Raw genomic sequence first — 57,671 nt, 5'->3', positions numbered from 1 at the left:
CACGGGCTGCATGGCGATGCCGGCGCGACGGCCCCGGTCCTCGACGGCCAGCAGCCCGGACTCGGGCAGGTCGTCCGTCCAGCTGTCCCCGGAGGGCCGGATGGCGGCGGTGTCACCCGTCGTGCTGGTGCTGAAGGTGACCGCCGTCCCGGTGCTCCGGACGTCGTCGAGCACGCAGTAGCTGCCGCCGAGGGAGGGGGTGCGGTACACCTCGGTGAGCTCGCTGGAACGGGGCTCCCCGGCCCACAGCACGTACCGGCACCCGTCGGACTCGTCGGTCCGCACGGTCGCGAGGCGACCGTCCTCCAGGAGCACCAGCCCCGGGCGCAGGAACGACTGCATGTCCAGCGGCGGTCCCTCGACCGTCGTCTGCTCCCACCGACCACCCTCGGCCGTCCACGTCGCGATCCGGTACGGCGGCGCCGGGTCGGTGGACCGCACGTCGTCGTTCGGGATCGTCACCGTCGCGAAGGTGCCGTCCTGCGCGAGCTCCGGCCCGCCGGCGCCCTCGATCGGCTCGCAGGACACGTCGCGGCACACCGCCGCGTCGACCCGCGCGTAGGTCTCACGCTCGTCGTCGTCCGCGCCGTACCAGTCGAAGGAGGCCACGGCCGTCATCCCGTCCGCGTCCAGCTGGACCCCGGCCGCGACCAGGTCACCCCCGTCGACCACCGTCTGCGGAGAGGTCCACCCCTCCCCCTCCGGGTCGCTCCACTGGGCCGCGTACTCGCCGTCCCCGACGTACCCGACCGCCAGCTCGCTCCCGTCGGACAGCGTCACCCGCTCGTGGCCCCCGGTGCCGTCGTCGTCGACGCTCAGGTCGTCGCCGTACGACGGCCCACCGAGGCCCAGCACGGCGCAGCCGCCGGCGGCGAGACCGAGCACCGCGACGACGACGGACCCCCGTGCTCGCGACCCCATGACCCTCCCCCGTCGTCCGCCGGCACGGCGGTGATGCCCGCGATCGAGTCGCGGGAAAACGCATCCTGACCTCATGACGCGACCGGGGCGGGATCGGTTGCCGCTGGTGCCGGCAGCGGCGCCCCTCCCGCGCGGAGGACGTTCGCGCGGGGCCCCCGGTCCGCGCCGAAGCACGGGTTGGGGCCCCGAGGGGCTAGCGTCACGACGTGGTGTCCTTCGGTGCGGTCAGGCAGTTTCACGTGCAGCGGGCCGTGCAGGAGTACGACCAGCTCGGCGGCGACGCCTTCCTCGAGAAGTACGGCTTCGGTCGTGCGGTGGACTACCTCCTCGTCCAGGACGGTCGCGAGTACGACTCCAAGGCGATCCTCGGTGCCGCTCTCGGCTACGCGGTGGGTGAGCCGGCGACGCCCGGCGAGTTCAACGGGGGCCGCACCGGCGCGGCACGGGTCCTGCGCGACCTGGGCTTCGACGTCGTCGACCAGACCGCGCGCGACAGCGAGGACGTCGACCCCGCCGAGGCCCGCGCGACCTGGGCCGAGGCCGCCCGCGCCGCCCTCCTCGAGACGGCCAGGCACTACCAGACCGTCGTCAGCCAGAAGGTGCTCGCGACGGCCGTCCAGGACCGCACCGGCCTCACCTCGGCGCAGCCGGTGCACCTCTGGATCGGCGACGTCCTGCTCGCGGTCGCCGAGGACAACGCGGCGCGCTCCGAGCCGTCGCTGCCGTCGCTCTGCGTCGACGAGCGCGGCCGGGCGGGGCAGCGCTACACGCGCGTCGTCAAGGCGATGACGGGCGCCGTCCCCGAGGACGCCGACGACCACGCGGCCGCCGAGCGGCTGCGCTGCCACCAGCACTTCGGCGCCGTCGACCTCCCGTCGAACGGTGGCCGGGCGGCGGTCACCCCGCAGGTCGCTCGTGCCCGGGCCGCGGCCGCCCCGTCGCCCGCGGACCGCATCCCTCAGCTGTGCCCCACCTGCTTCGTCGCCGTCCCCGCGAGCGGGATCTGCGACGCCTGCGCGTGACCGACTCCGGTCCGGTCCACCCCGGTCCGGCCCACCCCGGTCTGGCCCACTCCGAGCTGGTCGGCCGCTACCTCGAGGCGCTGGCGCGAGCCGACCTCGACGGCGTCCTGGCGTTGTTCGCCGAGGACGCCGTGGTCCACTCCCCCCTGTACGGCGACCGCCCGGCGCAGGCGTTCTACGAGGAGCTGTTCGCCGACACCGAGCGCTCGGAGCTGACGCTGCGCAGCGTGATGCACGGCGAGCGGGACGGCCACCCGGTCGTCTCGTTCTGGTTCGACTTCGACTGGACCCTCGCGGACGGGACCCCGGCGCCGTTCACCGTCGTCGACGTCGCCGAGCTCGACGACGAGGGCCTGGTCACGGACCTCCACATCGTCTACGACACCGCACCGCTCCGGGCGGCGTTCGAGCGGCAGCGGGCCCGGCCGACCCGCTGACGCGGGCCGGCGCGGGCCGGCGGGCCGGCGCGGGTGGCCGCGGTCGGCTCAGGTGTACCAGGTCGGCTCGGGGATCTCGCCGAGCAACGTCCACCGCCCGACCTCGGCCCGCTTGTGGGCGACCGGGTCGTGGAGGCTGTGGGTGCGGATGTTGCGCCAGAACAGGTCGAGGCCGACCGCGCTGGCCGAGGCCCGCGCGCCGGTGACCTCGAAGACCCGGGTGCCGACCTCGAGGCCGACGTCGATCGCGACCTGCTTGGCGGCGGCGATCACCACCGCCGCCTCGCCGCGCTCCTGCTCCGTGACGTCGTCCGGGTGGGCGTTGACGGCCTCGACGAACGTCGCCGCCCGCTCGGCCAGCGCCTCGGCGGCCCACAGCTTGGAGCGGAGGTCGCCGTACGTCTCGAGGACGTAGAACTCCTCGCTCCCCCGCTGCTTGAGGTCGGGGGTGTAGGGCCAGGCGCGCGTGCGCTCGCGGGTGTACGTCGCGGCGGTGGTCAGCGCGCCCTCGGCGATTCCGACGTAGAGGTTCGCGAAGATGATCTGGATGAGCGGCACGTTGAGGGTGTTGTAGACCCGTGGCCGGAACACGTGGCCGCCGTCGGGGGTCTCGACGTACCCGGCCGCGGCGGCCCACGGCACGCGGACGTCGTCGATGCGGACGCCGCCGCTCTCGGTGAGGCGCTGCCCCAGGCTGTCCCAGTCGCCCTTGAACCGCAGCCCCGGCTGGTCGGTGGGGACGATGGCGAACACGTGGTCCTCGGTCCCCTCGATCACGCCCTCGAGGACGGTGGCGTCGGAGATCCGCCCGCCGGTGGAGAACGACTTCTCGCCGCTGAACACGAGCTCGTCGCCCTCGACGCGGATGGTCAGGTCGGTGTCGCGCGGGTTGACGGCGCCCCCGAAGAACCAGGTGTTCTCGGTTGCCTGCTGCTCCACCGCCTCGATCTGCTCCGGCGTGCCGACCAGGCGCGCCGCCCACGCCCACAGGTAGTGGTAGCCGAGCAGCTGGCCGATGGACCCGTCGCCGGCCGAGACCGCGCGGACGACGCGCAGCGCCGTCGTCCAGGTCTGTCCGCCGCCGCCGTGACGGGTCGGCCCCAGGAGGGTGACGAGCCCGCTGTCTTTCAGCAGCCGCACCTCGGCGTACGGCGGCTGGTTGGCGCGGTCGCGCTCGAGGGCGTCGACGGCGAGCCGGGAGGCGACGTCCCGGGCTCGCTCGACCCAGGCCTCGGGGGTGGTCGGGGCCGGGCCCCACTCGGGGACGGCGCGGACCTCGGCGGTCGCGGTCTGGTCGGTGACGGTCATCGAGTGGTCCTCCGGTGTCTGTGCCCGGCCCATTGTCGAGCGGTTCGGTACACCATGCCTCGGGTCGTTTCAGGAGCCCAGGACCGGGAAGGAGGCGTCCCCGACGGGGGCTCCACACGGGACCGATCCCGTGACACCCGCGGACGAGACGACCACGACGAGACGGGAGCGACCTGATGGCCGCCGACGAGGACCGACCCACCGGATCGACACCACCCGGGCGCGAGCCCCTGCCGCGTGACGAGCTCCGGCGGTCGGCGTGGATGGCGCACCTGCGGACCCACCTGGGGCCGGAGGCCCTGGTCCTCGAGGAGGAGACCAGCCTCGACGTCGAGCTGGACCTCCTGGTGTTCCCTCCGACACCGGAGCGCGACTTCGTCACCGTCGTCACCTCCGGCATGGCTGACCTCCCGGCGCGTGAGGGCCGGACCGCGGACGCGCCGGAGGCGCCGCGGGTGGAGCTGGCCGTCGCCGTCCCCCCGGGCTGGCCCGGCCTCGACCCACCGGCCGCGGGGGCACTCGACGACCGGGCGGACCCCTGGCCGCTCCTCGTCCTCCGGGTCGTCGCCCGACTCCCCCGCGACGGCGGCACGGACCTCCGCTGGGAGGACACGGTCGCGAGCCTGGGCCCCCTCTACCCGGACGGGTCGTCCTTCGCGGGCGCCGTCCTCGGTCCGCCGGTCGGCCTGCCGCCGGCGGTCGTGCTGCACGACTCGCCCACGGGTCGCACGGAGCTGCTGGCCGTCCTCCCGGCCACCGAGAGCGAGCTGGAGTACCGCACGCGCATCCCCGGAGGCGGCGACTCGCTGGTGGAGCGCCTGGTCCGGGCTGGGGTGTCGATGGTGGTCGACCCCGCCCGCGGCCCGGCGGTGGCGCCCCCGCCGTACGCCCTCCACCTGCTGCTCGACCGTGTGCCGGCCCATCTGGGTGAGGTGCTGGAGCCCGTCGTCCCCCACTTCGCGGCCAGGCTCACCGAGGATCGGCGCGACGAGGCGCTGTTCCCGCCCGAGCCCAGCCCGACGGTCCCCCAGGTGCGGATGCGGGTGGGCCCACCGTTCGCCCCCACGGTCCTCGCCGAGGCGGTCGCCGGCGACCCCGCGCTCGTCGCCGCCGTGGACGGGCACCGCGCGACGGTGACCGTGTTCCCGGAGCACGCGGTGGACCCCGACGACCTCCCGATGAGCCCCTACTCGTTCGCACAGATGCTCGCCGACACCCCGAGCACCACGGCGGTCTGGCTGCCCCACCAGCGGCGGCTGCTGACCGCGGAGTCGTTCGTGCGCGCCATCGACGACGAGCCCATCACGCTGGCCTCGGTGCACGAGACCACGACGGCCGACGGCACGCCCGCCGCCCGCACCCACGGACTGGCGGCCGTCGGCGCGCGCGAGATCTGGTTCAGCGAGCCGGGGACGACGGGACGCAGCGCCGCCAAGCGCGTCGCCGCCATGCTGAACCGCGGCGGGGACGGCGCCGTCCCCCGCGCCGGCGACGACGTCCGCTACGGCACCACCCGGTACGGCCTCACCGACGGCACCGTGCCCGGGACGGACGAGCCCGTGCTGGTGATGTCGGAGGAGGTGAAGGAGAGGCGGCGGCTGTTCGGCCGCAGAGCCTGACCGAGCCCGAGCCCGAGCCGGCGTACCGGTGGCCCCGCTGCGTGTCTGCCGGGGCGCGTCCGCCCACCGGCGACTGCGCGATCCGAGCCGTCCGCGCAGTCCGCCGGTGGGTCGCACCCCCATGGCAGACCGCAGACTAGGTGCTCGGCGGGCCGGTCGGCCCCCTGGTCCAGACCACTTTCACAGGCCACGCGACCCCCACGACCGGAGGCAGGGACAGACCATGGAGCAGCACCCGGTCTGGCGGGCGCCGGTGCGCTACGCCGAGTGCGACCAGCAGGGCGTCGTGTTCAACGCCCACTACCTGACGTGGGCCGACGAGACCTCGATGGCGTGGTTCGCCGACGTCGTGGGCCTCGACGCCGACGACCGCGGCGCCGTCCTCGACGCGCTGATGCTCCGGCGCAGCACGCTGGAGTGGTCCTCCGGCGCCCGCTTCGGCGAGACGGTCGAGGCGTACGTCGACGCGCTGTCGCTGGGGCGCAGCTCGCTCGTGCTGCGCTTCACCCTCACCGCCGCCGGGCGTCGCTGCTGCGTCGTGGAGACGACGTACGTGTGGACGTCCGGGGGCCGCTCCGCGCCCTGGCCGGAGCACCTGCGCGCGGCGGTCTCGACGAACCTCCTGGTCCCGGGCGGGGACTGACCCTCCTCGGTTGCGGCCCGGGCGGTCGCCCGCGACGCACCTAGAGGCGGCCCGTGGCGCGGAGGTGGTCGTAGGCCTGGCGCACCCCGATCGCGCCCTCGCCCGCGGCGGACGCAACCCGCTTCACCGAGCCGCTGCGCACGTCACCGACCGCGACGACCCCCGACCGGTCGGTCCCGAAACCGGTGACCGACCCGCCCGGGAGGTCCCCGGTGAGGACGTACCCGCGCTCGTCGAGGGACACCTGCCCCTGCAGCCAGGACGTGTGGGGCTCGGCGCCGATCAGCACGAACAACGCCGTGGCGGCGACGCGCTCGCGGCGACCCGTCTCCAGGTCCCGGACCATCACTGCGTGGAGCGCGTCGTCGCCGACCAGCTCCGCGACCTCGCTCGAGCGTCGGACCGTGATCCTCGGGTCCCTCTCGACGCGGTCGCTGAGGTAGCGCGACATGTCCCGCGACAGGTCGTCGTGACGGATCACGAGCTCGACGGTGGCGGCGTTGCCGGCCAGGAACACCGCCGCCTGGCCGGCGGAGTTCCCGCCCCCGACGATCGTGACCGGGTCGCCGCGGCACAGCCGCGCCTCGAACTCGGTGGCGGCGTAGTACACGCTCGGGCCCTCGAGGCGATCCATGCCGGGCACGTCGAGACGGCGGTAGTGGACGCCGGTGGCGAGCACCACCACGCGCGCCTCGACCTGCCCGCCGTCGACGAGGCGCACGACGAAGTGGCCGTCGACGCGGTCGAGCGCCCGGGCCTCCGCGGGGATCGTGAAGGTGGCCCCGAACGCACGCGCCTGGACCACCCCACGGTCGGCGAGCTCGGCCCCCGAGACGCCCGCCGGGAAGCCGAGGTAGTTCTCGATCCGCGACGACGTCCCGGCCTGGCCCCCGGTCGCGACCGCGTCGAGCACGACCGTGGAGAGACCCTCGGACGCCGCGGTCACCGCGGCGGCCAGACCGGCCGGGCCCGCGCCGACCACCACCACGTCGTACGTGTCGTGCCCGGGCGCCTCCGCGCGCAGCCCGAGCAGCGCGGCGAGCTCGGCGTTGGAGGGGTTGCGCAGGACCGTCCGCCCCTTCCAGATCACGACGGGCGTCTGGTCCGGGGGCACGGCGAAGGCCCGCAGGGTCTGCTCGGCGTGCGGGTCGTCCTCGAGGTCCTCCCAGCGGTAGGGGATCCGGTTCCGGCTGGCGAAGTCCCTCAGGCGGCGGGTGTCGGCCGAGAAGCGCGAGCCGGTGATCCGCAGGCCGGCGCCGAGGTCGGCGTGGATGGAGCGCCGCACGATGAGGGCCCGCAGGACCAGGTCCCCCAGGGCCTGGTCCTGGACGACGGCCTCCCGGAGCCGCTCGAAGGGGACCTCCAGGACCTCCACGTCGGTCCGTGCGACGGCGGTGACGTGGACCGCCTGGCCGGTCAGCATCGACAGGTCGCCCACGAACCGGTGCGGCCCGTGGACGGCGATCACGCGGGGGCCGACCTGGGACTCGTCGCCCTGCACCACGGCGACCAGGCCCTCCAGCACGACGAACAGCCCGCAGTCGCGGTCCCCCTCGCAGAAGAGCATGGCGCCCTCGGGGAACGTCCGGCGCTCGCCGTACCGCGACAGCAGCAGCACCTGCTCCTCGTGCAGCCGGGGGTAGGCGCCCGTGGTGTCCGGCGTCTCGGTCAGCCCCGGGGCCCCGGCCTCAGACGAACTGGTCGTCGACATAGCACCACCTCCAGTCCTCGCCCGGTTCGATCGAGCGGACGACGACGTGGCCGGTCGTGGCCGCGTGGGCGCGGGTGTGGCGCATCGGGGAGGAGTCGCAGCAGCCGACCTCGCCGCACGTGAGGCACTGGCGCAGGTGCACCCAGGGCGTGCCGAGGCGCAGGCACTCGGCGCAGCCCGGTGTGCGGGGTGGCCCGACCGGGCGGATGAGCGGCAGGTGCGGGTCCGGGACGGACGGGGTCGGCTGGGTGCTCATGATCGGTCCTCCGAGGTCGGCTGGTCGTGGTCGGGGCCGGGCGCGGCAGCGCTCCCGGGCAGGTTGTCGGTGAGCCAGGCCCGCAGGGCGGCCGCGGGTGCGGCGCCGATCTGACGGGCCACGACCGTTCCGTGGTGCAGCAGGACCAGCGTGGGGATGGCCTGGACCTCGAAGCGACGGCTCACCTCGGGCGCCTGGTCCGCGTCGACCTTGACCAGCTTCACCCGGCCCGCGAGCTCGGTCGCGAGCTGCTCCAGGGCGGGGCTGACCCGGCGGCAGGGGCCGCACCACGGCGCCCACACGTCGACGAGCACGGGGATGGTCGACCCGTCGACCACGGCGGCGAAGTCGGCGTCGGAGGTGTCGACCACCCACGGCAGCGGGTTCCCGCAGCTGCCGCAGCGCGGGGCGCCGTCCGCGGCGGCGGGCACCCTGTTCCGCGTGCCGCAGTGCGGGCACACCACGACCCGCGCGGGGGTCCTCGTCGTCGTCATGCCACGGCCTCCCTCTGCTCGACGTCGGGTGGCTCGACGTCGGGTGGCTCGACGTCGGGTGGCTCGACGTGAGGTGGGTCCGCGTCGACGGTGAGGACGTCGCCGGTGACGTCGACGACGATCGTCGAGCCGGCCGGCAGGTCGCCGCGCAGGAGCGCGCGGGCCACCCGGGTCTCCACCTCGCGAGACACGAACCGCCGCAGCGGGCGAGCGCCGTACGCCGGGTCGAACCCCTGCTCGGCGATGAACCGCCTGGCCTCCGGGGTCGCCCGGAACCCGATCTGCTGCTCCGCCAGCCGGTCCCTCAGCTCGCCCAGCTGGAGGTCGACGATGAGCTCGATCTCGCCGAGCGTCAGCGGCGTGAACAGCACGATCTCGTCGATCCGGTTCAGGAACTCCGGGCGGAAGTGCGACCGCAGGGAACCCATCACCCGGCTGCGGGCGTCCGCCGTCACCTCGCCGTTGCGGGTGACCCCGTCGAGCAGGTGCTCCGACCCGATGTTGGAGGTCATGACGACGACGGTGTTGCGGAAGTCGACCGTGCGCCCGTGGGAGTCGGTCAGGCGCCCGTCGTCGAGGACCTGCAGCAGGGTGTTGAAGACGTCGACGTGGGCCTTCTCGATCTCGTCGAGCAGGACCACCGAGTAGTGCTTGCGTCGCACCGCCTCGGTCAGCTGACCACCCTCCTCGAAGCCGACGTAGCCGGGTGGGGCCCCCACCAGCCGGCTGACGGTGTGCCGCTCCTGGTACTCGCTCATGTCGAGCCGGACGATGTTCTCCTCGCTGTCGAAGAGGGCCTGCGCGAGCGCCTTGGCGAGCTCCGTCTTGCCGACACCCGTCGGACCGAGGAAGACGAAGGACCCGATCGGGCGCGTCGGGTCCTTGATGCCGGACCGCGCCCGCACGACGGCGTCGGTCACGAGCTGCACCGCCTCGTCCTGACCGATCACCCGCTCGTGGAGCACGTCGTCGAGCCGCAGGATCTTGGCTCGCTCGCCCTCCTGCAGCCGGCTCACGGGGATGCCCGTCCACCGCGCCACGACGGTGGCGATCTCCTCGTCCGTGACGACCTCCCGGAGCAGACGCCTCGCGCCCTGCTTCGCCTCCAGCCTCTGCTCGGCCGCCGCGAGCCGCCGTTCGAGCTCGGGCAGCCGGCCGTGGCGCAGGCTCGCGGCGCGGCTGAGGTCGTAGTCCCGCTCCGCCTGCTCGCTCTCCAGCCGGACCTGCTCGATCTCCTGGCGCAGCCCCTGGACCTCGCGGAGCGCCTGCCGCTCCGACTCCCACTGGGCGCGCATGGAGTCGGCCTCGGCCTTCAGGTCGGCGAGCTCCTTGCGGAGCTCCACCAGGCGGCGCTCGCTGGCCGGGTCGGTCTCCTGGCCGAGGGCGGCCTCCTCGATCTCGAGGCGGGTCAGCCGACGGGTGAGCCCGTCGAGCTCCGCCGGCATCGAGTCGATCTCCGTGCGCAGCATCGCGCAGGCCTCGTCGACCAGGTCGATGGCCTTGTCGGGGAGGAACCGGTCGGAGATGTAGCGGTGGCTGAGCGTGACGGCGGCGACCAGGGCACCGTCGTGGATCTTGACGCCGTGGAAGACCTCGAAGCGCTCGCGCAGGCCCCGGAGGATCGAGAGGGCGTCCTCGGTCGTGGGCTCGTCGACGACCACCGGCTGGAAGCGGCGCTCGAGGGCGGCGTCCTTCTCGATGTGGGTGCGGTACTCGTCGAGCGTCGTGGCCCCGACCATGTGCAGCTCGCCCCGGGCCAGCATCGGCTTGAGTATCTGGCCCGCGTCCATCGCGCCCTCGGACGCGCCCGCCCCGACGACGGTGTGCAGCTCGTCGACGAACAGCAGGATCCTGCCCTCGGCGGCCAGCACCTCGTCGAGGACGGCCTTCAACCGGTCCTCGAACTCGCCGCGGTACTTCGCGCCGGCGACCAGCGAGCCCATGTCGAGGGAGAACACGGTCTTGTCGCGCAGGCCGTCCGGGACGTCGCCGTGGTGGATGCGCTGGGCGAGGCCCTCCACGATGGCGGTCTTGCCGACCCCGGGCTCCCCGATCAGCACCGGGTTGTTCTTGGACTTGCGGGACAGGATCTGCACCGTCCGTCGGATCTCGGCGTCCCGGCCGATCACCGGTTCGAGCCGCCCGGCCGCCGCATCGGCGACGAGGTCGCGCCCGTACTTGGTGAGGGCCTCGTAGGTCCCCTCCGGGGTCGCGGACCTCACCCGCTGGGAGCCTCGGACGGCGGTCAGCGTGGTGAGGAAGGAGTCGCGCGTCACGCCGTGCTGCGCGAGGAGGCGACCGACGGCGGAACCCGCCCCCTCGACGAGGAGCGCGACCACCAGGTGCTCCACCGACACGTAGTCGTCCTTGAGCCTCCGCGCCTCGGTCTCGGCCGCCTCGAGGACCCGGTTCAGCCGCGCGGTGACGTACACCTTCCCCGGCTCCGCACCGGACCCGGTGACGCGTGGGCGCCTCCCGAGCTCGGCCTCCAGCTCCTCGCGCAGCCTGTCGGTGTCCGCCCCGGCCCGCGCCAGCAGCGGTGGGACCAGGCCGTCGCCCTGGTCGAGCAGCGCGAGCAGCAGGTGCTCGCCGTCCACCTCCTGGTGGCCGAACCGCAGCGCCGTGGTCTGGGCGTCGTGCAGCGCCTCCTGGGACTTCTGCGTGAGTCGGTTCAGGTCCATCGGGCTCCACCGTCCTCGGGCGATCGGCGCTGGGACCTCTCCAGGTGGGAGATCCGGTCGAGCAGGTCCATCACCAGGCCGAGGGAGGAGTAGGTGAGGTTGAGCCGGAGGTGGAGCCGCTGGAGGGTCGCCATCTCCCGGACCGCGGACGGCGCGAACCAGAGGCCGCCCTCGGCGTCCCGGGTGACCTCGAGCAGCCCGAGGGCCACCAGCCGACGGACCAGGTCGGGGTGCACCCCGGTGATGCGGGCGTAGCTGTCCAGGCTGAGGCGGGCGGGCCGCGCGAGCGCCCACGTCGTCCCCCGTGGCGTGGGTGGTGTCGTCGTGGTCATCGTGAGCTCCTCGGGTCGAACGTCGAGACCTGGTCGAGCCGCTCGAACAGGGCCCGCTCCTCCGGCGAGGGCGACGGCGGCACCCTGATCTGCGCCTCGGCGTACAGGTCGCCGGGCCGGCCCCGGGCGTTCGGCAGCCCGCGGCTCCTCAGGCGGAGCCGGCGGTGGCTGGACGTGCCGGCCGGGACGCTGACCGTGGCCCGGCCCCCGGGGGTGTCGACGTCGACCGACGCCCCGAGCGCCGCCTCCCCCGGGGCCAGCGGCAGCAGCACGTGCAGGTCGCGGCCGTCCAGGCGGTAGCGCGGGTGGGGTGCGATGCGGACGGTGAGGTATAGGTCGCCCGGCAGGCCCCCGTCGGATCCCTGGCTCCCCTGGCCGCGCAGACGGATCCGCTGACCGTCCACGACGCCCGCGGGGATCCGCACGTCCAGCGACCGCGGACCGTCCGGGCCGGTGATGGTCAGCGTCCGCTCGGTCCCAGCGTAGGCGTCCTCCACGGTCACCTCCACCTCGGCCTCGTGGTCGGAGCCGGCCACCGGTCCCCAGCCGCCCCGGCCGCGGCCGCGGCCACCGAAGATGCCGCCGAGCAGGTCCTCCAGGTCCACGTCGTCGCCGGAGCCGGAGTAGCGGAAGCCGCCCGGTCCCCCGGCCCCGCCCCAGCCGCTCGCCCTGCCGCTGCCGCTGCCGGCCTGCGCGTACGCCTGCGCCCGCTGGTAGGCGTCGGGGTCGACGTCCGCGCCGACGCGCCGGAAGTCCTCCCCGAACGCGTCGTACCGCCGGCGCTGGTCGGGGTCGGAGAGCACGTCGTACGCCTCCGACAGCTCCTTGAACCCCTCCTCCGCACCGGGGTCCTTGTTGACGTCGGGGTGGAGCGTGCGCGCCAGCCTGCGGTACGCCCGCTGGATCTCCGACGGGTCGGCGTCGCGGGACAGCCCGAGGACCTCGTAGAAGTCCCTGGCCATCACTCGCTCCGGGTCGCGACGACGACGGACGCCGGCCGGAGGATCTGGCCGTCGGGGCCGTAACCGGGCCGGACGACCTGCGCCACGGTGCCGGGGACGAGCTGCTCGTCCGCCACGGTGCTGACGGCCTCGTGCTGGGCGGGGTCGAAGGCCCTCCCGGTCTCGTCGTCGCGTCGCGGGTAGCCCAGGTCCGCGAGGACCGAGAGGGCCTGGCGCTGCACGGCACGCACGCCCTCGACGATCTGGTCGGGGTGCGAGGCGGCGTGCTCGAGGGCGCGCTCGAGGTTGTCGAGCACCGGGAGCCACCGGGCGGCGACGGCGGCCCGCTCCTGCTCACGGGCGCGGGCCACGTCGCGCGCGGACCGCGTGCGGAAGTTCTCCAGCTCCGCGGCGGTACGCCGCCAGGCGTCCTCGAGGTCCGCGACCCTCCGGGCCGTCCCGGACTCGGGGTGGGTGCCGGTGGGGGCGCCCGTGGCGCCGTCGACCGCGCCCTCGTCCCTGTCCGGGGACGGGGACGGGGACGGGGACGGGGACGGGGACCGGGGTGGCTCCTGCTCGACCATGGCGACGTCGTCCCTCAGTGGGTCGTGAACTCGGCGTCGATCACGTCGTCGGAGTCCTCGCCCGCTCCTGGGTCGCCCGTGCCGCCCGTGCCGCCGGTGCCGCCCGTGCCGCCCGTGCCGCCGGAGCCGGCCCGAGCCCGGTCGGAGGTCCCCAGCGCCTGGGCCATCTGGTGCAGCTCACCCGTGAGGGCGCGCAGACGGTCGATCGGCGTCTCGTCGGTGAGGGCGGCGCGTGCGTCGCCGACCAGCATCTCGGCGCGCGCCCGGTCGTGCTCGGCGAGGGCGCCGTCGGCTTCGTCGAGGCGTCGCTGCACCTGGTAGGACACCGAGTCGAGGCCGTTGCGGGCGTCCACGAGCTCGCGGAGCTGGGCGTCCTCGCTGCGGTGCACCTCGGCGTCCGACACCATCCGCTCGACCTCCTCGGGGCTGAGGGTGGAGGTCTCGCTGATGGTGACCTCCTGCTCGGCGCCCGTGTCGGTGTCCCTCGCGGAGACGTGCAGGATGCCGTTGGCGTCGAAATCGAAGGTGACCTCGATCTGGGGCGTGCCCCGGGGCGCGGGCCGGATGTCCTCCAGGCGGAACCGGGCGAGCACCCGGTTGTCGCCGGCCCGCTCGCGCTCGCCCTGCAGGACGACGACGTCCACCGCCTCCTGGTCGTCCTGGGCGGTGCTGAAGACCTCGGTGCGACGTGCCGGGATAGTCGTGTTGCGCTCGATGACCCTGGTCATGACCCCGCCCTGCGTCTCCAGCCCCAGGGAGAGCGGCGTGACGTCGAGGAGCAGGACGTCCTTCACGTCGCCCTTGATGATCGCCGCCTGGACCGCCGCGCCCAGGGCGACGACCTCGTCCGGGTTGACGGTCATGTTCGGGTCCTTGCCCCCGGTCATCCGGCGGACCAGGCCCTGCACCGCCGGGATCCTCGTCGAGCCGCCGACGAGGATGACCTCGTCGATGTCGTCCGCCGTGAACTTCGCGTCGGCCATGGCCTGCTCGACCGGGCCCATGCAGCGGTCCACGAGGTCCGCGGTCAGCTGCTCGAACGTGGAGCGCATCAGGGTCACGTTGAGGTGCTTGGGGCCGGAGGCGTCCGCCGTCACGAACGGGAGGTTCACCGCGGTCTGCGTGACGGACGACAGCTCGACCTTCGCCTTCTCGGCGGCCTCGAACAGCCGCTGCAGGGCCTGGGGGTCCTCCCGCAGGTCGATGCCGGTCTGGTTCCTGAACTCGTCCGCGAGGTGGTCCACGATGCGCCGGTCGAAGTCGTCCCCGCCGAGGTGGGTGTCGCCCGCCGTCGACCGGACCTCGACGACGCCGTCGCCGACGGTGAGGATGCTGACGTCGAAGGTGCCGCCGCCGAGGTCGAAGACCAGGACCGTCTCGTTCTCGAGCTTGTCCATCCCGTACGTCAGGGCCGCCGCCGTGGGCTCGTTGATGATCCGGAGGACCTCGAGACCCGCGATCCTGCCGGCGTCCTTCGTGGCCTGGCGCTGGGCGTCGTTGAAGTGCGCCGGGACCGTGATGACGGCCTCGGTGACGCGCTCGCCGAGCGCCTTGCCCGCGTCCTCGGCCAGCTTGCGCAGCACCTGCGCGGCCAGCTCCTCCGGCGCGTAGAGCTTGCCGTGGACCGAGAAGCGGACCGCGCCGTCGGGACCCGGGACGACCTCGTAGGAGACCGTGTGGAGCTCGCTCTGCACCTCGTCGTACTTGCGGCCGATGAAGCGCTTCGCCGAGTAGATCGTCCCCCGGGGGTTGAGGATCGCCTGCCTGCGGGCCATCTGGCCCACGAGGCGCTCGCCGTTCTCGAGGAAGGCGACCACCGAGGGCGTCGTGCGGTTCCCCTCCGCGTTCGCGACGACCTGGGGCTGGCCGCCCTCCATCGCCGCGATCACCGAGTTGGTCGTTCCCAGGTCGATACCTACAGCCTTGGCCATGACGCCCTCCCGTGGATCCTTGCCGGATCCGGCCATGCTGTCGCCGGGCGCGGAGCACCGGCATCCCGTGATCGGGGGCGTTCGTGGCCCGGCGGTCACGGGCCGGGTCTCAGGTGCTCGGGCCCCGGGACCGGAGGGCGAGGACGGTCAGCTCGACCCGGGAGTGGATGCCGAGCTTCACGTACATGTGCTTGAGGTGGGCGTCCACGGTGTGCGGGGAGACGGACAGCTCCGAGGCCATGACCCGGTTCGTCATGCCGCTCGCCGCCAGCTCGGCCACGCGCAGCTCGGCGCCGGTGAGGGACAGCCAGCGGCTCGCTCCCTCGGGGCCGGGGCCGGGGCGCGTCGCGAGGGGGTAGCGGGCGCCGGCCTCCAGCGCGGGCCGGGGACGGGCTCCGGGCGCCGGGCGGTGACGGTGGTGGAGCACGCTCCCCTCCAGCAGGACCGTGGAGTGCACCCGCAGGAGGTCGACGAGCGTCTCGTTCCCGAGGCGCCGCAGGTCGTGCAGGCAGAGGAACACGGCCGGGACCGCGGCGAGCACCGCGCCGACCGCCGACTCGTGGTCGAGGAGGTCCTGCACGGTCGGCTGCCGCGTCCAGGGCATCTCCGCGGCGGCCCGCACGGCCGGGACGTCGGGCCTGCCGGACGACGCCGTCGCCGTCGTCGTCGCCGTCGCGAGGAGCCTGGTCGCGCGCTCGACGGAGAGCTCCCCGGGTCGGGAGCAGACGTCCGAGGCCGGGTGGACGTGCAGGCGTCCGCCGCCGGCCGCGGCGGGTCCACCGGCTCGCCGGCGCGTGCCCGCCGGATCCATCCCGTCGACGAGGCACAGGCACTCGTCGCCCGCGCGGAGGCCCTCCCGCAGGAAGGGGAGCAGCACCCGGTCCCGCTCCTGCGGCCCCGAGTAGAGCGCGCAGACGTGCACCCTGCGGCCGGGCCGCGGGCGCGGCGACCGGGACGCGCCGCTACCGGTCGCGGGTCCGGGCTCCTCGGCGTCCGTCGTCCTCACGTCCCACCCCGTCGGGTCCCCCTCGTCGTCCTCCACCCTCGGCGGGGGGTGAGGTGACGCCGCACTGTGGCTCGACCATGCCCGTGCGCGGAGCCCGGCACAATCGGTCGTTCTGCCCATGGGCAGGCGAGCCCCGGGCGGCACGGGTGGGCCGTTCTGCCGATGGCGCCGCGCCGGCGGTCGCCGGTTGACTGCACGGACCGGTCCGGCGTCGCGTCCGGGCCGGTCCGTCGGACCCACGAGGAGGACCATGCGCCCCGAGACAACCGTTCCCACGGTGCAGCTGCCCGCGGGCGAGTCCGTCCCCGCGATGGGTCTCGGCACGTGGTACCTCGGGGAGGACGCCGGGCGGCGGGCCTCGGAGGTCGCCGCCCTGCGCCAGGGGCTGGACAGCGGGCTCACCCTGGTCGACACCGCCGAGATGTACGGCAGCGGCGCGGCGGAGGTGCTGGTCGGCGAGGCCCTGGGCACACGCCGGGACGAGGTGTTCCTCGTCAGCAAGGTCCTGCCCTCGAACTCCGGGTACGAGGACACGCTCGAGGCGTGCCGCCGCAGCCTCAGCCGCCTCGGGACCGACCGGCTGGACCTGTACCTGCTCCACTGGCGGGGGCGGGTGCCGCTCGCCGAGACGGTGCGCGCCTTCCAGGAGCTCGTCCGCCGGGGCATGATCCGCTACTGGGGCGTCAGCAACTTCGACCTCCACGACATGGTCGAGCTGGAGGACGTCCCCGGCGGGGAGGGCGTCCAGGTCGACCAGGTGCTGTACAACCTCACGCGACGGGGCATCGAGTACGACCTGCTGGACACCATGCGGGTGCAGGGCGTCCCGGTCATGGCCTACTCACCGATCGAGCAGGGCCGTCTGCTGGACCACCCCGCGCTGGCCGCGGTCGCCGAGCGGCTCGACGCCACGCCCGCCCAGGTCGCCCTCGCCTGGGTGATGACCCGGGAGGGGGTCCTCGCCATCCCCCGGGCCGGCACGCCCGAGCACGTCCGGGAGAACAGGGCCGCCCTCGACCTGCGGCTGGGCGAGCAGGACCTGCAGGCGCTGGACGAGGCCTTCCCGCCCCCTCGTCGGCACCAGCCCCTCGAGGTGCTCTGACCTCTTGACCTCGAGCGCGCTCGAGCTCCTAGCGTCGCGGACATGGACGACACGACGCGGGACGAGGGACCGGCAGCCGTCCTGGTGCTCGGGGCCACGGGCCGGACCGGCCGTCACGTGGTGGACGGTCTGCTCCGGAGGGGCTCCCGGGTGCGGGCCCTGGTGAGGAGACCGGACGAGGCCGCCCTGCCCGACGGGGTGGTCGTCGTACCGGGTGACCTCGGTGACGCCGCGTCCGTCGCGCGGGCCGCGGCGGGCACGCGGGCGGCGTTCCTCCTGTGGCCGGGACTCGAGGCGACGGGCGCGGACGGCGTGGTGCAGGCGCTGGCCGAGCACGTCGACCACGTGGTCCTGCTCTCCGCGGCCGACCTGCACGCGACCGGACCGGACCGGCCGATGCCGGGGGTGTGGGCCGACCTCGAGTCGCTCCTGCTCCGGGCGCGCACGACGCACACGTTCGTGCGCGCGGGCGGCTTCGCGGCGAACACCCTGGGGTGGGCAGAGCAGGTACGCCGCGGCGACACGGTGCGCCTGCCGTTCCCGCGCGCGGGCAGGTCGCTGGTCGACGAACGGGACCTGGCCGAGGTCGCGGTGGCGGCGCTGACCGAGCCGCGCTGGCGGGGCAGCGCCCTCACCGTCACCGGCCCGGAGACCCTGACGCAGGCCGAGCAGGTGCACACCGTCGCCGAGCTCCTCGGGCGTGCGCTCCGGGTCGAGGAGCAGCCGGCCGAGGAGGCCCACGCGGAGCTCGCCGCCGGCCTCGGTGAAGCCTTCGCCCGGTCGTCGCTCGCCTACTGGGCCTCGCTCGTGGCGGGCCCCTGAGCCGGTGCGGGAGACCGACGTCCTCGAGGTCCTCGGCCGCCCCGCGCGCCCGTACGCCGCCTGGGTGGCGGAGCACCGGACGCACTTCGGCGGCTGACTCACACCCCGGACGGGGACGTGCTCTGCTCCTCGACGGGGCTGAAGAACAGCTGCAGGCAGCCGTCGACGGTCATCGGGCGGGCCTCGATCCGGTAGACCTCGCGCAGCAGCTCCGGGGTGAGCACCTCCGCCGGCGTGCCGGTGGCGACGATCCGGCCCTGGTGGAGGGCGACCAGCGTCGTGCAGTAGCGCGCGGCGAGGTTGAGGTCGTGCAGGACGACGACGGTGGTGACGTCGAGCCGGCCGACCATGCGCAGCAGGTCGTGCTGGTAGCCGATGTCGAGGTGGTTGGTCGGCTCGTCGAGCAGGAGGTGGTCCGCGCGCTGGGCGAGCGTGCGGGCGACCAGCACCCGCTGCTTCTCGCCGCCGGACAGCGTGGCGTAGCGGCGCTCGGCGAGGTGCCGGGCGCCGACCCGGGCCAGGGACGCGGCGACGACCCGGTGGTCGTCGCGACCGAACGCCGCGAGCGCGCCGCTGTGGGGGGCGCGGCCGAGCAGCACCATGTCCGCCACCGTGACGGGCAGGTCGGACGGCGTCTCCTGGGCGACCACGGCGATCCGCCGCGCGAGGTCGGCGCCGCGGAGGCCCGCGACCGGCTGGTCGTCGACGGTCACGAGACCCGCACGGGGCCGCAGGGCGGCGTACAGGGTGCGCAGGAAGGTGGTCTTGCCGCTGCCGTTGGGCCCGATCAGGCCGACGACCTCCCCCGGGCCGGCGCTCAGCCCGACGCCGTCGACGACGAGGTGCTCGTCGTAGCCGACGGAGACGTCACGGGCGGTGATCACGGTGGGGTCCTCCTGCTCAGGGTCAGCGGGTCGGGTTGAGGCGTCGGACGAGCACGAACAGCAGCGGCGCCCCGGCGATGGCGGTGATGATGCCGAGCGGCAGCTCCTGCGGGGCGAGGACGATACGGGCGAGGACGTCGGCCCACACCAGGAACACCGCCCCCAGCAGCGCGGCGACCGGCAGCAGCAGCCGGTGCGCGGTGCCGACGCACATCCGCGCGACGTGCGGGATGATCAGGCCCACGAAGCCGATGCCGCCGGACGCCGCGACCAGCGCCCCGACGCACAGCGCGGTCACCGCCATGACCACCGCCCGCAGCCGGTTCGGTGAGATCCCCAGCGCCTGGGCGGTCTGGTCGCCGATCGCGAGGGCGTCGAGGTGGCGGGCGCGGGCGAGCAGCAGCAGCGTCGTCACGAGCACCACCGCCCCCGTGACCAGTGCGGTCTGCCCGGTGGCGAGGGTGAGCGAGCCGAGGGTCCAGAACAGCACGGAGCGGCCGGCGTCCGGGTCGTCGGAGGCGAAGATCAGGAACGAGGTCGCCGCCTGCAGCACGTAACCGACCGACACCCCGGCGAGGACCAGGCGGGTCGAGGTCATCTGGCCCCCGACCCGGCCGAGCAGGAACACCGCGACACCGGCGGTGAGCGCGCCGACGAAGGCGCTGCCGGCCAGCGAGCTGGAGCCGATGCCGGTGCCGACCCCGAACAGGATGGAGGCGGCGGCCAGGGTGGAGGCGCCGGAGGTGACGCCGAGGAGGTAGGGCTCGGCGAGGATGTTGCGGGTCAGCGCCTGCAGGGCGACCCCGGCGATCGCGAGGCCGGCGCCGACGGCCGCGCCGAGGAGCACCCGCGGGGTGCGCAGCAGCCAGACGATCGACTCCTGCGCGGGCGACCAGGTGACCTCGACCGGGACGCCGAACACGTGGTGGCCCACGACCCGGGCGACCACGTCGACCGGAACGGCCACCGGACCCAGGGCGACGGCCAGGGGCAGGGAGACCAGCAGCGCGACCGTGAGCCCGCCGACCCAGGCCAGGCCGCGGCGGCGCCGGCGGTCGTGGTCGAGGTCGTCGAGCGGGTCGAGGTCGGGCAGCGCCGTCCCGGGGCTGACGGCCTGGCCGGTGGCGCTCACCGGGGTGCCGTCCGGGGCGCGGTCCGCGACGGGGCCGCCCGCAGCGTGAGGGCGGCGGCGAGCGCCACGAGCGTGAGGACGACGAGGACGACGGCGGCGCCGGCGTACCCGGCCACGCCCAGGCCGGCGCCCGCGGCGGCGGTGCCGAGGAACAGGCCCAGGCTCATGCCCGCCGAGTTGAGGCTGAGCGCCGGCCCGCGCACCTCGGCGCTGCGCCGGACGAGCAGCGTGACGACCGCGGCGGCGACCACGGCGTGGCTGACCGACAGCACGGCCGTGCCGAGCAGCGCGAGCGGCAGCACCGGGGCCGTGTAGACCCCGACCAGCGCCACCAGCGAGACCAGGAGGCTGAGCGCCATGACCCGGACGGCGCGGTCGTCGCTCTCGTCGGCGTTGACGAGGCGTCCCGCGAGGAGGTGGCCGACGAAGAACGACCCGCCGCTGACCGACCAGACGAAGGCGAACAGCGCCGGGGACAGGTCGAACCGGTCGGCGTACAGCGGCGCCAGGAAGGCCAGGTGCCCCATGAAGGCGCCGGCGCGGGCGAACGCGACGACGAGCAGCGCGCGGGCGCCGGGCACCGCCGAGAGGCGGCGGAAGGCGGCGAGGTAGCCGAGCCGCTCCGGCGGCGGGGCGTCGTCCGACCGGGTCCGGCCGAAGCGCACCAGGACGGGCGCGAGCAGGAACGCCAGCACGGCGATGGCCACCAGGTCGCCCTGCCAGCCCCACCACAGGGTGGGCAGGACGATGAGGGGCGCGCCCAGCGTCGAGGCCAGGGTCTGCGCGGTCATCACCAGGGTCGCGGCGCGGCTCGCGGCGGGCCCGGAGCCGAACCGGTCCGCGGCCGCGGTGGACAGCGCCGGGTAGAGCAGGGCGTTGGACACCCCGGTGAGCAGGCAGAACGCCGCCAGGGCGAGCCACCACTCCAGGCTGCCGACGAGCGAGGCGACGCCGAGCAGCACCAGCGCGACGGCGGCGACCTGTCCGGGCGCGATCCGCGCCAGCAGCGGGGCCAGCGCGACGCCGGCCACGACGGCCCCGATGCCGCCGAGCCCCCGCAGCGACCCGACCTCGGCGGTGCCGTCACCGGCTGCCCGGGCGATGTCGACCAGGAAGGTGGTGAACACCGTGAAGGGCAGCAGCCCCACCGCGGAGGCGAGCAGCGTCGGCCAGACCGCCGCGACGACCTTCCGCTCGCTGGGCAAGGCCTCCGGTCCGGAGGTCCCCGTGCCGCTCTTCGTGTCCTTCTCCGTGCTGCTTTCCCTGCTGCTCACACCGTCACCCCCAGGCCGGCGCGGACCATGTCGACGTCGGCGTCGAAGTCCTGCACGACGAAAGCCTCCGACAGCGGGTCGGGACGCAACGCCCCCGCCGCCCGGACCAGCGCCTCCTCGTAGGCGCCCAGCAGACCGTCGATGGTCGGGCAGGCGACGCCCAGGTGGCGCGCGACGCCCTGAATGACCTTCGTGCGGTAGTAGTCCTCCTTCGGCATGCGCGGCACGTCCCACTCCCCCGCCGCGTTGCGGCCGACCCCGCGGATCGGGATGCCCGAGAAGTCGAAGTAGCGGCCCTCGGCGTCCGGCTCGGAGAACGGGTCGATGAGCAGCGAGGCGTAGCGGACGTAGACCAGGTACTCCTGGTGCACGCGCGGCAGCGACGGGAACGCCGCGACGTCCGCGGGGCCGATGCTCTCCGGCCGCACGGGGTAGCTGTCCTCGAGCATGAAGGCGAGCAGGTTCACGCCCGTACCTCCGAGCGACTCGACCACCGCGGTGAGCTCGCGCCAGAACGCGACCATGGTGGCGATCAACGACGGCGTGACCGGCCCCTCGGGGTAGAGCTTGTAGACGTAGCGGGTCGGCGCCGGTCGCTCGGAGCCGGGCGTCAGCACCGGGCCGAACACGGCGTCCAGCGTCACGTCGTTCATGAACAGCGCGGGGTGGACGTACAGCGAGATGTTCCGGGACTCCGCCTCGATCGGCTGCGCGAGCAGCTCGAGGTGGCAGCCGACCGAGGCGTGCAGCGCGCGCAGGCGCTCCAGGGCGGGCGAGCCCGGCAGGGTGGACGCCGCATAGGTGCGGCGCTTGACCCCGGCCGTGAGCACGGCGTCACCGGGGCTGCCGCCGGGCCAGCGGGTGTCGCCGAGGTAGCTGGAGAAGCTGATGACCTCGGGGGCGGCGCCGGCGCGAGCGGCGTACTCGCGCACCAGCGACGCCGAGCCCAGCGTGGGCGAGAGCAGGACGACGCGGTCGAGCCCGCGCAGGACCCCGCCGTCCAGCTGCTGCAGCACGGCGACATAGGCGTCCGCGGTCACGGTGAGCACGAGGGTGTGCCACTGTCCTGCGACCGTCGGGTAGCCGCGGAACCACTCCGTGAGGCGGACCTCCCCGGCGAGCGGGCGGTGCGCGTCGTTCTGGACGTCGACCCGCAGGGTGCCGCCGCTCGCGCCGAGCGCGGCGAAGAACCCCTCCGAGCGCGCCGACTCGCGACCGACGACCGCGACCGGCCCGCCGAGCCTCGAGAGCATCACCGCGGTCTGGACCGCGGTCGGCCCGGTCCCGGCGACCAGGACCTTCCCCAGCTCGTGTGTCATCGTCCCGCCTCTCTCGTGCGTGGTTTCGTGTAGACCGCGACGTCGAAGACCTGGCCCGGACGACGGACCGTCTCGGCGAGGCGCCACCGCTGCGGGTCGACCTCCTGCCGCGGGTAGTTGAACAGCGACTTCAGGCCGTCGCCGTACCGCATGGCGACGACGACGTCGTCGCGGGTGACCGGGTGGAGCCGGTCGAGCAGCGCGTACTTCACCGGGATGGTGGAGCTGAACACCACGTGGGTGGCCCGCCGTGCGAACTCCAGCTCGTCGGGCTCCCGGCGCTCGATCGTGATGTCGGCGCGGGGGTCGAGGTGACCCACGACGCGGCGCCCGAGGTCGACCGCCTCGGGGTCGATGTCGACCCCGGCCACGGCGGCGTCGGTGAGCGCGGCGACGTGCAGCAGCGTCATCGGGAACGACCCGGAGCCGACGAGGAGCACTGACGACGCCGAGGTGGGACCGAGCGCGCCGAACTCGTCGGCGATGCACGACTCCACGTTGGCGAAGTAGCCCGTCGTGGCCTCCGCGCCGTCGAGCAGCCGCAGGGCGCGGTACTTCTCGGTGATCGCCGCGCACCGCGCCGACACCGCGCGCAGGTCGTCCACCAGCGTGAGGGCGTCGGGGTCGGCGACGAGCGCGGCGAACGGTGCCTCGTGGCGCTCGTCGGTGACCAGCGCGGCGTACTCGGCGGTCGCCTGCTCCAGCGCGGTGGCGTGGCGGGTCGAACCGTCGTAGGAGGCCACGGCGTCGGCGAAGCGACGCCGGAAGTCCTCGAGGACCTCGCGCAGGGCCGCCGCCCCGGAGGCGTCGGGCACGTGCCGGGTGGTCGTGGTCGTGTCAGTCATGGACGTACGCCGTCCCCTCGGCCACGACACGGACCCGCCCGCTGATCCGCAGGGCGGTCCCCCCCTCGTCGTCCACGTCGGCGCGGACGTGCATGGTGCCTCCCGGCTGCAGCAGGTCGGTGCTCACCGGTGCGCCGGCGGCGTCGGCGAGGTGGGCGCCGACGGCGGCGGTCCCGGACCCGCAGCTGCGCTCCCAGACCAGGCTGTCGAGCGACGGGACGGCGACCAGCGGCGCCAGCTCGAGGCGCTGCGGGTCGTAGAGCATGACGCCCACCAGGGGCACGTCCTCGGCGGCCGCGAGCTGCGCGGCGACCTGCTCGGCGTGCGCCCGGGTGGCGGGGTCGAGCTCGTCGCACTCGACGACGAGGTGCACGGCGTCGTCGTAGCGCACCAGGCTCGACCCGCCGGTGGCCGGGCCGCCGAAGGGGTGCGGCTCGACGCGGTCGGGCGCGGGCATGGGCAGCTGGCACTCGTAGTCGTCGCCGTGCCGCTCGACCCGGCACGTGAGGGGCTCCTCGACGCCGGAGGACTCGACGGTGACCTCGGTGCGCTCGCCGTCGCGCAGCCCTGACTCGAGCGCGGTGAGCGCGGCCAGCGCCATGCAGGCGTTGCCGCAGAACTCGTCGCCGGCCATGTGCAGCCGCACGTGCGCCGCCGGCGTCGTGGCCTCGCGGACGAACCCCACCTGCTCGGCGTGCACGTGGGCCACCGAGAGCAGCTGGGCGGCGATCGCGCGGTACGACGCGACCGGGTGGACGCTGCGGACGAGCACGGTCATGTTCTGCGTCGGGCTGAGCTTGACGAAGTCGACGCGCGTCGCCTGCGTCGTCTGCTGTGCCCGGTGGGCGCTGGGCGCGGGGAGGGTCTCCTGCGCGCTCACCGGGCCGACAGCCGCTCGGCGAGCTGCTCGAGGCCGTCCACCGCGAGGGGGCCGGGCGAGGTGTAGAAGTAGTTGAGCGGCACGACGGCCGCGTCGTCGTCCACGGCCTCGACGCCGTCGAGCTCGGGGCGGCCGCGCAGCTCGTCGACGACGGCGTCGTCGGTCTCGAGCTCGGAGGAGCCGGTGGGCAGGTACATCGCGAAGACCAGGTCCGGCTCGCTGCCCACGACCTCCTCGCTGCTGGGCTCGAAGTAGCGCTTCGGCACGTCGGCGAACACGTTCTCCAGGCCAAGCGCCGCCATCTGCTCGGAGACGAGCGACTGGCCGCCGTACGAGCCGAGCGGTCCCCCGGCGGCGACGTACAGCGGGACGGCGGTGGTGCCCGCGGCGGCCTCGACCTGCTCGGTGGCGGCCTGGGTGCGGGCCCGCATGTCGGCCACGGCGTCCGCGGCCTCCTGCTCGGTGCCGAACAGCTCGCCGTAGGTCTCGACGTCGCGGTAGATGAGGTCGAACCCGCTCGCCCCGCCGGTGGAGCGGCCCTCGATGCCGGCGCAGTAGCCGCTCACGGTGACCAGCTGGATCCCGGCAGCGTCGAGGCGCTCGGCCAGCGAGTCGATGTCGACGCCGGAGGTGATGTCGGTGCCGATCACGGTGTCGACGCCGGCGTTGACGATCATCTCGAAGGAGACGTCGTGCGAGTCCTCGGTGACCCGCTCCGCGCCTTCCAGCACGTCGGCGGTCTCCGGCTCGAAGGGGACCTCGAGGCTGCCCGCGTAGTGAGTGATGCGGTCCCCCGCGCCCGCCGCGACGAGCAGCGACGGCGCCTCCGAGCCGACGGCGAGCACCCGCTCGGGCGGCGCGTCGAAGGTCACCTCCCGACCACAGCTCTCGACGGTGACCGGTGCCGCGTCGCCGGACGCGCTCGTCTGGCTGTCGGCCGGGGCCCCGCACGCCGCGGTCGCCGCCGCCACGAGCGACACCACCGCGACCACGCTGCTGCGCCTTCTCATCTGATGGTTCTCCGTTCTCCGGGCGCGCCGAAACGCCCCCGCCCGAGATGTGTGAGCGGACGCCACGGGGCACGCCCGCGCTACGCCTCGCTCGGTGAGGACGGCACGACCGTAGAGAGAATGATTTTCAAAGTCAATGTGCGTCCGAGCCAGGACGCGCGGGGTCGTCAGTGCATCGTCGGTCCCGCGATCGCCGGGACGCCGCTGCTGCGTCGTGAAGACGACCTACGCGTGGACGGCCGGGGTCGTGGCGGGGCCTGAGCGGCGGCGGTGACGGACCGCCGGCACCCGGACGCCGAGCCGACCGCGTTGGAGGAGCCTGGGGCTCAGCCCAGGTCGAACCGCACCCCGGTCCACTCCTCGGCGCGGTCCCACAGCTGCGCCGCGAGGTGGGTGTCGCGCGCGTGGCGGGACAGCTTCGCCGCGCCCAGACGGCCGCGGGTCTCCCGCAGACCGGTGGGCCCGACGTACGACCCGGGCTCGGCGTACGTCGCCGCCCACAGCGTGGGGTTGGCGCCCGCGGCGGAGGACTGCGTCAGGACCGCCCCCACCACCGGGGCGACGTACTTGACCAGGGGCAGGCCACCCAGGCCGTCCTTCGACGTGACGAGGCCCGTGTTCGAGACGCCGGGGTGGCAGGCGGTCACGGTGAGCGGGGAGCCAGCCGCGGCGGCGCGGCGCTGCAGCTCGAACGCGAACAGCAGGTTCGCCAGCTTGGAGTTCCCGTACGCCTGCGACGCCGAGTAGGCAGCGCGGTTCGCGTTGCCGGCCAGCACGCTCTCGTCACCTTGGTGGTGGGCAATCGAGGACACCACGACCACCCGCGGGGCCGCGGCCTCGAGCAGGCGAGGCATCAGCCGACCGGTGAGGGCGGCGTGGCCGAGGTGGTTCGTGCCGAACTGGAGCTCGAAGCCGTCGGAGGTCTCGCGGTAGCGCGGCGGGGCCATCACCCCCGCGTTGTCGACGAGGAGGTCGAGCGGGCCCGTCCAGCCGTCGGCGAATCGGCCGACGGAGTCGAGGGAGGCGAGGTCCAGCTCCGCTACCTGCACGCCGTGCCCGATGTCGGACTGCGCGCTGCGGGCCCTGTCGAGGGACCGGCACGCGATCGTCACCTCGGCGCCGTGCTCGGCCAGCGCCTTCGCGGCGTGGAAGCCGATGCCGGAGTTCGCGCCGGTGACGACCGCACGGAGGCCGGACAGGTCCGGGAGGTCGGCCGGGCCGAAGCCCGCCAGGTCGGGGGTGCTCACGTCGGTCGTCCTGTCGGGTCGGCGGTCATCAGGCACCCCCATCGTCCCGCCGCCCCCCAACCGCCCGGCCGCCGGCCGACCGAACACATAACGATTTCTGCACATCTTGCGGCAGGTCTTCGTGATCTGTGGGTTCGGTGTGAGCGTGAACGCCGTCACGACTCGGTGACAGACCATCGACCGCGTCTTCTCGGGACGCAGAAGGTAGACACGTCATGCTCCGCACCATCTCGGGTGCGGTCGGAGCACTGAGCGCCGCTGCCGTCGCAGGCAGCCTCCTCCTTCCGGCCACAGCCGCCACCGCCCACGAGGGTGACCCCCTCACCGAACCGACCACCGGCATCCTCGGCACCGGGGTCGACGACCGCGACCTGGACGCCCGCGACGGCGTCGTCGCCCCCACCGTCACGCAGCGCGCCGCCGACCGTCGCACCGACGCCGACGTGCGCTGGAACGCCTTCGGGACGCCGGGGACCGTCGCCACCGACGACCAGTCGCTGGTCGCCCGCGGCCTGCCCGCCTCCCCCGAGGCGACCGCCCGGGGCTACCTGCGCGACAACCTCGCGCTGTTCGGCCTGGACGCCGACGACGTCGCCGACCTGGACACCCTCGCCGTCACCCCCGTGGGCTCCGGCGCGATCGTGACGTTGCGCCAGCGCATCGGCGGCCTGCCGACCACGCAGGGCGGTCTGGCCACGGTCGTCGTCCGCGACGGCACCGTGCTGCAGGCGTCCTCGACGCTGTCGCGCGACAGCGCCGTCCTGGGCGCGGCGTCCGCGATCAGCGCCGACGAGGCCCGCGACGCCGCGATCGAGGCCTCCGAGCTGTCGGCGGACGACGCCGACGTGCTGCGGACCCGCCAGGTCGTCGTCCCCACCGCCACCGACGGCGCCCGCCGCGCGTTCGAGGTCGTCGTCGCCGAGACCGACGGGCACGGCGCCGCCTACACCGTCCTGGTCGACGCGGCGGACGGCGGACTGCTGGTCCGCGAGAGCCTCGTCGACCACCTCGAGGACGACAACCCGCGCTGGGACGTCTTCCCCGCCACCCCCGCCGACAACGACGACACGCAGCGCGACGCGTGGTGCTGGGTCGCCGGCGCCGCCTGCGACGACGTCGTCGGCAACCCGGCGTCCCCGGACCCGTGGGACGTCAACCCCGACACCGGCCAGTCCACCGGCACCACCGTCGGCAACAACGCGATCAGCGGCAAGTCGTGGACGCTGCCGCCCAACCAGAAGTCCGTCGAGCGGACCGCGCAGGCCAGCCCCGACCGGGAGTACGGCTACTCCTTCGACAACGTCTGGCACGAGTCCGGCTGCAGCCCCGACGCGTTGACCACGGACGACGGCAACGACGTGGACGCTGCGATCGCGAGCCTCTTCGCCCACCACAACCGCCTGCACGACTTCTCCTACAACCTCGGCTTCACCGAGGCGACGTGGAACGCGCAGCAGAGCAACTTCGGGAAGGGCGGGCTCGGCGGCGACCCGGAGATCGGCAAGGCGCAGTCCGCCGCCACGCTGAGGACGCGCAACAACGCCAACCAGTACTCCACCCCGGACGGCGTCGCCCCGTGGAGCAACATGTACCTGTGGCAGCCCATCGCGGGCGCCGCGAACGTGCCCTGCGTCGACGGTGACTTCGACGGCACCGTGATCGGCCACGAGTACACCCACCTGATCAGCAACCGCATGATCGCCGGTCCCGACTCCGGCCTGTCCGGCTACCAGGCCGGCGGCATGGGCGAGAGCTGGTCGGACCTCGTCGCGATGGAGTACCTCTTCGAGCTCGGCGAGCGCCCCAAGGGCGACACGCCGTACGTCACCGGCGCCTACGTCACCGGCGACGACCGCCAGGGCATCCGCAACTACGACATGTCGAAGAGCACCCTGAACTACTCGAACGTCGGCTACGACGTCGTCGGGCAGAGCGTGCACTCCGAGGGCGAGATCTGGTCGGCGGCGAACTTCGCCGTCCGCCAGGCGTTCATCGACCGGTACGGCGAGGGCACGCCCGCCCAGCTGCGCGCGGCCGCGGACGGCGACGTCCCCGCCGGCCAGGCCCCCGGCAGCCGCCGCTGGATGCAGCTGGTCTTCGACGCGTGGCTGGTCCCCGCCACCGGTCAGGTCTCGATGGTCGACATGCGCGACGCGATGCTCGTCGCCGACGAGCTCCGCTTCGACGGCGCCAACCAGGACATCATCTGGAACGCCTTCGCCGGCCGCGGCCTCGGCGAGACCGCCAGCTCGAACGGGCCGAACGACCTCAACCCGGTCCCGAGCTTCGCCTCGCCGTTCGCCAATGACGCGCAGGTGCGCTTCCAGCCCACGGGCACGGGCTCCAGCGCCGACACCGGCCCGGTGCGGATCTACATCGGCGAGTTCGAGGACGGCTCCTCCCCCGTCGCCGACACCGATCCCACCACTGCCCTCGGTGACCGTGCACCGATGGTCCCCGGCACCTACCAGGCCGTCGCGGTCGGCCCGAACGTCGGCCACCACCGCTTCGAGTTCACCGTCCGCGCGGGCCAGCAGCGCACCATCCCGGTCCGCGTCGAGGAGAACCTCGCCGCCTCGAGCCTCGGAGCCACCGCGGTCGGCGACGGCACCGGCGCGCAGGACCTCCTCGACGGCACCGAGTCGTCGGAGTGGTCCGCCGAGTCCCCCACGACCGAGGTGAACGACGTCGACGGGCTCGGCGTGAACGTCGACCTCGCCGGCGACGGCGCCCAGCAGGTCAGCCGGGTCGGGGTCAGCGCCTTCTACGAGGCCGGCAGCCGGTTCAGCGCCCTGCGCCAGTTCGCCATCGGCGTCTGCGACACCACCCGCGGCGCCGCCTGCACCGAGCGTGGGGACTACGACCGGGTGTTCGTCTCCAGCCCCGATGCCTTCCCCGGCGACGGCATGCGCCCGACCTCGCCCGACCTCAACGCCCAGTCCTTCGCCATCCCCCGGTCGCGCGCCACCCACATGCGGTTCGAGGTGCTCAGCAACCAGTGCACCGGCGGCGAGGACTTCCAGGACGACAAGGACACCGACCCCGCCAACAACAGCGACTGCCCCACCGGGGCACCCACCGTCGCGCGGGTCGTCAAGGCAGCTGAGCTGCAGGTGTTCCGCCGCTGAGGTGAACAGGGCACGAGAAAGTGCGTCGGACCGCCGGCTCCACGACGGGGGCCGGCGGTCCGCCGTTCTCGGAGAGCGAAGGACGAGAGCGTCGACGGACCGCGTCCAGTTGCTAGCCCGATCCCTGCGGCGAACTTCTACACGACCCGCCCGCCCGAGTCTGTCCACTCTTCAGGCGTTCGCCGTGTCGGGTTCGGAATCCCAATTGCCGCGACGGTATGAACGATCTCAGCCCCCATTCCCGCTATCACCGACGCTAGCAAAATCCAGCAGTGATCTTCGTCGGCGCCAGGTAGTCCGGACGTCGAGCACAGAAGACTAATTTTCTTCAAAGCCTGACTGGTCGAACTTGAGCGTCTTGGCGTTTTCAGAGACTGTCCGGACACGATTTTCGTTGAAGCCCTCGCTGTCGGTGGCCTCAATCTCGAGCCGGACCGTGACATGGGTGCTTTCGCCGGAGCGCAGGTGCGCCAAGACCTCATCCGCAACGTTCTTGAACTCGAGCGCGATCTTGTCGGAACTAAGGGTCTTTACCCCGTAAAACCGCGTCGGCCAGACGATGTCGACCTTCGGAGACGGGCCGAGGTCGGGTTGAGGGGTGGGCGAAGGGCTAGTGCCCGGCTCAGCGTCGGGGCCGGGAGCCGGCACCGGCTCGTCCGAGCGCTGCTTCTGCGCAACGTCCGGGCGGACCAGCAGGAGCGAGTCTGTCGCGACCGGCGCACTCCCCTTCTCCTCCGGCGTCCAGAGTCCGATGTAGCGTCCGGCCGACTCGTCATAGCCAGCCGCCAGCGCGAAAGCGTCCGTCTGCCAAATCATCGGCAGATCGACGATGCCCGCGTCGAGAACGGACCGGTCGCGCAGACGCGGCATGTACGGGTAGCGGCAGTAAAGCCCCCACAACGAGCCGAGCGAGACGTGGCCGTCCTTCCAGATCTGGGGCACCTTGCCGATGGCGAGTCGGATGGTCGCCGCGGCCTGGCGCGTCGACAGATCGCCGTCGTTCCCGAGTCGACGCGACACCCGGTCCGCGAGCGAGTCGGACTGCCCTTCGACCTTTGTCTCCCGGACAACGAACGGGGCGCCGGGGTCGGGCTGGGCCGGGACAAGGGCCCAGGTGAACGTCTGGAGCAGGCGTGCCGTGACTGTCTCGTCGGCCTGGGTCACCCGCTGCGACGCCTGGTTCTTCTGGTTCTGCGTCAGATCGAGGTCAGCCTCGTTCGACAGCACGTGCTTCCAGCCGAGGAAGTCGCGCGTAGCGTTGTCGAGCTCTTCGAGCCGAGCCTCGTCGGCCGCGAGATACACCAAGGCATTGCGGTGAGTGCGGTTTGAGCTGCCGCGCTGCTCGGTGGCCTTGTGGGCGAACTCCTTGGCCGCGGACTCTGCGCCCCGCTTGTGGGCGACCTTCGGGTGCAGGATGACGAGGCGAGCCTCGTCGGTGTCGGGAATGTCGGCGTTCGATTCAGGGCACACGTGTACGCCGGCAAAGTCGCCTCGCTTGCGGCCCTGGTCCTGGAGCCGACGGACGATCTCGGCCCAGACGTCTTCCTTGTGAAGGCGTTCGGCCTGGTCCTTCGCGGTGCGGGTGATGTTGGGCTGGACGTCGTACCAGTACTTGCCCGAGCCGGAGTAGAAGTACGTCGCACGGTCGCCAAGCTGCGTAAGTGCGGAATGGAAGTTGCCGGGGACATCGCCCGGGATTGCCGTTCCGAGGAACACACGCTGCGTCCCGATGCCCTTGTGCACCGAACCGGGAGCAATCGTCGGGGCGGCACCGAAGAACACAGTCCGGGCGAGACGCTTGGTCAGCGCACGCTGACCGAATAGCGGCTTCTCCTTGTCGATACGCGCCGGCTCAGAGTTCGAACCGTCGACGTCGGCATCGATGATCGCCTTCCAGGAGTCCTGGAGGTACTGCGTGAGCTCAGAGTTCACGTTCGACGTGGCGAGCGGGATCGAGGAAGGCATGATCATCGGCGACTGGTCTTCACCGGTCCACAATGCGTGAATGACCGTGCTCATCAGCCGCAGCACGCCACGGGTCCGCTGGAAACGCTCCAGCGACGACCACTCCTCGTAGAGGGTGTCGAACAGCTCGGGGTGGATCGGATAGGTCCGCTTGATCCGATCCTCGTAGGCGCCGTCGCGGGCGTCGCGCGGGAAGTCGTCAGAGAACTTGCGGTACATCTCGACGTACGCCCGAGCGGTCGCGCCGATCGCAGCGAGCGCAGCAGCGTCCGGCTGCTTGAAGAGCCGCTGCTTGACGATGTGATACGCCTCGTCGGACGAGGCAGGCCGCCATTGGTCCGCGACACGGCGTACTACGTTTTGGAGTCGCTTGAGCGCTTCGAGCCCGTTCTGGCCGCCGACCTCTTCAGCATTGCCGGCGACGATCTTGTCGGTGGCGTCGCCAGTCTCCGAAGCGGGGATAGAGATGGCGAGCAGGACGCCCTTGGTGCCCTTGGCTGCCTCTGTGAGCGACTGGGCGAACGTGAACTGGTCGTCGAAGGTGCCGCCGGCCAGGTCATCGCGACCCACGAGTGAGCGCGCGTACGCGACCCACTCGTCGATCAGGATGACGGCCGGCGCGTGCGTGGCGAGCAACTCATGGAGAGCTTCGCCGGGGTGGGTACGGTCCCGGTCGGCCTTGGCCACGACCGCGTAGGCGTCGGGGCCTCCGAGCTGCCACGCGAGCTCGCCCCAGATCGTGTTGACGTGGGTGCCATCGTCCTTGGTCACGCCGGACGGGCTGAAGTGGTTGCCGACGATGGCGACGCGATTGACCTTTGTGGCCGAGTAGCCGTTGGCGGTCAGGAGCTCCTGGGTCTCCTGCGGGAAGCTGCCGACTGGCAGGCCCGCGGCCACGTGCCAGAGCGAGAGCATCGAGTGGGTCTTGCCGCCACCGAAGTTGGTCTGAAGGTTGATGACCGGCGAGGCGTTGTCGTCTCCCGCGAGTCGACGGACCGCGCGCCCGATGAGGTCACGCAAACCCTCGGTCAGGTAGGTACGGCGGAAGAACTCGACGGGGTCGGCGTAGTCAGAGTCGACCTCTCCCCCGGTGGCGACCTTGTAGAGATCTGCGGCGAACTCGGAGGCGTGGAAGTTGCCGGTGGCGACGTCATCGTGGGGCTGGAGCACCTCGCGCCAAGGCCGCAAGCCCGCGCCCTCGGGATTGTCCACCGCGGCCTTCAGGACCTTCTTGTCATCCTTGTCGGCCGTGACACGGCGCAGGTTGAGTCGAATGCCGCGGACCTCATCGGCCTCCCTGGCCGCACCGATCAGCTTGAGGAGTCGCTCGCCGGTGTCGAGCGCCCGATAGGCGTCGTCGTCGGTGAACGTCTTGTTGTGCGCCCACTCGTTGCGCACCTCGCGAAGCTCGCTGGCGAACGTCTCGCCCGTGCGGCCGATCGCCTGGTCGAACGGATACCAGCCCGGCTTGAAGCCACCCGTGATGTTTCCTTCGGTGAGGATGCGGAACTGCACCTGGGGGTCCAGGGCGTCGTACGTCTTCGTCGACGGCGCACCGTTCTTGCTGTCCTTCGCCTGCACGAGCTTGGTCCAGACCGCGCCCAGCGATGGATTACTCTGGCCGACGACCGTCGAAATGAAGTCGTCGAGCGACGGTGCCAGCACCTGGAACATCCTGTCGATGCGGTCGCGGTTGCTCAGTGCCATGTCAGATGAGCTCCCATTCTTTGACGAGTCGCCCAAGAAGCTCCTCGTGGCGCGCTTGGACGACGCTCGGCGTCCAAGCGTCCTGTCCCAGTACTTGAGTCGTCAGCGCGAAGATCGCCACGCCGTTGGCGGTCGTGAAGTACTTCGCCTTCTTCTTGTCGAAGTCATAGCGCTGCGCCTCACTGTTCTTTGCGCGGTTCAGTAGTGCCAGGTTTCCGAGCTTGTGAGTCCACTTCGCCCGCTCCTCTTCAGTGAAGCTGGCGACCCACTCACTGTCGGCCTTCGGGTTCTGGGGCAGCACGTGCTCGACGGTAATCATCTTGTGCTGATAGCTCACGCCAGGCTGATTGGCCAGCAGCTCGTCGAGGCGCAGAAGCACGTACTTGCGGACGGGGTTGACCAGGTAAATGTCGCCGTCGAGCCGAGACCGGGTTGCCTCGATCTCCTCGCCAGTGAGCTCGAAGGCGGATGCGTGGAGACCTTCACCGACTTCGAGCTGCTTAAGCAGGTCGCCGTAGCGCGTGGTTCGCGGCGTCGAGTAAGTACGTCGGATGAGCAGGCTGGCCGCGAGCCGCTCAAGGCGCCGCAGGAACTCGGTCAGGAACGCCGGGTCGCTGGCGTGGTGCCGCATGGCCCAGAGTGCAGGCGGACGCCAGTCGTTGTTGTCGAGCTGCGTGAGCCGCGCAAGCCAGTTGTTGACGGCGCCCCACCCGCCGGTGGCCGGCAGGTTTTGGGTGATGAGGTGCTCGTAGGCGTCGGAGTAGGGAATCAGTACGTCGTCGACGAACGCCTTGCCCTTCCCCGGGAGGTAGCCACTCAGCACCTGCTCGTCGAACTCCTGCAGCAGCTCCTTCCTGGCGCGTTCCTTCGCGTAGATCATGCGGACGTGGCCGAATAGCTCGGCAAAGCCGTCACGCCCGAGATCCTGCTCCTCTTGCTCCCACTTGTTGGCGTACGACGAACGGTCGGCCTCCGGGATGTCTCCGATGATCATGGACTTGAAGATGTCGGGCGCGGTCAGCGGCAGTCCGCGGGAGTTCATGACGCTGAAGATTCGGAACGCGCTGGTCAAGTCAGGGGTGCTGACGACGACGAGGTACGTCCGGCCGCCGAGCATCTTGAACAAGGCTGTCCGCTCATCGTCGCTCCACTGTGCGAGCGCGTCGTGGAGGTGTATGGCGTTGTCGCGGATCGCCTTCTGAGCGTCGGTCCCGAGCGCCTGCGTGGGAAGCGCGATGAGGCCAGCGATAGCGCCATCGGTCTGGACATGATCGCGGAAGAAGGCGGCATCCCGTGCGCGCAGCCGCAGACGGGGGCGCGCCGGCTTGTCGTCCCAGACGACTTCCGGCTCCTCTATGAACTTGTGGATGTCGGCGCGCAGCGCCGCATTCTCCGTGAGGTCGCGCAGCACAGCGCAGAGGATGGTAAGCGTCGTCAGCCGCTGCTGTCCGTCGATCACCTCGGCGGCCGGGTTCCCCTTCTTCTTAACCAGGACAATGGAGCCCAGGAAGTAGGGCTCGTCGTTCGTGCTCGCGAGAGCGTCCTTGAGGTCGTCGAGGAGCTGGAGGGTCTGGTCCTTCCCCCAGGCGTAGGGCCGCTGATAGTCCGGAATCGTGAAGTCATACTCGGCGGAGAAGACCTTGCCGACTTGGACCTCGCCTGCGTCGAGCAGCTTCATCATTCGTCTCCCTCATCGAAGTCAAAGGCGCCCTGCTCGGCAGCAAGCTTCTTCACGCTCCGCGCCACCTCAAGAATCTCGGGCCAGCTGGTCACGAGGTTGTTGAAGCTCAGGGCGTCCTTCGTCCAGCCGTTTCCCTCAGCAATGCGGAACAGGAGGTGAGCAAGCTCTTTGACCAGGTCAGCGTCAACGGCGCCATCGGGGCGGGTCAGCGCCGCTTGGAGGAAGTCGCCGGCGGGTGCGATGCCATCTCGCCCCAGCACCCTGATCAAGTGGTGTAGGGCCTCCCAGTTCGACGTGTGAGCGTCCTTCAGCACGTCGTAGTCCCTGGGGAGGTCCGCAGGCTTGACCAATTGGACGTTGCCAGCGCGGCTAATCAGGATCTCGTCGCGGTCCATCGCTTCCACGCTGGTGTTCCGCGCGTTCGCGAGGTTATTGGCGTCGCCGAAGTCGCCGACGCCGTAGCCATTCAGGCGGTACCAAGCGATCGCGAAGCGCGACGTTGGATCGAACTCGCCCTCCTGCTCGTTCAAGACGCGGTCGAGGATCTCATTGATCCTTGCGAGCGCTGAGCGCACGCTCATCCGAGAGCCGTCCGGCTCAAGAACTGCGTCGTAGCGGCTGAACACCGCCATCCCTGGGCCGATTGCCGCCTGTGGCAGGTCTACTGGTGCCACCTGACCCTGTTGCAGCCGCCTCAAAGCGTCCGGGAGTTCCGCCTCCAGGGTCGCGATAAAGCCTCGGCGGTCGATCGAGAGTGAGCCTTCCGGCCGCGGCCGCAGCGACAGCACGATTGACGATGCCAGGGCGTTCGCTCCTTGCCCCCTCATGCGAGTCGTCATCTCGCTCCTCACGGGCCAAGTGCCAGTGATACTCCAACCAGAATCGATCATTCCCTCGAGAAGAGTCTCCCAGCCGGTCGAAGCCGTACCACTCTTACTGGTCTCGGCCTGCTTGAAAGCGTAATAGACCACGATAGGGAACTGATCGTCGGCCGACTCTCGGACCTTTGTAAATACTTTTCGGAACCCAGACTCGAAGAACGATTTCGCGCCGTCCTTCCCCTCGTGCCGGAAGGGATTGGCTACCAGCTCCTCGGCCTTCGGAACCAGCATCGTTCCGAAGAGGTCAGGATGAACCGAACCAAGACTCCTCCGCAGCCACACATAGAAATAGTCGGCTAGGTCCGAGTATCCGATGTTGTCATAATAGGGAGGGTCCGTATTTATCACTAAACCTACATATTCGCGCTCTGCGGCATTAGCTTGGGTAACGATTGCCGGGGCCGCTCCCCCAAGCTGCTCAAGCGAGCGCAACACAGTCGACAGACACGCGCCAAAGCTGCCGACGCTGCTCGGAGCAAGGGCCGAAGTCTCCGAGAAATCCCAGGTCATATTGACTGTCTGCTTGCCAAAGACCTGCTGCGACACCTGGCCGACAGGCTCCCAGCGGCAAAGCGACCCGCTCCAGTCACTGAGTCGCGACACGACGAGGCCAAGGTAGGTAGCGACAGCGTCGGCGTAGTCTGGGTGACCGCCATCCCTGATGACCCTGTTGCGCGCCTCCGCCACCAAGTCCGCGAGCGTACTCAGTGCGAGCAGTTGGCGAGACGTGAACAAGTCCGCCCAGCGGCGGAGCCCGTATGCCTGGACTCGAAACCCCAGAGCTTGCTTCGGTAGCTCGGCGTGCGCGGCTTCGGGAGCGACCACCTCCCGAGCGATCTTCTCGTGCTCGGGATCCGGATCGAGATACACCCGTTTCCGATCACCTTCTGCGACAATCGCAAGCAGCCGCGCTCCCATTCGACCTGCGGAAGCCTCCTCACGAAGGTAGGCGAATGACACCGCCGAGCCGCAAGCGATACAAGTTGCGCCAGTTGAAGTCATGGTTCCGACCACGTCGACCGAAGGCGGACTTCCCGCGCCCTTCGCCACGCTAAATCGCACGGTGGTGGTTCCGTCGCTGTCGGACTCGAGCCGGTAGGTAAGGTATGCCTGCTTCCCTGCCTTCTTGCTCAGCCACCACGACTTGGCAAGAGGCATCGCCATACCACAGGCGGGATTGGGACACGTCACCGTCCGGGCCCAGATCCACGACACGACGCGCATCCCAGCCGCGTCAGGATACAGATGACCGATGCGTGAATGCGCCTCCTTGCGCATCCATTCGCCATATGCGCGCACGTCCGCCGCGAGGCCCTGCGAACCTGTCCACGCCCCCATCCGGGACTCCGCAAGTCCGGGATAGACCGGCGCCGAGCTGTTGTGCTTGGCAGGTATCTCGATGAGGCATCGAACCAGCAGAACAGCGACCGGATTCAGGTCCGAGGCGACCGTCTCAGCACCGAGCCGCTGCGCCTCAAGGGGAATCGCTCCGCCACCTGCGAACGGATCCAAGACCTTAGGCACGAACCCGTTGTTTGAGTTCCGGATTTCGCAAGCCGCTGCCGCCAGCAACTGCGGGTTCCCTATCGCGTCCCAGGCGGCGAGGTCAGCCAAGAGGCTATGGAGGCGTTCCCGCTCCGCTCGCTGGGATGCCTCATCCGGGAAGCGCTCAGGTGCTGAGGAGGGGTCGTTCACCAGTTGGGCGAAGAGCATCGCCCTAGCAGCCGTGATTGGCCGTCGAGCCCACCAGTGATGAATTTGCTGCGGCTTCCCGACCTTACGCGCCTTCTCGGCCGCAGCAGCTCGGTTGATTGCCTCCAGCGGCAGAGCCACCTCGATCAGCTTGCGCTTGTGCACTAGTTCCTCGACCCTTCGTGCCCGAGATGACGGGCGAACCTCACCGACGACTCGGCACCTATTTTATGTGCATGAACCTACCGGCGGGGCCCGACTCTTTGGTTGGAACGCGAGTGATTGGTAGGCCCCAGAAAAATCAGAAGGGTTGCGTCCCCTTGGCCCAGGTCTTCGCCCAGTCACCCCGGATGCCTGTGGCCTCGAAGTCGCCGAGATCTGTCGTGGCGAACGGGTCGTTGAGGTAGCGAACCTCGTCGTACTGCGCGCCCCGCTGGTCGACCCTAACCAGCGCGAGCCTGTAGCGCGGCACAGCGTTCTTGCCGGTCATGACCTCGTTGTGGGTGACGAAGAAGTCCTTCGAGCCCTCGATGCGTGCCTTGACCTCGATCCGGTAGGTGTCGCCATTGGCGTCAGTCGACAGGATGTCGAAGCCTGGGTTGTTGAAGGCCTGCTCGACCGGCTTGCGGCCAAGTTCACGTTCGCGCGCGATCACGAGGTCGACGCCGCGGCGTTCGACTGCCTTGGTCTCCTTGGCGTGCATCGGCGCAGTCGCAGGGATTTCGCTTTCGAGCATGCCGATCGGGAGGACCAGCGCCGCCGTGACGATGTGTGGCGGCTTTGTCGACATCAGTTGCTGTTGGTCGAGCAGCGCCAGGCGCTTGCGAAGGCGAGAGTCCAGCTCAACTGCCTTGCGATTGAGGCTGTCAGAGGACTCCTTCGCCTTCTCGCCCTTGCGCTCCTTCTCAGAGGCGATCGCGGCGTCAAGCAGGAGTCGCTCGCTCTCAGAGCTGAGTCGCTTCGTGACCAGGTCCCGCGCCTTCTCGAGCTCGGCGAGTCGTCGCGGCTGGACTTCTGCGAGGTATTCGGGCAGCCGGTTCGCGATGATCCAACTAAGGGCCTTGTCCTCGGCGTCGCCGAGCCACTGGAGTGCCCGCGCGGCGTCGGACGCGGCACCCGGCGGTGCAGCAACACAGTCCAGGTAGGGCGCCGGGCCGGCAGGGCTCACTGTGCCGAAGGAGTCGACATAGGCATACCCGAAGCGCCGGGCAACTGAGTCGCCGGTCGCATCGGCCACTTCTTCGACAACACCGACGAGAAGTTGCGGCTCCTCAAGGGTCGATGAGACGAGGACGGTCCCCTGGTTAAGAGCGCCTCCGAAGTTTCGGATTGCCTCGCCCATCACCGCGTCGTGCAGCGGGTGGCCGGGGGCGAGGAGGTCGGCGCGGCTCAGGTTGTCTGGCTGAACGTGGCCGATATCGAAGGTCACCCTGTCGTACTTGGTGGCGATCGGGCCCGTGCCAGCCGAGCGGATGTGCTGCGGGACGTTGGCGATCTCGTAGCGGCCGTGCTCCCTCTTCACGATCCGGCCGCCGAGTTTCGTGAACGCCGCCTTGAAGGCGAGTTCGATGTAGTGCGGCTGGAGGCGCCGCGCTCGGGCCTCGTCCATGGCCGCTCGCAGCGCGTGGAGGTCGGCGTCGGCAAGGTGCTCGGAGGCGAGGGCTCGCTCGTCGAGCAGATCCTTGAGACCGTCGCCGACGGAGGCGTCGATAACCTCGTGCATCTTGGCCTTCACGTCGGCGCGCTCGCCGTACTGAATGGCATCAAGCAGGAGGTTGCGCAACGGGGTGTCGCTGAAGGCTTCGCCGAGGACGTCGAAGACCTTGCCGCCGTAGGTCTCGCGCATCTGGTCGAGCTTCTCCAAAAGCCGGGTGAAGACCTCGCCCTCGCGGGTGTTGGAGGCGACAAGGTTCCAGAGGCGGCAGACTTCCTCCTGCCCGATGCGGTGGACGCGACCGAAGCGCTGCTCGATTCGGTTCGGGTTCCACGGAAGGTCGTAGTTGACCATAAGGTGTGCGGCCTGGAGGTTGAGGCCCTCCCCCGCGGCGTCGGTGGCGAGAAGGATTTGGCAGTCGCGGTTCTTGGTGAACTCCTCGGTGATCTGGCGGCGTTCCTGGCGACGTACACCACCATGGATCGCGCGAACCGCATCAGGCTTGCCGAGGAGCGAGCCGATCCTGCCCTGGAGGTAGTCGAGGGTGTCGCGGTGCTCGGTGAAGATGATGAACTTGCGCGGCCAGCCGTTCTTGTCGGTGACGAGCGCGTTGTCCTGGAGGATGTTGGACAGCTCGGTCCACTTGCGGTCGGTTCCCGCCTCGCGAACGAGACGGGCTGTCTTGATGAGGTCGGCGAGTTCGAGGAGTTCTGCGTTGAGCTCTTCGACGGTCTGGGCGGCCGTGGCCGCGTCCATGACGTCTTCCTCCAGTTGCTCGAGCTCCTCGGCGTTGAACTCGTCCTCGTCGATGTCGTTGAGCACGAAGACTGGCTCGGTGTCCTTGTAGGTGCCGTTCTCGATCTCGAGCTTCTTTCGCTCGAGACGCTCGGACCGCCGTACCAGACTCTTGTAGATCGCCTCGGGGCTGGACGCGAGACGTCGTTGGAGGACGGTGAGCGCGAACCCGACGGTGTTCTTCCGCTTGCCGCCGATTCGATCGGCGCGGTTCATTCCCTCGCGGACGTAATGCGTGACGTCCTCGTAGAGGTTGTACTCGAGAGCGGTCAGCTCGTAGGGAACGGTCTCTGCAACGCGCTCGGGGAAGAGCTTCTTTCCCTCGAAGGTCAGCAGGTCTTCCTTGACCATGCGGCGCATGATCCCGCTCACGTCGGCGGACTTCTTCTGCTTGCCCTCAAAGCGATCGCGGTCAAGCAGAGTGAGGAAGAGCTGGAAGTCCTCCTCCTTGCCCGAGTGCGGTGTGGCGGTCATCAGGAGTAGGTGGCGTGTGATCTGACCGAGGATTTCGCCGAGCAAGAACCTCTTCGTCTTGCGGAGCTCGCCACCGAAATAGTGAGCTCCCATGCGGTGAGCCTCATCGACAATGACGAGATCCCACTCGGTCTCCTCGAGCTGGGCCTGCAGTTGCTCGTTGCGCGAGAGCTGATCCATCCGGGCGATCAGCAGCGGGTTGGTCTCGAAGACGTTGAAGTTTGCCTGGGCATCGATGAGCTGGTTCGTCAACAGGTCGAAGCGAAGACCGAACTTAAAGAAAAGCTCGTCCTGCCACTGCTCGACTAGCCCACCTGGCGCGATAATCAAACACTGCTTTACATCGTCCCGAAGAAGCAGCTCCTTGATGTAGAGACCGGCCATGATGGTCTTGCCCGCACCGGGATCGTCGGCAAGCAGAAATCGGAGCGGGGTGCGCGGCAGCAGCTCGCCGTACACGGCTCGGATCTGGTGCGGCAGCGGCTGCACGTCACTGGTCGCGACAGCCAGCATCGGGTCGAACAAGCCGGCAAGCGAGATCCGTTGGGCCTCGGCGACGAGCTTGAAGTCGCTGGCCGAGGCGTCGAAGGCTCGGCTACCGCTTTGCGCCATGGAGAGCTTGTCCTGATCCTTACGGAACACGACCTGCTGCCCGAGACCGCCTCCTGAGTTTTTGTAGGTCAACTCGAGCGCGTCGGTGCCGTGCCACTGAGCGGCGATGACTGTGATGACCTCGGCGGGGATGAGTCCGTCGATCCGCAGACCGGGTTTCAGCTCTTCAAGCTGCACGAATGACCTCCTGTTTGACAGCTGCGGACGCTACTCCGCCCTACCGACAGTTTCGCTAGCCCACCGTATTGGGTAGCTTTCCCTCACTTGACACACGCAGCCAAGGAGACAGATGAACCGCGCCGAACGGCAACAACTCGGCGCGGTCACCGAGGAAGTCCGTGCCTGGCTCCATGCCGCCCAAGAGATCCGACATCTCGCAGGACACCTGCCTTACTCGCCTGACGGCGACCCGAGCGCCCAGCTTCCCCTCCTCGTCTCGTTGGGCCAGGTCGAGGCATCGGGCGACCTCGCGGCTGCCACTCAGCTCGCAAAGACCGTCTGGTTCGGCAGACGCAAAAAGCTGCAACCTGCACACGAGGCTGCGACTCGACTGTCAACGTTCCACAGTCAGGTCAAGGCTGCTCAGTCCGACAGCGCGTTGACAACGTTCCGTGAACGGCTCGCAAGCAAGACCGGCGGGGAGCGGCAACGCCTCCATGCCGTTCTCGCCGAGCTGGTCGAGCTGCGCTCCGCGGCCGCGAACACGCTCAACGACGTTGTTCACATGCCGGTCAGCCGCAGCGGCGTGCTTAGCGAGGCCGAAGACCAAGCAATGCGGTCGGTCATTCAACTCGTCGACCTGCATGGCCCACATGCGCAGCAGCTCCTCGACCAAGGTCCATGCGCTACGGGGACCTGCGAGCGATCGCACTCCTCTGCTCGGCTACTGGTCGATGTGCAGCGTGAGTCCGGCGCGGCGCGTACGGCAAAGGCCATCCGATCGGCCAATGCACGGGTCAGGAAGCAGTTCCAGTCCGAGCAGGCTCAGGTCAAGAAGCTCGCCGAGCAGGTCGGCCGCTGGGACGCCCGAGCCCAGTCGGTCCTGGTCGCTCGGCCTGAGGCCGAGAAGGTGGTAGCGAATCGAATCAAAAGTGCGCTGACCCTTGGAATCGACGCCAAGTTTGATGGCGGGGCTGTGAAGTTGGTTCCGCTCGTTGCCGAGGACGCGGTGCTACTTCCGAACTTGACGTTGCTTCGAGACTTCTCGCTCACTGCTTCTGACAAGTCGGCATTGGGCGACACTCGGCAGGTTGCAGCACGGATTGAACCGCGTATTCAGAGCACATTCAACGCCCGATGGGAGTGCCGACGCGATGGCAGTTGCATCGCCCTGCACGACGAAACACCAAAGCTGCTGGACCAAGCCAAGGCCATTGAGGCACGTCTGGCCGGTCTGGAGCCGCCCCCCGTCGAGGGCAAACCAAAACTCGACCTTCTCTCTGATCCATCACTCAGGGTCGTTTCGGTCCTGCCGGCGAAGCCTTCGAACCTTGAGCTCGTCGATGCGCAATTAACCGCGCGCGCCAAGAGTGGGGTCGGTGCAGTTCTCAACGCCGCCAAGGCGGCTAAAGCAGCAGCAGCCGACGCGAGGTCAGCCGCCGAGCGGGTGCACAGCGCGGATGTCGCCCGAGCGTTAGCGGGCATGGATCTCGAGGTTCTCAAGAAGGCCACTCCGGACCGGGTCCGGGTGACTGCGCTGTCGAATGCCGGCCTGGACAACGTGTGGAAGGTCTACAAGTACGCCGAGTCATCCTACCTGGAGGCGCTCCCGGGTCTGGGCGAAACCTCGGCGATCTCGATCGAGCAAGCAACGCGGCGACTCTTCGAAGCTGTGCGCGAGGAGACGCCTGTCCGAATTGACGTGAAGCCCAAGGACAGCGAGACCAAAAAGCTCCTTGAATCATTGAGGCGATGGCATGCGCTTCGGCAATTCACTCCCAGCCGCGACGAGACCAGGCTTGCCGAAGCTCTGGTCAGGCTCTTTAAGGCGAAGTGCACCCCGACCCACATGCTCGCCTTCACCGAAGGCCCGACCGACGCTGGCCCACAGGTCATCTCGACGTTAAGCGACGCCCTGAATCGCAGCGCGGCGTCCGTGGGGACTGGCGACGTATGGAAGGACTTCTTGTCCCGCCCAGCCGACTACTTCGGCATGCTGACCGAGCTCGGCTTCGTGACGGAAGACGAGAAGAAGATGCACGGCGATCTTCCTGAGGAGATCATCGAGGCGGTCCGTGCCAAGGAGCTCAAGCGGGACTACCTCACCGCCTCACTCCGCACATATCAGAGCTTCGGCGCTCGCTTTGCGCTCGTCCAGGAGAAGGTCGTCATTGGGGACGAGATGGGTCTCGGCAAGACCGTCGAGGCCCTCGCGGTCTTTACCCATCTTCGAGCCACCGGGCACTCCCACTTCCTCGTCGTCTGCCCTGCCGCCGTCGTCAGTAACTGGATCAGAGAAACTGAGAAGCACACAAGACTGGCGGCGACGCGGCTCCATGGGCCGCTTTGGGACCGCAACTACGCCGCCAAGTCATGGATTCGCAGCGGCGGCGTCGCTGTCACGACCTACGACCTCCTGCCGTGGGCTCAAGAGCATCTGAACAAGGTCGAAGTCGCCGCAGCCGTGTTCGACGAAGCGCACTACATCAAGAATCCGCTTGCCAAGCGCTCGATCGCGGCGGCTGTCGTCATAGACTCGCTCAAGTACGTGATCTTGATGACCGGCACACCGCTGGAGAACAGCGTCCAAGAGTTCCGGAATCTCATTGGCTACATCAGGTCTGACTTGTCCGACTTTGCGCCCGGGTACCTCGCGTCACGGTTCCGAAAGCACGTGGCGCCGGCATACCTGCGCCGCAATCAGGAGGACGTGCTCACGGAGCTCCCCGAGATGGTGGAGATCGACGAGTGGATGAGCTTGTCGGACGCCGATGAGGGCGCTTACCGAGCCGCCGTACAGGACGGCAACTTCATGTTGATGCGGAGGGCAGCGATGCTCTCTGAGAGATCGCTCAAGGTCAGTCGGCTCCAGGAGATCGTCGGCGAAGCGGAGGCCAACGGGCGGCGGGTCATCGTCTTCTCCTACTTCCGAGATGTGCTGGATCACGTCGCGCGCCTCCTACCTGGACATGTCCTCGGTCCCCTGACGGGCTCAGTTGGGGCTCGCGACCGCCAAGCCTTGGTCGATCGCTTCTCGAAGTCGGGCCATGGGGCGGTGCTCGTCGCACAGATCACCGCCGGCGGCGTCGGCCTCAACATCCAATCCGCGTCCGTGGTGGTCATCTGCGAACCGCAGTTGAAGCCCACGATGGAGGCTCAAGCCATCGCCCGCGCACACCGCATGGGTCAGACGAACACGGTGCAGGTCCATCGTCTACTCACGGAGAACAGCGTGGACGAGCGCATCCGGACGATTCTGGCGGACAAGATGCAACTCTTCGACGAGTTCGCACGTGACAGCGTCATTGCCAACCAAGCTCCTGACGCTGTTGACGTCACCGACGCTGAACTCGCCCGCATCGTGATCGCCGCCGAACGCGAGCGTCTGTTTGGACGGTGATGATCGACGGACCCGCTGCCCAGTTGCACTCGCGCTACTGCTGGCTTGCGCGACCTGCAGAAGGCTAATTGGGGCGGGCGAGGTCCTTTGGAGTCTCCTCGTGCGCTGGGTCTGGTAGCGACTCAGGGCGGACCGACGGCGACTTCGATCCATTCCCGTTACGCGCACGCCAACATTCTTCACCACCTGGCCCGCTTCACCGCTTGCCGTGCTCCGTTGGGCTTCGGGAGCCAACTGCGACGATCGACTGAGATCACCCCATGGAGCCGGCAGGATTCAGGCAAGCCGCGATGCGGTGGCTTGACGAACGACAACAGTCTCGGGTTGATTACTCGTGGGCAAGCTCTTTCGTCTACGAGGGAAATCGCATCCCCCTAATGGATCTTCAGCGGGGGATACGAAAGCCTGCAAATTTCACCTCAGCGCTTGCCATTCGAACCACTTTTACCGCGCCGGGCGCGAAGCCACCCTATGCAGACTCTATTGGCGAGGACGGCCTTCAACGCTACAAATATCGCGGAGACAACCCTGACCATCCTGAAAATCGCGCCCTGAGGCGAGCAATGCACGACCAAGCCCCGCTGATTTGGTTTGTCGGGGTTGAGAGCGGTCTGTACGAGCCAATCTATCCGGTGTGGGTTGTTGGAGACGAACCAAACCAACTGCAATTCGCTCTTGCCCTCTACCAGGGCCAGCGCTTTTGGTCGCCAAGCTCAGAGCTTGACACTGACACGCGCCAGTACCTCGAGCGCCTCACAAAGCAGAGGCTCCATCAGAAGGTCTTTCGGTCTCGCGTGATGCTAGCTTACGGAAGCCGTTGTTCTGTGTGTCGTCTTGCACACGACGAACTTCTTGACGCCGCGCACATCTTGCCGGACAGCCATCCAGACGGCCTGCCGGTCGTGCCCAACGGGCTCTCACTTTGCAAAATTCACCATGCGGCCTTTGATCACGGCATTCTCGGCATTCGTCCCGACTACTCTCTGCACGTTCGCGACGACGTGTTGGAGGAGATTGACGGCTGGATGCTGAAGGGCGGCATTCAGAGCGTGCACAACACACAGCTGAGTGTGCTGCCGTCCGGGCGCACTTCACGTCCCACACCCGCTCGATTAGAGCAGAGATACGCCGAATTCCTTGCTGGATAAGTCCGAATCAGCCGGCTGCATCTCAGCACCCATCATGCCGGCTGATCGCTAGCCCAATAACGACGTCACCTACCAGCGGGTGCTCGACGTACGACGGTTAGTCGGCCGCGTCGGTCTGCGGCCAGGTCCGCGGGTCGTCGCCGACGGCGATCCGGACGGCGAGCGCGGTCAGGTCGATGGTCCGCAGGCCGGGCCAGCCGTGGAGGATCCGCTGCCACGCGAGCGGCACCGCGGTGACGCCCCACCGGGCACCGAGCAACCCGCCGGCGATGGCGGCGACCGTGTCGGTGTCGTGGCCGATGCCGATCGCGGTGGCCAGGGCGTCGCGGAGGTGGCGGCCGGGCAGGTCGACCGGGGTCGGGGTGTGGGTGATGGCCGACCAGGCGGCCTGGAGGGCGCCGACGACCCAGCCGTTCTCGGTGAAGGTCTCGGGCTGGTTCGCCTCTGCCTCGGCAAGGACCTCGAGCCAGCGGTCGGGGTCGCGGAGGTGACCGACGAGCTCGCCCGGCGTCGGAAGGTCCCCGGTCAGGACCGCCTCGCGGACCATCAGGCACCACAGCGCTGCGCCATCGCCAGCGAGCGGGTCGTGGTGGGTCAGCGCGCTGACCGCGTGGGCGGCCTCGACGAGGGCGGCCTGCTCCCCCGGGCCGAGGTACGCCAAGGCGACGGGCGCCGTCCGCATGAGGGAGCCGTTGCCAGCGCTCCGGCCGGAGCGATCGTGCTCGGCCTTGGCCGCCGCGGTCATCGTGGCGGCGGTGGGGTGGCGGCCAGCGGCGCGGAGAACCTCCGCGGTCTGGATGCCGACGTCGGACGGCCCGCCGGCGTACCACTCGGCGAAGCCGGCGGCGATCGCGTCGAGGGCCTCGGTCGAGCGGAGGTCGACGCCGGTGGCCGCGACACGGGCGATGGCCATCGCCTGGGCGGTGTCGTCGGTCCACTCCCCCGGCGCGAAGCCGCCGAGCCCGCCGCCGATCATGCGCGGGAGTCCGTCGTACGGCGCGGAGCCAAACTCGTAGCCGGCGCCCAGGGCGTCGCCCGCTGCCGAGGCGACGAGGGTGCCGATGGCGCGGTCGGTCTGTGCTGCGGTGAGGGTCATGGCTCAGGCCTCGTGGAGCATCGGGTGGCGCAGGTTGGTCAGCCTGCTGTGCAGGGTGCGTCCGCGCCAGGTCGTGTGCCGCACCTCCGCGTACGAGGTGCGGCCGGTGGTCCATTCGGCGAGGCCGGCGGGGCCGCGCTGGTCGGAGCGGACCTGCTCGCAACGGCGGACCATCCGCAGCGCCCGGCGGGCGGGGGTCGACTCGGCCACGAGACCGCGCGCGTCGACCCGGGCGGCCTCGAGGATCTGCTCGAGCGCCGCGTCGAGGGCTGCGGTCGAGTCGAAGACCTCCATCACGTACGGCTGGCCGCCGACGCCGACGAGCACGCCGGTCTGGCCGGGCAGCAAAGCGGGCGGCTCCGAGCTGAGGAGCGGGAGCTCGTCGTCCAGGTGACGGACGAGGCTGGTCGTCGGGTTGTCGGTCCCACCAGCGACCGAGGTGAGGCGCTCGACGCGGCGCCACACCTCCTGCTGGGCACCCCAGGGCTGGGCGTCGGTCGCCGCCTGGCGGACGTACGGCGTCGCGCGGCGACCGCCGGTGCGCTGGTCGACCTCGCCGTGCCAGCGACCCTGCTCGACGCAGGCGACGTTCACGCGGACCCGCTCGCCGACGCCGACGAGGTGGCCGGTCAGGGCCATGCGGTGCTGCCAGCCGCCCTCGAAGAGCTGGCCTTCGAGGATCAGGACCGGCTCCGGGCCGCTGTTGGTGACCATCAGGCCCTCCACCTCGGGGCCGTCGTCGCACTCCGACACGGTCAGGGTGTCGGTGGCCAGGGCGTACCCGGCCTCGCCCTCGGTCGGGCGCCAGACCGGAAAGACGGTCAGGCCCTCCCAGCCGACGCCGCGTCCCACGTGCAGCTCCTCCACCTTCATGTCTCCCCCTCGAGTCTCGGGCCCTTTGTGGGCCGGTGCGAGGAGGATGCGACGGAGGGCCCCTATTCGTGGGTTAGGCGCCTAACCCCCGATCGTCAGTGGTGCTCATCCGGGAGGTCGTTCCAGCCAATGGTGCGGGTGAGCTTGACCAGGTAGTCGCCGAGCTGGTGGGCGTCCTCGAGCTTCGGGCCCCAGCGTTCGACGTTGATGTCGCGGCGGATCTCGTGCAGCTGGTTCGTGAGTCCCTGGCTGCTCCTCCCCATCCGCTCGCCAGCGGCCTTGACGAGATTGGAGGGCGGCGGGTCTCCGGTCAGGAGGTGCCTAAAGGTGACGGCCAGAACCCGGCGCTGGGACGCACTGAGCGTGTATCTCCCGACGGCGTACGCCGTCCCTTGCTCGGGGTCGTCCAGGTCGTGCTGGTCCGTGACCTCAGGCAGGTCCGCAGCAGCGTCGGTGCCGACCACGACGGCGAGCTGGCACCAGTCGTCGAGCTCGGGGAAATCGAGGACAGCGTGGCCTTCCTGTAATGCCACGAGGGCCCGCCGTTCAAAGACGTGGTCGCCGACCCAGGGGTCGCGGACACGCATGCGGGCACGCGGCCCCACCTGCACCAGCCACCCGAGATCGGTGGCTGTGAATCGACACAGGCCACGCGGAACCCACTTGTTCGGCAGATGAATCCCGCTCGAGGCAGCCCTGCCGACCGATACGGGTTCCCACCGTGAGAGCCCGCACCAAGGCCTCTTCTTGTCGCCGACCGCTACCTGAATCCGTGCCTCATGCATTGCCGCAGGGTAACGGCCGCCAGGGTCTCGAAATGAAGCTCGGCCTACCCAATCATTAGTCGAAACGAGTTAGGTTGCCGCAGTGCAGTCACCGGGATTCTCCAGCGCGCACGCTCAGTTGCGGCAATTGGCGACTGCAGTCGCTGATCTGAAGTCTGCAGACCCGCTGAGGCCTGTGACCGTTCTGGCGCCGTCGAATACCGCGGCAATCACCGCGCGCAGGTTCCTCGCCGCGCAGGGCGGTATTGCGGCACTCAACGTCACGACAGCGCGTCGATACGCCGAGACCCTGGCAGCGGCACGCATGTCGCCCAGACGCCCCGCCACCCGACCTGTCGTCGCCGCGGCATGGCGGCACGCACTGTCCGGCGACCCCGGTGCGTTCGCAGATGTTGCAGACCACCCGTCGACGGTGGGGGCGTTGTCCAGGGTGTATCGAGATCTCCGCGAACTCAGATCGCACCACCTCGATCTCATCGCTAGCAGCCCCACGCCGGCACCCGATCTGGTCAGGCTCTTCAAGGAGGTCGAGGCCGCACTAGCGCCAACCTGGTTCGACGATGTCGACCTCTTGAGGTCTGCAACCGACGTCGCTGACGTTTTAGATGAGCCCGTGGTGCTCTACCTCCTTGGACGCGTGTCCCCCGGAGAACACGGGCTCCTGAGCGCTCTCGCGGGAGCCCGCGAAGTCGTGACCATCGACGGCGATGACCGACTGCATGCGGCGAGCCGGGTTGTCCATGCCTCTGACTCCGATGACGAGGTCCGCGTTGTCGTTCGCGACCTGCTCGTCAGTCTGGAGCAGGAGAAGAGGGTCGCCGTGCTGTACGCGGACCCGCGACCTTATGCCCGTCTGCTGGCTGAGCAGCTGGGCGTCGCTGGAGTGAGCATCAACGGGCCAGGGGCCCGACCCGTCGCCGAGCGGGCCGTAGTGCGGAGCTTTCTCCAACTGCTCGACCTCGCAGATCAGGGCGTGCCGAGGGCCCAGCTGTTCGACGCCGTCAGCTCGGCGCCGTTCATCGATTTCGCCGGCCAGTTGATTCCCACGGCCCGCTGGGAGAGGCACTCCCGTGCCGCCGGGGTCGTACGCGGCGACCACTGGGATCTTCGGCTTCGGACGTGGATCGACGTCGAAGCACCCGAGTGCGACAAGCGATCCGGCCAGGATCTGCGTGACTTCGTCGCCGAGCTGCGCCGAAGGTTCTCCTCTGTCGGCGAGACATGGCCGGAGACGGTCGACTGGGCGCGGGATCTGTACTGCACGCTGCTGGTGGGGCCGAGCGGTCTCCGCTCCCTGCCCCCCACTGAACAGCATGCGTATGCGGCGCTCGACCTCGCCATCGGGACACTCGCCGTGTTGCAGGCCAGCCAGATCGTGCCGTCTGTGAGGTCCCTGCACGATCTCCTTGCCGTCGAACTCGAGAGCTCCATTCCCCGGGTGGGGAGGTTCGGCGACGGCGTGTACGTCGGCCCGCTGAGCACCGCCGCAGGGCTCGCGGTCGACGTCACCTACATCGTGGGGCTCAGCGAAGACCTCTATCCGGGGAGCCCGTCGGAGGACGTCCTGCTTCCCGACAGGATCCGCGAGCAACTCGACGGGGCGTTGCCGACTCTCCGCGATCGCATCGAGGACAAGCGCCGCGACCTCGCCTCGGCCTTCGCCAGCGCTCCCGAGGTCGTGGCCTCCTTTCCCCGGGGGGACCTCCGTCAGTCCCGCGAGCGGCTGCCGTCCCGTTGGCTGCTGCCCACTCTGAGGCACTACGCGAACGATCCGCAGCTCCCTGCGACTCGGTGGGAGGACGCCGACTACGGCGAGGCCGTGCTGTCGGCCGGATCCTTCGCCGGCGAACTGCTGTCGACGAGCCGTATGGCGACGGAACAGGAATGGCGGATCCGCGCCGCCGTCGCGGGACAACTCAGCGACGTGGTCGCCGAGGCCGCCCACGAACTCCTGACCGCACGTGCCGGTACCGACTTCACCCGCTTCGACGGCAATTTGACCGGTCTTGGGACCTTGCCCGACCCCCGACAGGGATCGGCCAAGGTCTCACCCACAGCGCTTGAGAGGTACGCGGGCTGCCCCCACGCCTATTTCGTCGAACGAATGCTCCGGATCGGGCCGGTCGAGAACCCGGAGGACATCGTCACCATCCCCGCCTCCGAGCTCGGCACGTTCATCCACGAGTGCATGGACGAGCTCATCAAGAGCACCGACCGACCGGGGGCAGGTGAGGCGTGGACCACCACCCATCACGAGGTTCTCCGACAAATCGCAGAGAAGAAGGCCGCATCATTCGAGCAGCGCGGCGTGACCGGCCATCAACGGCTGTGGTCGGTCGAGAAGGAGAAGGTGTTCTTCACGCTGACGACGATGCTCGACGAGGACTCCGCCTGGCGTTCCGACAAGAATGCGGCGGTCCATGCATCCGAAGTCGAGTTCGGGTCCAACGGCGATCCGGGAGTCGAGGTCGACATCCCCGGCGGCGCCATCCGGCTCCGAGGAAGTGCGGACAAGGTCGATCGAGCTGAGGGACGCCTCTACGTCACAGACATCAAGACTGGCCGGCGAACCGACTTCACCAAGATCAAGCAGGACGACCCAGCGCCCCATGGAGCGAAACTGCAGTTGCCCGCCTATGCCTTCGCGGCCCTGTCCATTCTCGACGTGGACCTCCCGGTCACGGCCGGCTACTGGTTCGTGCACAAGGACAGCGGGCGTGTCGATCTCGAGATCGACGACGACGTGAGAAACCACTACGGGCGAGTGCTCGGAGTCCTAGCGTCAGGTATAGCCGACGGCCTCTACCCTGCCAAGCCACCGGAGAACGACGACTTCACCTTCGTCCAATGCCCGTTCTGCAATCCTGACGGGCTCGGCTACGCCGGACGGAGGAGGGAATGGGCGGCGAAAGCTGCCCACCCCGACCTCAAGCAGCTCGTCTCCCTCAACGTCGACAACGAGGTGACCGATGCCTGAACCAGTCGACCAAGCGGCCCGCACCCAGATCCGGGAGCAGACCGCCAGCACCCTGTTCGTCAGCGCCGGCGCAGGGTCCGGGAAGACCACTGCGCTCGTCGGCCGGGTCCTCCGCTTGGTCCTCGACGACGGCGTCCCCATGGCAACGATCGCGACGGTGACGTTCACCATCAAAGCCGCTGTCGAACTGCGCGACCGGTTGCGGGCCGAGCTGGAGAAGGCGCTCCTGTCCGGAGATTCAGGTGTAACACGCGATCGCGCCCGGCAGGCGCTGGACAACCTCGACCTCGCGGCCATCGGCACGCTGCACTCCTTCGCCCAGCGAATTCTGGCCGCGCACCCGATCGAGGCAGGTCTGCCGCCAGCGATCGAAGTGCTCGACGAGATCGCCTCGTCGATTGCCTTCGAGGAACGATGGTCCCGTCTGCAGCAAGAACTGCTCGACGACGACTCGATCGCCGACGCATTGATCCTGAGCATGGCCGCAGGGGTGACCCTTCGCCAGGTCCGTCAGCTCGTCCGCTTGCTGGGTCAGGACTGGGACCGCATCGACAGACATGTACTCAGCCACCCCCCGACGCCGATCACGGTGCCGGACCTCCAGTGCGTCGCCGATGCAGCGTCAGGTCTGGTTGCGCTACTCGCACGATGCTCGAATCCGCACGACAAGCTCTGCCTAAAGCTCGACGAGTTCGTCGGTCTCCTCACCGGACTGAGCTCAGTCACCACCGTCAGGCAGTTCCTCCAGCAGTCCGCCGCCATCAACGAGTTCAAGACCGGCCCGGTTGGCAGCAAGTCGAACTGGGCGGGGGAAGATCCCACACTCATTCGTGCTGAGATCGGGAGCGTGCGGGAGCACGTGGAGGGATTACGCACTTCAGTCGTCGGCACCTGCGTCAGACACCTCGCCTACTGGGCCGGACGAGAGGTGCTCAACGCGGCCCACGAGCGGCGTCGAAGCGGGCGCCTCGAGTTCCACGACCTCCTCGTTCTCGCCAGAGACCTCCTGACCCATTCCGAGCACACCCGCGCAGTGCTCCACGAGCGGTACCAGCGACTGCTCCTCGACGAGTTCCAGGACACCGATCCGATCCAGATCGAGCTCGCAGTGCGCATCGCAGGCGGACGCGAAGCGTCCCAACCGCGATGGGAGCAGGTCGACGTACCGGCAGGGCGACTCTTAGTGGTCGGCGACGCGAAGCAGTCCATCTACCGCTTCCGCCGCGCAAGCATCAAGACGTATCTCGATGCGCAGGAGGTCATCGGCGAACAGACCACGCTCTCCACGAACTTCCGCTCAGGACCGGGTGTTGTGACGTGGGTGAATGAGGTGTTCGGTCAGCTCATCGCCTTCGAAGCCGACGGGCAGCCCGACTACGAGCCTCTTATCGCCCACAGATCGGTGGACACGGAGCTGGTCGGCCCTCCGGTGGCGATCCTCGGCTCCGAGAAATCGCCGAAGATGAGCGCCGAGGCCCTCCGCCGAATCGAGGCGACAGAAGTAGCCGGAGCGATTGCGACGATGCAGTCCGAGCAATGGACCGTCTTCGACGAGAAGCAGCGCGCCTACCGGGCTGCCCGGCCATCTGACATTGCGATCCTGCTCCCATCCCGGACCTCGATGCCCATGCTCGAGGACGCCCTGGACGAGGCCGGCATCCACTTCCGCGCCGAGTCCATGTCCTTGGTCTACGAAGCACCGGAGGTCCGCGACGTACTGATCGCGGCGCGCGCTATCGCTGACCCCTCGGATGCCCTCGCTCTGGTCGCTGCTCTTCGATCCCCGCTGTTCGGGTGCGGGGATGATGACCTATGGCGCTGGCGGAACGCCGGCTTCCGTCTCGACCTCTTCGCCAGATGTGACGACGAAACACAGTCGACGGGGCCGGTCGGGCGCGGTCTCGACTATCTGCGTCAACTCCACCGAGCAGCGCAGTGGCTCACGCCCAGCGAAGTCCTCTCGCGCATCATCGAGGACCGGCGAGTTCTCGAGGTCGCGACCCAGTTGCCGCGGACTCGGGACTCGTGGCGCCGTCTCCGCTTCGTCGTCGACCAGGCTCGAGCCTGGACCGAGACCTCCCTCGGGGGTCTGCGCGCCTACGTGAACTGGGTGGCCCATCAGGCCCAGGAGAAAGCCCGGGTGTCGGAGGCCGTCCTTCCTGAGCAGGACGTGAATGCCGTCCGCGTGATGACCGTCCATGCGGCCAAGGGACTCGAGTTCCCCATCGTCGTTCTCAGTGGAATGTCGACCCGCCCCAAGCGCGAGTCCGGCGTGCGCATGTTGTGGAGCGAGGACGACTACTCCGTCAGCCTGCGAGGGGATCTGCGGGACCCGACTTTCGAGACCCTGGCCGCGATCGACGAGCAGATGGGTGACCTCGAGCGCACCCGGCTGTTGTACGTCGCTGCCACACGGGCGCGCGACCACCTCGTGGTGTCGTTGCATCGCATGGAGCGGGGTTCTCCAACACAGCTCACACCTGCGGAGCTGATCGACAGCGTGGGCGGGGCGGTTGTCGGCGACCCCGTCCTCCTCTCATCCGAGGCGACCACCGGTTCTCTTTCGGAGGCTGAGACGGCAGCGGCGCCTCCTGCCTTTGAGGAGTGGCGGGCAGGAGTGATCCGAGCACGGGCCAACAGCAGGGCGCGCGCGGCGTTGACGGCGTCCGGGCTCGAGGGCACCGAGCCGGAGGTGGTGATGGGTGAGGCGGACGAAGCCGGCTCCGCGAAAGGACCCCGTGACCTCGCGCTGCCTCCGTGGACGAAGGGGCGTTACGGCTCAGCGGTGGGCCGCGCTGTCCATGGTGTCCTGCAGATGGTGGATCTCAGGACTGGCGCCGGCCTGCCCGACGCCGTCCAGTCACAGGTGATTGCCGAAGGCATCCCTGACCTCGGTGCTGTCGTCACGAAGTTGGCCGAGGCAGCGCTCAGCAGCGGGCTCGTCCGGCGTGCGTCGGAACGCCGACACTGGCGCGAGATGTACGTCGGGGCCCCCCGTACTGACGGCACGTTGGTGGAGGGGATCATCGACCTCCTCTTCCTCGAGGACGATGGCTCTGTCGTGGTGGTCGACTACAAGACCGACTTCGTCACGCCCGAGACGCTGCCGGCCAAGGTCGCGTTCTACCGGCCACAGCTCGGCGCCTACGCCGAGGCCCTGTCGGCGTCAGTAGATGTCCCCATCGCGACCCGGCTCCTCTTCCTGCACCCGCAAGGGTCGGTGGAGGCCGCGTTGTGACCGGGTCGGTCCTCGCGCGAGAGCACTCAGTATCCGAAGACGTGCACGCTCACCACGTCGATCTCACGGCGCTGACTGCCGAAGAAGGCGCCGAGTCGTCTCGCCACCAGTGGGAACGGCTTCTCCCTCGACGTCCCGTCTGCCCGCCAATTGCTCTGCGGAACGATCAGGAAGAGATGCTGGACGTCGGGTGCGACGTGGGCCTTCCAGAGGTCCTTGAGGTCGTGGTTGTTGGTCGTCGCCCCGCCGCGCTCAACCTCAGCGATAACACCTCGGTCGCCGCTGATGGGAAGAAAGAAATCCGGACGTGCTTGCGTCACGAGCCCCGTCTGCGGGGTCAAGACCACTTCTTCACCAAAGCCCAGTTCGTCCTTCAGCAGTCTCGCCATGTGATCCTGAACCGCTTTGCTCTGCGCACCGTGAACATGCAGATCCTTGATCTCGGGAGCCGTGTCACCGATATGCGATCGCAGACGGTCGGCCAATGCATCGACGGCCACCAGCTCAGCGGACTCCTCGGGTGTCAGCTCGGACTTGGCGTGACGTTTGTAGCTCTCCACACGCCGAGCTTCACAGCTTGCGAGCCGAGAAGCTATTCGACTGCGGGGCCGTGCTCCGTTGCCCGAGAGTTGCGAACAACCTGCCCATCTTCAAGCATCGGCTACATCCGCCGCGGAGGTGTCCCATGGCCGAGTTGACGTATACCCCGCGCGGTCGCGGTTTCGCGGTCGACCTGAGCGCAGGCAGTCTGGATCTGCACGTGAAAGGTGCGGGGTTGGACCATGACAGCCCACAGATCGGGGGTTCCAGCGACCTGACCGACAACGTTGCGTTGATGGCGTTGGTCCTCGGCTATGCCGCCAACGAGCTGGCGTACCGACGTCTGCGATCACCGGAGAAACGGAAGAGTCACAGGGACGCCGCTGACAACGAACGCGTGCAGGCGATCGGCCTGGCCGAGCTCATCGTCCGAGCTGAGGCTTCCACGAGTGACGCCTGGTGTTCCGGCTGTTTCACCTTCAGCCCTCGACGGCGAGTGCGAAAGGCTAGTCGTCCGGTGGAGACGTGGCTGTGTGCCGCGTGCGGCACCCCTTCGGTCGGCTGTGCAGTCCCTCGTTGCAAGAACCACGCCGTGGTGCATCCGCTGGCGAGAACGAACCTCCGATATTGCGCTGAGCACCAACACGAGATTCCTTCCTTCGAGAAGCTGGAGGCAACCTTTTGCTCACTTCTTGACTACGAAGACTTCCTCTCGTACGACGTGCGGAATGCAGCACGCATCACCAAGGTGACCGGCGGGATGATCGGCGCAGCCTTGGTAGTGGCACCCATGGCGCTCCTCGCAGCGCCCGCCGTGGGTGCCGCGCTCGGTGGTTCAGCACTCGGTGGCTCGCTCACCGGTGCGGCGGCAACCAGCCATGGCCTCGCGATGCTCGGCGGCGGTGCAGTCGCCTCCGGAGGGCTCGGCATGGCCGGTGGGACGATGGTCGTCACCGCCACTGGGTCGGCCCTGGGAAGCGCGCTGGGTGCCACAACGGTCTCCGCCTACACGTCGTCCGACAAGTCGTTCCGCATCGAGAAGGTCCGAGACGGGACTGGTACGCCGGTCATCTTCGCTACCGGTTTTCTGACAGAGGGCCTGGGCGGATGGACCGGATGGCAGCCTTTGGTCGACCAGCGATACCCCGATTCCCCGGTTTACCAACTCCACTGGGGATCGAAGGAGCTCAAGGATCTCTCCGTTCTGCTGGTCGACGCGGGTGTGAAGGCGGTCGTGCACCGGCTGGTCAAAGCAGGGGCCAAGCGGGGCGGCAAAGCGCTGAACCTGCCGGGCATCGGATGGGCACTCGGCCTAGCCGGCGTCGCGGCGAACCCGTGGACCGTCGCGAAGACCCGCGCTGGCATGACCGGAGTGGCGCTCGGGACCCTTCTCGCCCGGTGCGACGAGGGACCGTTCGTCCTGATGGGGCACAGCCTGGGAGCTCGGGTGATGGTGACCGCCGCGGAAACCCTCAGCACCAAACCGGGCGCGAAGAAGGTCGAGGAGATGCATCTGCTCGGCGCCGCGGTCAACAAGAGCCGCGACTGGCGCAGTCTGCACGAGGCGGTCAATCACCGTGTTTGGAACTACTGGTCCGCCGAGGACGACGTACTTCGTTGGCTGTACCGGCTGGCTGAGCTCACAGCGACGCCGGCCGGCCAAGCTGGCTTCACCTCGAAGTTCACCCGCATCTCCGACCGCAACGTGACGAAGAACGTCCGGTCACACTCGGCCTACATCGCTCACGTCAAGCTCGCCACAAGAGCCAGCCGCGACAACGCCCGCCCACACCCCGGAGCTTGAAGTGACCAGTCTCGACCACCTCCTCGACCTGACTCTTCCCCTCAATCGCAAGGAGCGCTACTACACCGGGACGGTCCTGCCCGCGTTGCTCTGTGCTGACTAGATGCGTCATCTGGCGCGACTGGCCGCGCCGGAACTGCTCGACCTGGGCGAGCTAGACGTCCGGGCGCTGCCGCACGACTGCACCGTGCTGTTCTTCACCGAGTACAGCATCATCGAATCGGCGATCGGGCAATCCAGTGCGAACTTCCCCGGCCTCCAAGGCCTCCCGAAGGACACGCCGGACCTGGTCATCCTCGTGACGGCCCCACATCCGGTCCTCATCGCTCTCGAGGCGAAGATGTACGACCGTCCTTCGCGACCTGACCTCCTCAAGCAACTGGCTGCGCAAACGACACAGCTCGAGGCGGTGGCTGATGCGTTGGCGCGACTTCTCGACGTCCCGGCGGTGGAAATCGCCCACGCTGCTCTCCTGCCAAGCAAGCTCGCCGACTCCGTCGGGCCGCTACCCGTGAGGGTCATCACCTGGGAGCAGATCCTGGAGACCTACTCAGATGTCAATCAGGCGTACTTTCTGGCCATCCTGCGCACCGCCCTCGACCGGTACGACCACCTCGTCTCCAAGTGGGCCGGATATCAGCAGGGAGATCTGGCGGGGGCG

40 protein-coding genes (2 of these 40 cut by a window edge) are annotated in these 57,671 nt (G+C 69.6%); 13 read left to right on the top strand and 27 right to left on the bottom strand.

What is annotated here, in order from left to right:
- Window positions 1-921, bottom strand: the 5' portion of a protein-coding gene (locus tag MJ876_RS13085; RefSeq protein WP_240236741.1) for a hypothetical protein. It extends 753 nt beyond the left edge of the window; 921 of the gene's 1,674 nt are visible here — the first part of the coding sequence; it begins with the start codon at window positions 919-921; its stop codon lies off the left edge, out of view.
- A 206-nt stretch (window positions 922-1,127) separates the two neighbouring features.
- Between MJ876_RS13085 and MJ876_RS13080 the strand changes: the two genes are divergently transcribed.
- A complete protein-coding gene (locus MJ876_RS13080) occupies window positions 1,128-1,943 on the top strand; it encodes a hypothetical protein (protein ID WP_240236740.1) in 816 nt (271 codons plus the stop codon).
- On the top strand, window positions 1,940-2,380 hold the full coding sequence (locus MJ876_RS13075; RefSeq protein ID WP_240236739.1) for a nuclear transport factor 2 family protein: 441 nt from the start codon (window positions 1,940-1,942) through the stop codon (window positions 2,378-2,380). Before MJ876_RS13080 ends, MJ876_RS13075 begins: the two co-directional genes overlap by 4 nt.
- 48 nt (window positions 2,381-2,428) lie before the next feature.
- Here MJ876_RS13075 and MJ876_RS13070 read toward each other — a convergent pair whose 3' ends face one another.
- Window positions 2,429-3,688: an acyl-CoA dehydrogenase family protein gene (locus tag MJ876_RS13070; RefSeq protein ID WP_240236738.1), complete on the bottom strand. Its 1,260-nt coding sequence runs from the start codon at window positions 3,686-3,688 to the stop codon at window positions 2,429-2,431.
- A 176-nt stretch (window positions 3,689-3,864) separates the two neighbouring features.
- Between MJ876_RS13070 and MJ876_RS13065 the strand changes: the two genes are divergently transcribed.
- On the top strand, window positions 3,865-5,307 hold the full coding sequence (locus MJ876_RS13065) for a suppressor of fused domain protein (RefSeq protein ID WP_240236737.1): 1,443 nt from the start codon (window positions 3,865-3,867) through the stop codon (window positions 5,305-5,307).
- Window positions 5,308-5,530: 223 nt separating this feature from the next.
- A complete protein-coding gene (locus tag MJ876_RS13060) occupies window positions 5,531-5,950 on the top strand; it encodes a thioesterase family protein (protein WP_240236736.1) in 420 nt (139 codons plus the stop codon).
- A gap of 40 nt (window positions 5,951-5,990) precedes the next feature.
- Here MJ876_RS13060 and MJ876_RS13055 read toward each other — a convergent pair whose 3' ends face one another.
- From MJ876_RS13055 to MJ876_RS13015, 9 genes are all read right to left on the bottom strand, one after another.
- Window positions 5,991-7,661 (bottom strand): cyclic nucleotide-binding domain-containing thioredoxin-disulfide reductase, encoded by a 1,671-nt coding sequence (locus tag MJ876_RS13055; protein WP_240236735.1) that lies wholly within the window; start codon window positions 7,659-7,661, stop codon window positions 5,991-5,993.
- The gene (locus tag MJ876_RS13050; RefSeq protein ID WP_240236734.1) at window positions 7,639-7,917 is read right to left on the bottom strand and encodes a UBP-type zinc finger domain-containing protein; all 279 of its coding nucleotides are present in this window, start codon (window positions 7,915-7,917) and stop codon (window positions 7,639-7,641) included. The genes MJ876_RS13055 and MJ876_RS13050 overlap by 23 nt, the downstream gene beginning before the upstream one ends.
- Window positions 7,914-8,411 (bottom strand): thioredoxin, encoded by a 498-nt coding sequence (gene trxA / locus MJ876_RS13045; RefSeq protein WP_240236733.1) that lies wholly within the window; start codon window positions 8,409-8,411, stop codon window positions 7,914-7,916. Before trxA ends, MJ876_RS13050 begins: the two co-directional genes overlap by 4 nt.
- Window positions 8,408-11,092 (bottom strand): ATP-dependent chaperone ClpB, encoded by a 2,685-nt coding sequence (clpB, locus tag MJ876_RS13040; RefSeq protein WP_240236928.1) that lies wholly within the window; start codon window positions 11,090-11,092, stop codon window positions 8,408-8,410. The genes trxA and clpB overlap by 4 nt, the downstream gene beginning before the upstream one ends.
- A complete protein-coding gene (locus tag MJ876_RS13035) occupies window positions 11,083-11,424 on the bottom strand; it encodes a chaperone modulator CbpM (protein WP_275694934.1) in 342 nt (113 codons plus the stop codon). Before MJ876_RS13035 ends, clpB begins: the two co-directional genes overlap by 10 nt.
- Window positions 11,421-12,386 carry a DnaJ C-terminal domain-containing protein gene (locus tag MJ876_RS13030; RefSeq protein ID WP_240236732.1) on the bottom strand — a complete coding sequence of 322 codons (966 nt, stop codon included), beginning with the start codon at window positions 12,384-12,386 and terminating at the stop codon, window positions 11,421-11,423. Before MJ876_RS13030 ends, MJ876_RS13035 begins: the two co-directional genes overlap by 4 nt.
- Window positions 12,386-12,949 carry a nucleotide exchange factor GrpE gene (locus MJ876_RS13025; protein WP_240236731.1) on the bottom strand — a complete coding sequence of 188 codons (564 nt, stop codon included), beginning with the start codon at window positions 12,947-12,949 and terminating at the stop codon, window positions 12,386-12,388. Before MJ876_RS13025 ends, MJ876_RS13030 begins: the two co-directional genes overlap by 1 nt.
- Window positions 12,950-12,963: 14 nt before the next feature.
- Window positions 12,964-14,880: a molecular chaperone DnaK gene (gene dnaK, locus MJ876_RS13020; protein ID WP_374202477.1), complete on the bottom strand. Its 1,917-nt coding sequence runs from the start codon at window positions 14,878-14,880 to the stop codon at window positions 12,964-12,966.
- 109 nt (window positions 14,881-14,989) lie between these two features.
- On the bottom strand, window positions 14,990-15,886 hold the full coding sequence (locus tag MJ876_RS13015) for an MEDS domain-containing protein (protein WP_240236729.1): 897 nt from the start codon (window positions 15,884-15,886) through the stop codon (window positions 14,990-14,992).
- A 250-nt stretch (window positions 15,887-16,136) separates the two neighbouring features.
- Between MJ876_RS13015 and MJ876_RS13010 the strand changes: the two genes are divergently transcribed.
- Window positions 16,137-16,988 carry an aldo/keto reductase gene (locus MJ876_RS13010; RefSeq protein ID WP_240236728.1) on the top strand — a complete coding sequence of 284 codons (852 nt, stop codon included), beginning with the start codon at window positions 16,137-16,139 and terminating at the stop codon, window positions 16,986-16,988.
- 42 nt (window positions 16,989-17,030) lie between these two features.
- Complete coding sequence (locus MJ876_RS13005) at window positions 17,031-17,810, top strand: SDR family oxidoreductase (protein ID WP_240236727.1); 780 nt, start codon at window positions 17,031-17,033, stop codon at window positions 17,808-17,810.
- Window positions 17,811-17,908: 98 nt separating this feature from the next.
- On the opposite strand, the gene MJ876_RS13000 is transcribed toward MJ876_RS13005, so the two are convergent.
- The 8 genes from MJ876_RS13000 to MJ876_RS12965 form a co-directional block, all read right to left on the bottom strand.
- Window positions 17,909-18,694 carry an ABC transporter ATP-binding protein gene (locus MJ876_RS13000; RefSeq protein WP_240236726.1) on the bottom strand — a complete coding sequence of 262 codons (786 nt, stop codon included), beginning with the start codon at window positions 18,692-18,694 and terminating at the stop codon, window positions 17,909-17,911.
- A 22-nt stretch (window positions 18,695-18,716) separates the two neighbouring features.
- Window positions 18,717-19,826, bottom strand: coding sequence for an iron ABC transporter permease (locus tag MJ876_RS12995; RefSeq protein WP_240236725.1), 1,110 nt, complete (start codon window positions 19,824-19,826; stop codon window positions 18,717-18,719).
- Entirely contained in the window at window positions 19,823-21,100 is a 1,278-nt protein-coding gene (locus MJ876_RS12990; RefSeq protein WP_240236724.1) for an MFS transporter, read from the bottom strand. Before MJ876_RS12990 ends, MJ876_RS12995 begins: the two co-directional genes overlap by 4 nt.
- Window positions 21,097-22,419 carry an opine metallophore biosynthesis dehydrogenase gene (locus MJ876_RS12985; protein ID WP_240236723.1) on the bottom strand — a complete coding sequence of 441 codons (1,323 nt, stop codon included), beginning with the start codon at window positions 22,417-22,419 and terminating at the stop codon, window positions 21,097-21,099. Before MJ876_RS12985 ends, MJ876_RS12990 begins: the two co-directional genes overlap by 4 nt.
- The gene (locus MJ876_RS12980) at window positions 22,416-23,264 is read right to left on the bottom strand and encodes a hypothetical protein (protein WP_240236722.1); all 849 of its coding nucleotides are present in this window, start codon (window positions 23,262-23,264) and stop codon (window positions 22,416-22,418) included. Before MJ876_RS12980 ends, MJ876_RS12985 begins: the two co-directional genes overlap by 4 nt.
- Window positions 23,257-24,144 (bottom strand): hypothetical protein, encoded by an 888-nt coding sequence (locus MJ876_RS12975; protein WP_240236721.1) that lies wholly within the window; start codon window positions 24,142-24,144, stop codon window positions 23,257-23,259. The genes MJ876_RS12980 and MJ876_RS12975 overlap by 8 nt, the downstream gene beginning before the upstream one ends.
- On the bottom strand, window positions 24,141-25,154 hold the full coding sequence (locus MJ876_RS12970; protein ID WP_240236720.1) for an ABC transporter substrate-binding protein: 1,014 nt from the start codon (window positions 25,152-25,154) through the stop codon (window positions 24,141-24,143). The genes MJ876_RS12975 and MJ876_RS12970 overlap by 4 nt, the downstream gene beginning before the upstream one ends.
- 326 nt (window positions 25,155-25,480) lie before the next feature.
- A complete protein-coding gene (locus MJ876_RS12965; protein WP_240236719.1) occupies window positions 25,481-26,401 on the bottom strand; it encodes an oxidoreductase in 921 nt (306 codons plus the stop codon).
- Window positions 26,402-26,616: 215 nt separating this feature from the next.
- On the opposite strand from MJ876_RS12965, the gene MJ876_RS12960 reads away from it, so the two are divergent.
- On the top strand, window positions 26,617-29,529 hold the full coding sequence (locus tag MJ876_RS12960; RefSeq protein ID WP_240236718.1) for a M36 family metallopeptidase: 2,913 nt from the start codon (window positions 26,617-26,619) through the stop codon (window positions 29,527-29,529).
- A 318-nt stretch (window positions 29,530-29,847) separates the two neighbouring features.
- Here the strand turns inward: MJ876_RS12960 and MJ876_RS12955 are convergent, their stop codons facing one another.
- The 4 genes from MJ876_RS12955 to MJ876_RS12940 all read right to left on the bottom strand — a co-directional run bounded on the left by MJ876_RS12955 (window position 29,848) and on the right by MJ876_RS12940 (window position 41,167).
- Window positions 29,848-33,201, bottom strand: a complete 3,354-nt coding sequence (locus tag MJ876_RS12955; RefSeq protein WP_240236717.1) for a Swt1 family HEPN domain-containing protein — start codon at window positions 33,199-33,201, stop codon at window positions 29,848-29,850.
- A 1-nt stretch (window position 33,202) separates the two neighbouring features.
- On the bottom strand, window positions 33,203-34,879 hold the full coding sequence (locus tag MJ876_RS12950) for a DUF262 domain-containing protein (protein WP_240236716.1): 1,677 nt from the start codon (window positions 34,877-34,879) through the stop codon (window positions 33,203-33,205).
- Window positions 34,879-37,620: a DUF1156 domain-containing protein gene (locus tag MJ876_RS12945; protein WP_240236715.1), complete on the bottom strand. Its 2,742-nt coding sequence runs from the start codon at window positions 37,618-37,620 to the stop codon at window positions 34,879-34,881. Before MJ876_RS12945 ends, MJ876_RS12950 begins: the two co-directional genes overlap by 1 nt.
- A 136-nt stretch (window positions 37,621-37,756) precedes the next feature.
- Window positions 37,757-41,167 (bottom strand): helicase-related protein, encoded by a 3,411-nt coding sequence (locus MJ876_RS12940; protein ID WP_240236714.1) that lies wholly within the window; start codon window positions 41,165-41,167, stop codon window positions 37,757-37,759.
- Window positions 41,168-41,279: 112 nt separating this feature from the next.
- Here MJ876_RS12940 and MJ876_RS12935 point away from each other — a divergent pair, with 112 nt between their 5' ends.
- Window positions 41,280-44,549, top strand: coding sequence for an SNF2-related protein (locus tag MJ876_RS12935; RefSeq protein ID WP_240236713.1), 3,270 nt, complete (start codon window positions 41,280-41,282; stop codon window positions 44,547-44,549).
- 377 nt (window positions 44,550-44,926) lie between these two features.
- Window positions 44,927-45,697, top strand: coding sequence for an HNH endonuclease (locus MJ876_RS12930; RefSeq protein ID WP_240236712.1), 771 nt, complete (start codon window positions 44,927-44,929; stop codon window positions 45,695-45,697).
- 97 nt (window positions 45,698-45,794) lie between these two features.
- Here MJ876_RS12930 and MJ876_RS12925 read toward each other — a convergent pair whose 3' ends face one another.
- From MJ876_RS12925 to MJ876_RS12915, 3 genes are all read right to left on the bottom strand, one after another.
- Window positions 45,795-46,793, bottom strand: coding sequence for an ADP-ribosylglycohydrolase family protein (locus MJ876_RS12925; RefSeq protein ID WP_240236711.1), 999 nt, complete (start codon window positions 46,791-46,793; stop codon window positions 45,795-45,797).
- Window positions 46,794-46,796: 3 nt separating this feature from the next.
- Window positions 46,797-47,666, bottom strand: a complete 870-nt coding sequence (locus tag MJ876_RS12920; protein WP_240236710.1) for an ARPP-1 family domain-containing protein — start codon at window positions 47,664-47,666, stop codon at window positions 46,797-46,799.
- A 95-nt stretch (window positions 47,667-47,761) separates the two neighbouring features.
- Entirely contained in the window at window positions 47,762-48,451 is a 690-nt protein-coding gene (locus MJ876_RS12915; RefSeq protein WP_240236709.1) for a hypothetical protein, read from the bottom strand.
- A gap of 175 nt (window positions 48,452-48,626) precedes the next feature.
- Between MJ876_RS12915 and MJ876_RS12910 the strand changes: the two genes are divergently transcribed.
- Both MJ876_RS12910 and MJ876_RS12905 read left to right on the top strand, forming a co-directional pair.
- A complete protein-coding gene (locus MJ876_RS12910) occupies window positions 48,627-51,428 on the top strand; it encodes a PD-(D/E)XK nuclease family protein (protein ID WP_240236708.1) in 2,802 nt (933 codons plus the stop codon).
- Window positions 51,421-54,666: an exodeoxyribonuclease V subunit beta gene (locus tag MJ876_RS12905; protein ID WP_240236707.1), complete on the top strand. Its 3,246-nt coding sequence runs from the start codon at window positions 51,421-51,423 to the stop codon at window positions 54,664-54,666. The genes MJ876_RS12910 and MJ876_RS12905 overlap by 8 nt, the downstream gene beginning before the upstream one ends.
- Before the next feature lie 26 nt (window positions 54,667-54,692).
- On the opposite strand, the gene MJ876_RS12900 is transcribed toward MJ876_RS12905, so the two are convergent.
- Complete coding sequence (locus tag MJ876_RS12900) at window positions 54,693-55,226, bottom strand: hypothetical protein (protein WP_240236706.1); 534 nt, start codon at window positions 55,224-55,226, stop codon at window positions 54,693-54,695.
- Between the two features lie 125 nt (window positions 55,227-55,351).
- On the opposite strand from MJ876_RS12900, the gene MJ876_RS12895 reads away from it, so the two are divergent.
- Window positions 55,352-57,010, top strand: a complete 1,659-nt coding sequence (locus tag MJ876_RS12895; protein ID WP_240236705.1) for a DUF726 domain-containing protein — start codon at window positions 55,352-55,354, stop codon at window positions 57,008-57,010.
- Window positions 57,011-57,113: 103 nt separating this feature from the next.
- Window positions 57,114-57,671 carry the 5' portion of a hypothetical protein gene (locus MJ876_RS12890; protein WP_240236704.1) on the top strand. It continues 249 nt past the right edge of the window, so the window shows 558 of its 807 coding nt (coding positions 1-558); the start codon lies at window positions 57,114-57,116; its stop codon lies beyond the right edge, outside the window.

Origin of the sequence: Nocardioides sp. CFH 31398 (assembly GCF_022436705.1) — a bacterium.
Classification (GTDB): domain Bacteria; phylum Actinomycetota; class Actinomycetes; order Propionibacteriales; family Nocardioidaceae; genus Nocardioides.
Note: the sequence above shows the minus strand (reverse complement) of the source record. Positions and strands in the feature narration are given on the sequence as shown.

Bases quoted from the DNA above. Each gene is read 5' to 3' on its own strand.
- MJ876_RS12960 (WP_240236718.1), top strand. From the start codon at position 26,617: ATGCTCCGCACCATCTCGGGTGCGGTCGGAGCACTGAGCGCCGCTGCC.
- MJ876_RS12980 (WP_240236722.1), bottom strand. From the start codon at position 23,264: ATGACTGACACGACCACGACCACCCGGCACGTGCCCGACGCCTCCGGG.
- MJ876_RS12970 (WP_240236720.1), bottom strand. From the start codon at position 25,154: ATGAGAAGGCGCAGCAGCGTGGTCGCGGTGGTGTCGCTCGTGGCGGCG.
- MJ876_RS13050 (WP_240236734.1), bottom strand. From the start codon at position 7,917: ATGAGCACCCAGCCGACCCCGTCCGTCCCGGACCCGCACCTGCCGCTC.
- MJ876_RS13055 (WP_240236735.1), bottom strand. From the start codon at position 7,661: ATGTCGACGACCAGTTCGTCTGAGGCCGGGGCCCCGGGGCTGACCGAG.
- MJ876_RS12985 (WP_240236723.1), bottom strand. From the start codon at position 22,419: ATGACACACGAGCTGGGGAAGGTCCTGGTCGCCGGGACCGGGCCGACC.
- MJ876_RS13025 (WP_240236731.1), bottom strand. From the start codon at position 12,949: ATGGTCGAGCAGGAGCCACCCCGGTCCCCGTCCCCGTCCCCGTCCCCG.
- MJ876_RS13070 (WP_240236738.1), bottom strand. From the start codon at position 3,688: ATGACCGTCACCGACCAGACCGCGACCGCCGAGGTCCGCGCCGTCCCC.
- MJ876_RS12955 (WP_240236717.1), bottom strand. From the start codon at position 33,201: ATGGCACTGAGCAACCGCGACCGCATCGACAGGATGTTCCAGGTGCTG.
- trxA (WP_240236733.1), bottom strand. From the start codon at position 8,411: ATGACGACGACGAGGACCCCCGCGCGGGTCGTGGTGTGCCCGCACTGC.
- clpB (WP_240236928.1), bottom strand. From the start codon at position 11,092: ATGGACCTGAACCGACTCACGCAGAAGTCCCAGGAGGCGCTGCACGAC.
- dnaK (WP_374202477.1), bottom strand. From the start codon at position 14,880: ATGGCCAAGGCTGTAGGTATCGACCTGGGAACGACCAACTCGGTGATC.
- MJ876_RS12915 (WP_240236709.1), bottom strand. From the start codon at position 48,451: ATGCATGAGGCACGGATTCAGGTAGCGGTCGGCGACAAGAAGAGGCCT.
- MJ876_RS12950 (WP_240236716.1), bottom strand. From the start codon at position 34,879: ATGAAGCTGCTCGACGCAGGCGAGGTCCAAGTCGGCAAGGTCTTCTCC.
- MJ876_RS12925 (WP_240236711.1), bottom strand. From the start codon at position 46,793: ATGACCCTCACCGCAGCACAGACCGACCGCGCCATCGGCACCCTCGTC.
- MJ876_RS12920 (WP_240236710.1), bottom strand. From the start codon at position 47,666: ATGAAGGTGGAGGAGCTGCACGTGGGACGCGGCGTCGGCTGGGAGGGC.
- MJ876_RS12905 (WP_240236707.1), top strand. From the start codon at position 51,421: ATGCCTGAACCAGTCGACCAAGCGGCCCGCACCCAGATCCGGGAGCAG.
- MJ876_RS12895 (WP_240236705.1), top strand. From the start codon at position 55,352: ATGGCCGAGTTGACGTATACCCCGCGCGGTCGCGGTTTCGCGGTCGAC.
- MJ876_RS13060 (WP_240236736.1), top strand. From the start codon at position 5,531: ATGGAGCAGCACCCGGTCTGGCGGGCGCCGGTGCGCTACGCCGAGTGC.
- MJ876_RS13030 (WP_240236732.1), bottom strand. From the start codon at position 12,386: ATGGCCAGGGACTTCTACGAGGTCCTCGGGCTGTCCCGCGACGCCGAC.
- MJ876_RS12930 (WP_240236712.1), top strand. From the start codon at position 44,927: ATGGATCTTCAGCGGGGGATACGAAAGCCTGCAAATTTCACCTCAGCG.
- MJ876_RS12935 (WP_240236713.1), top strand. From the start codon at position 41,280: ATGAACCGCGCCGAACGGCAACAACTCGGCGCGGTCACCGAGGAAGTC.
- MJ876_RS13005 (WP_240236727.1), top strand. From the start codon at position 17,031: ATGGACGACACGACGCGGGACGAGGGACCGGCAGCCGTCCTGGTGCTC.
- MJ876_RS13035 (WP_275694934.1), bottom strand. From the start codon at position 11,424: ATGACCACGACGACACCACCCACGCCACGGGGGACGACGTGGGCGCTC.
- MJ876_RS13010 (WP_240236728.1), top strand. From the start codon at position 16,137: ATGCGCCCCGAGACAACCGTTCCCACGGTGCAGCTGCCCGCGGGCGAG.
- MJ876_RS13065 (WP_240236737.1), top strand. From the start codon at position 3,865: ATGGCCGCCGACGAGGACCGACCCACCGGATCGACACCACCCGGGCGC.